General features: G+C 69.6%; 55 protein-coding genes, 1 tRNA gene and 4 pseudogenes (1 of these 60 cut by a window edge). 25 read left to right on the forward strand and 35 right to left on the reverse strand.

Annotated features, from left to right (window positions below):
* The first annotated feature begins 246 nt into the window (after positions 1-246).
* Positions 247-903 carry a hypothetical protein gene (locus I6J71_RS26950; RefSeq protein ID WP_204089400.1) on the forward strand — a complete coding sequence of 219 codons (657 nt, stop codon included), beginning with the start codon at positions 247-249 and terminating at the stop codon, positions 901-903.
* A 97-nt stretch (positions 904-1,000) separates the two neighbouring features.
* Positions 1,001-1,390, forward strand: coding sequence for a DUF6262 family protein (locus tag I6J71_RS26955; protein ID WP_204089401.1), 390 nt, complete (start codon positions 1,001-1,003; stop codon positions 1,388-1,390).
* A gap of 307 nt (positions 1,391-1,697) precedes the next feature.
* Here the strand turns inward: I6J71_RS26955 and I6J71_RS26960 are convergent, their stop codons facing one another.
* Entirely contained in the window at positions 1,698-2,477 is a 780-nt protein-coding gene (locus I6J71_RS26960) for a DUF5984 family protein (RefSeq protein WP_204089402.1), read from the reverse strand.
* 226 nt (positions 2,478-2,703) lie between these two features.
* Here I6J71_RS26960 and I6J71_RS26965 point away from each other — a divergent pair, with 226 nt between their 5' ends.
* The 3 genes from I6J71_RS26965 to I6J71_RS26975 all read left to right on the forward strand — a co-directional run bounded on the left by I6J71_RS26965 (position 2,704) and on the right by I6J71_RS26975 (position 5,824).
* Positions 2,704-3,027 carry a hypothetical protein gene (locus I6J71_RS26965; RefSeq protein WP_204089403.1) on the forward strand — a complete coding sequence of 108 codons (324 nt, stop codon included), beginning with the start codon at positions 2,704-2,706 and terminating at the stop codon, positions 3,025-3,027.
* A gap of 478 nt (positions 3,028-3,505) precedes the next feature.
* Positions 3,506-5,329, forward strand: a complete 1,824-nt coding sequence (locus I6J71_RS26970) for an ATP-dependent endonuclease (RefSeq protein ID WP_204089404.1) — start codon at positions 3,506-3,508, stop codon at positions 5,327-5,329.
* A gap of 282 nt (positions 5,330-5,611) precedes the next feature.
* Positions 5,612-5,824, forward strand: a complete 213-nt coding sequence (locus tag I6J71_RS26975; protein ID WP_204089405.1) for a KTSC domain-containing protein — start codon at positions 5,612-5,614, stop codon at positions 5,822-5,824.
* Positions 5,825-6,326: 502 nt separating this feature from the next.
* Here I6J71_RS26975 and I6J71_RS26980 read toward each other — a convergent pair.
* From I6J71_RS26980 to I6J71_RS26995, 5 genes are all read right to left on the reverse strand, one after another.
* Complete coding sequence (locus tag I6J71_RS26980) at positions 6,327-6,917, reverse strand: hypothetical protein (RefSeq protein ID WP_204089406.1); 591 nt, start codon at positions 6,915-6,917, stop codon at positions 6,327-6,329.
* 57 nt (positions 6,918-6,974) lie between these two features.
* The gene (locus I6J71_RS26985) at positions 6,975-7,232 is read right to left on the reverse strand and encodes a hypothetical protein (RefSeq protein WP_204089407.1); all 258 of its coding nucleotides are present in this window, start codon (positions 7,230-7,232) and stop codon (positions 6,975-6,977) included.
* Positions 7,233-8,218: 986 nt separating this feature from the next.
* Positions 8,219-8,353 carry a hypothetical protein gene (locus I6J71_RS49915; protein ID WP_255569970.1) on the reverse strand — a complete coding sequence of 45 codons (135 nt, stop codon included), beginning with the start codon at positions 8,351-8,353 and terminating at the stop codon, positions 8,219-8,221.
* Positions 8,354-8,422: 69 nt separating this feature from the next.
* Positions 8,423-8,710, reverse strand: coding sequence for a hypothetical protein (locus I6J71_RS26990; RefSeq protein ID WP_204089408.1), 288 nt, complete (start codon positions 8,708-8,710; stop codon positions 8,423-8,425).
* A gap of 122 nt (positions 8,711-8,832) precedes the next feature.
* Positions 8,833-9,198: a hypothetical protein gene (locus tag I6J71_RS26995; protein WP_204089409.1), complete on the reverse strand. Its 366-nt coding sequence runs from the start codon at positions 9,196-9,198 to the stop codon at positions 8,833-8,835.
* Positions 9,199-9,266: 68 nt separating this feature from the next.
* Here I6J71_RS26995 and I6J71_RS27000 point away from each other — a divergent pair, with 68 nt between their 5' ends.
* Together I6J71_RS27000 and I6J71_RS27005 are read left to right on the forward strand one after the other, a co-directional pair.
* Positions 9,267-9,437, forward strand: coding sequence for a hypothetical protein (locus tag I6J71_RS27000; RefSeq protein ID WP_204089410.1), 171 nt, complete (start codon positions 9,267-9,269; stop codon positions 9,435-9,437).
* Positions 9,438-9,479: 42 nt separating this feature from the next.
* Positions 9,480-9,608: pseudogene (locus I6J71_RS27005) on the forward strand (IS5/IS1182 family transposase); the annotation flags it as partial.
* A gap of 934 nt (positions 9,609-10,542) precedes the next feature.
* On the opposite strand, the gene I6J71_RS27010 reads toward I6J71_RS27005, so the two are convergent.
* Positions 10,543-10,983, reverse strand: coding sequence for a hypothetical protein (locus I6J71_RS27010; protein ID WP_204089411.1), 441 nt, complete (start codon positions 10,981-10,983; stop codon positions 10,543-10,545).
* Positions 10,984-11,151: 168 nt separating this feature from the next.
* Between I6J71_RS27010 and I6J71_RS27015 the strand changes: the two genes are divergently transcribed.
* A complete protein-coding gene (locus I6J71_RS27015; RefSeq protein ID WP_204089412.1) occupies positions 11,152-12,621 on the forward strand; it encodes a helix-turn-helix transcriptional regulator in 1,470 nt (489 codons plus the stop codon).
* Here the strand turns inward: I6J71_RS27015 and I6J71_RS27020 are convergent.
* The 3 genes from I6J71_RS27020 to I6J71_RS27030 form a co-directional block, all read right to left on the reverse strand.
* Positions 12,610-12,960 carry a cupin domain-containing protein gene (locus tag I6J71_RS27020; RefSeq protein WP_204089413.1) on the reverse strand — a complete coding sequence of 117 codons (351 nt, stop codon included), beginning with the start codon at positions 12,958-12,960 and terminating at the stop codon, positions 12,610-12,612. The two genes, I6J71_RS27015 and I6J71_RS27020, sit on opposite strands and share 12 nt — an antisense overlap.
* The gene (locus tag I6J71_RS27025) at positions 12,957-14,516 is read right to left on the reverse strand and encodes a transcriptional regulator (protein WP_239153933.1); all 1,560 of its coding nucleotides are present in this window, start codon (positions 14,514-14,516) and stop codon (positions 12,957-12,959) included. The genes I6J71_RS27020 and I6J71_RS27025 overlap by 4 nt, the downstream gene beginning before the upstream one ends.
* Before the next feature lie 111 nt (positions 14,517-14,627).
* A complete protein-coding gene (locus tag I6J71_RS27030; RefSeq protein WP_204089414.1) occupies positions 14,628-15,008 on the reverse strand; it encodes a helix-turn-helix domain-containing protein in 381 nt (126 codons plus the stop codon).
* 155 nt (positions 15,009-15,163) lie between these two features.
* Between I6J71_RS27030 and I6J71_RS27035 the strand changes: the two genes are divergently transcribed.
* From I6J71_RS27035 to I6J71_RS48965, 4 genes and pseudogenes are all read left to right on the forward strand, one after another.
* Positions 15,164-15,358, forward strand: a complete 195-nt coding sequence (locus I6J71_RS27035) for a helix-turn-helix domain-containing protein (protein WP_204089415.1) — start codon at positions 15,164-15,166, stop codon at positions 15,356-15,358.
* On the forward strand, positions 15,340-15,666 hold the full coding sequence (locus tag I6J71_RS27040; protein WP_204089416.1) for a WhiB family transcriptional regulator: 327 nt from the start codon (positions 15,340-15,342) through the stop codon (positions 15,664-15,666). Before I6J71_RS27035 ends, I6J71_RS27040 begins: the two co-directional genes overlap by 19 nt.
* Positions 15,663-15,992: a hypothetical protein gene (locus tag I6J71_RS27045; protein WP_204089417.1), complete on the forward strand. Its 330-nt coding sequence runs from the start codon at positions 15,663-15,665 to the stop codon at positions 15,990-15,992. The genes I6J71_RS27040 and I6J71_RS27045 overlap by 4 nt, the downstream gene beginning before the upstream one ends.
* Positions 15,989-16,351, forward strand: a pseudogene (locus tag I6J71_RS48965) (hypothetical protein); the annotation flags it as partial. The gene I6J71_RS27045 and the pseudogene I6J71_RS48965, both read left to right, overlap by 4 nt.
* 48 nt (positions 16,352-16,399) lie before the next feature.
* Here the strand turns inward: I6J71_RS48965 and I6J71_RS27050 are convergent.
* Positions 16,400-17,458: a transposase gene (locus I6J71_RS27050; RefSeq protein ID WP_204089418.1), complete on the reverse strand. Its 1,059-nt coding sequence runs from the start codon at positions 17,456-17,458 to the stop codon at positions 16,400-16,402.
* Between the two features lie 270 nt (positions 17,459-17,728).
* Here I6J71_RS27050 and I6J71_RS27055 point away from each other — a divergent pair.
* From I6J71_RS27055 to I6J71_RS27065, 3 genes and pseudogenes are all read left to right on the forward strand, one after another.
* A pseudogene (locus I6J71_RS27055) lies at positions 17,729-18,073 on the forward strand (hypothetical protein); the annotation flags it as partial.
* Positions 18,066-20,189, forward strand: a complete 2,124-nt coding sequence (locus I6J71_RS27060) for a cell division protein FtsK (RefSeq protein ID WP_204089419.1) — start codon at positions 18,066-18,068, stop codon at positions 20,187-20,189. The pseudogene I6J71_RS27055 and the gene I6J71_RS27060, both read left to right, overlap by 8 nt.
* Before the next feature lie 150 nt (positions 20,190-20,339).
* A complete protein-coding gene (locus I6J71_RS27065) occupies positions 20,340-22,091 on the forward strand; it encodes a recombinase family protein (RefSeq protein ID WP_204089420.1) in 1,752 nt (583 codons plus the stop codon).
* Here I6J71_RS27065 and I6J71_RS27070 read toward each other — a convergent pair.
* Positions 22,073-22,156, reverse strand: a tRNA-Leu gene (locus tag I6J71_RS27070). The two genes, I6J71_RS27065 and I6J71_RS27070, sit on opposite strands and share 19 nt — an antisense overlap.
* A gap of 954 nt (positions 22,157-23,110) precedes the next feature.
* Between I6J71_RS27070 and I6J71_RS27075 the strand changes: the two genes are divergently transcribed.
* Positions 23,111-24,262 carry an acyl-CoA dehydrogenase family protein gene (locus tag I6J71_RS27075; protein ID WP_204089421.1) on the forward strand — a complete coding sequence of 384 codons (1,152 nt, stop codon included), beginning with the start codon at positions 23,111-23,113 and terminating at the stop codon, positions 24,260-24,262.
* Between the two features lie 73 nt (positions 24,263-24,335).
* Positions 24,336-25,136: an alpha/beta fold hydrolase gene (locus tag I6J71_RS27080; RefSeq protein ID WP_204089422.1), complete on the forward strand. Its 801-nt coding sequence runs from the start codon at positions 24,336-24,338 to the stop codon at positions 25,134-25,136.
* 58 nt (positions 25,137-25,194) lie between these two features.
* Here the strand turns inward: I6J71_RS27080 and I6J71_RS27085 are convergent, their stop codons facing one another.
* The 7 genes from I6J71_RS27085 to I6J71_RS27115 all read right to left on the reverse strand — a co-directional run bounded on the left by I6J71_RS27085 (position 25,195) and on the right by I6J71_RS27115 (position 32,531).
* Complete coding sequence (locus I6J71_RS27085) at positions 25,195-25,866, reverse strand: TetR/AcrR family transcriptional regulator (RefSeq protein WP_204089423.1); 672 nt, start codon at positions 25,864-25,866, stop codon at positions 25,195-25,197.
* A gap of 126 nt (positions 25,867-25,992) precedes the next feature.
* Entirely contained in the window at positions 25,993-27,906 is a 1,914-nt protein-coding gene (locus tag I6J71_RS27090) for an FAD-dependent oxidoreductase (RefSeq protein WP_204089424.1), read from the reverse strand.
* The gene (locus I6J71_RS27095) at positions 27,903-28,097 is read right to left on the reverse strand and encodes a ferredoxin (RefSeq protein WP_204089425.1); all 195 of its coding nucleotides are present in this window, start codon (positions 28,095-28,097) and stop codon (positions 27,903-27,905) included. Before I6J71_RS27095 ends, I6J71_RS27090 begins: the two co-directional genes overlap by 4 nt.
* Positions 28,094-29,341, reverse strand: coding sequence for a cytochrome P450 (locus I6J71_RS27100; RefSeq protein ID WP_204089426.1), 1,248 nt, complete (start codon positions 29,339-29,341; stop codon positions 28,094-28,096). Before I6J71_RS27100 ends, I6J71_RS27095 begins: the two co-directional genes overlap by 4 nt.
* A gap of 9 nt (positions 29,342-29,350) precedes the next feature.
* Complete coding sequence (locus tag I6J71_RS27105; protein WP_204089427.1) at positions 29,351-30,154, reverse strand: nuclear transport factor 2 family protein; 804 nt, start codon at positions 30,152-30,154, stop codon at positions 29,351-29,353.
* On the reverse strand, positions 30,154-30,963 hold the full coding sequence (locus I6J71_RS27110; protein ID WP_204089428.1) for an enoyl-CoA hydratase/isomerase family protein: 810 nt from the start codon (positions 30,961-30,963) through the stop codon (positions 30,154-30,156). The genes I6J71_RS27105 and I6J71_RS27110 overlap by 1 nt, the downstream gene beginning before the upstream one ends.
* Positions 30,960-32,531 (reverse strand): acyl-CoA carboxylase subunit beta, encoded by a 1,572-nt coding sequence (locus I6J71_RS27115; RefSeq protein WP_204089429.1) that lies wholly within the window; start codon positions 32,529-32,531, stop codon positions 30,960-30,962. Before I6J71_RS27115 ends, I6J71_RS27110 begins: the two co-directional genes overlap by 4 nt.
* A 197-nt stretch (positions 32,532-32,728) precedes the next feature.
* Here I6J71_RS27115 and I6J71_RS27120 point away from each other — a divergent pair, with 197 nt between their 5' ends.
* Positions 32,729-34,495: a biotin carboxylase N-terminal domain-containing protein gene (locus I6J71_RS27120; protein ID WP_204089430.1), complete on the forward strand. Its 1,767-nt coding sequence runs from the start codon at positions 32,729-32,731 to the stop codon at positions 34,493-34,495.
* A 91-nt stretch (positions 34,496-34,586) separates the two neighbouring features.
* On the opposite strand, the gene I6J71_RS27125 is transcribed toward I6J71_RS27120, so the two are convergent.
* Genes I6J71_RS27125 through I6J71_RS27160 form a run of 8 tightly spaced genes read right to left on the reverse strand, consistent with a single transcriptional unit; the run spans position 34,587 to position 42,054 of the window.
* Positions 34,587-35,387 (reverse strand): SDR family NAD(P)-dependent oxidoreductase, encoded by an 801-nt coding sequence (locus I6J71_RS27125; protein ID WP_204089431.1) that lies wholly within the window; start codon positions 35,385-35,387, stop codon positions 34,587-34,589.
* 23 nt (positions 35,388-35,410) lie between these two features.
* Entirely contained in the window at positions 35,411-36,172 is a 762-nt protein-coding gene (locus I6J71_RS27130; RefSeq protein WP_204089432.1) for an SDR family NAD(P)-dependent oxidoreductase, read from the reverse strand.
* Positions 36,169-37,002 (reverse strand): mycofactocin-coupled SDR family oxidoreductase, encoded by an 834-nt coding sequence (locus I6J71_RS27135; RefSeq protein WP_204089433.1) that lies wholly within the window; start codon positions 37,000-37,002, stop codon positions 36,169-36,171. Before I6J71_RS27135 ends, I6J71_RS27130 begins: the two co-directional genes overlap by 4 nt.
* Positions 37,003-37,061: 59 nt before the next feature.
* A complete protein-coding gene (locus tag I6J71_RS27140; protein WP_204089434.1) occupies positions 37,062-38,414 on the reverse strand; it encodes an NAD(P)/FAD-dependent oxidoreductase in 1,353 nt (450 codons plus the stop codon).
* A 28-nt stretch (positions 38,415-38,442) separates the two neighbouring features.
* Positions 38,443-38,901 carry a VOC family protein gene (locus tag I6J71_RS27145; protein ID WP_204089435.1) on the reverse strand — a complete coding sequence of 153 codons (459 nt, stop codon included), beginning with the start codon at positions 38,899-38,901 and terminating at the stop codon, positions 38,443-38,445.
* Entirely contained in the window at positions 38,898-40,463 is a 1,566-nt protein-coding gene (locus I6J71_RS27150) for a class I adenylate-forming enzyme family protein (RefSeq protein ID WP_204089436.1), read from the reverse strand. Before I6J71_RS27150 ends, I6J71_RS27145 begins: the two co-directional genes overlap by 4 nt.
* A gap of 31 nt (positions 40,464-40,494) precedes the next feature.
* The gene (locus I6J71_RS27155; RefSeq protein ID WP_204089437.1) at positions 40,495-40,905 is read right to left on the reverse strand and encodes a nuclear transport factor 2 family protein; all 411 of its coding nucleotides are present in this window, start codon (positions 40,903-40,905) and stop codon (positions 40,495-40,497) included.
* Between the two features lie 12 nt (positions 40,906-40,917).
* Positions 40,918-42,054 (reverse strand): cytochrome P450, encoded by a 1,137-nt coding sequence (locus tag I6J71_RS27160; RefSeq protein ID WP_204089438.1) that lies wholly within the window; start codon positions 42,052-42,054, stop codon positions 40,918-40,920.
* A 288-nt stretch (positions 42,055-42,342) separates the two neighbouring features.
* Here I6J71_RS27160 and I6J71_RS27165 point away from each other — a divergent pair, with 288 nt between their 5' ends.
* Positions 42,343-43,446: an NAD(P)H-binding protein gene (locus I6J71_RS27165; protein ID WP_204089439.1), complete on the forward strand. Its 1,104-nt coding sequence runs from the start codon at positions 42,343-42,345 to the stop codon at positions 43,444-43,446.
* Positions 43,447-43,453: 7 nt separating this feature from the next.
* On the opposite strand, the gene I6J71_RS27170 is transcribed toward I6J71_RS27165, so the two are convergent.
* From I6J71_RS27170 to I6J71_RS27180, 3 genes are read right to left on the reverse strand one after another with little or no spacing between them, the layout of a single operon-like run.
* On the reverse strand, positions 43,454-43,846 hold the full coding sequence (locus I6J71_RS27170) for a nuclear transport factor 2 family protein (RefSeq protein ID WP_204089440.1): 393 nt from the start codon (positions 43,844-43,846) through the stop codon (positions 43,454-43,456).
* Positions 43,843-44,964, reverse strand: a complete 1,122-nt coding sequence (locus tag I6J71_RS27175; RefSeq protein ID WP_204089441.1) for an LLM class flavin-dependent oxidoreductase — start codon at positions 44,962-44,964, stop codon at positions 43,843-43,845. Before I6J71_RS27175 ends, I6J71_RS27170 begins: the two co-directional genes overlap by 4 nt.
* Positions 44,965-46,350, reverse strand: a complete 1,386-nt coding sequence (locus I6J71_RS27180) for an NAD(P)/FAD-dependent oxidoreductase (RefSeq protein ID WP_204089442.1) — start codon at positions 46,348-46,350, stop codon at positions 44,965-44,967. It lies immediately after the preceding gene.
* 167 nt (positions 46,351-46,517) lie between these two features.
* Between I6J71_RS27180 and I6J71_RS27185 the strand changes: the two genes are divergently transcribed.
* Both I6J71_RS27185 and I6J71_RS27190 read left to right on the forward strand, forming a co-directional pair.
* The gene (locus I6J71_RS27185) at positions 46,518-47,324 is read left to right on the forward strand and encodes a class I adenylate-forming enzyme family protein (RefSeq protein WP_204089443.1); all 807 of its coding nucleotides are present in this window, start codon (positions 46,518-46,520) and stop codon (positions 47,322-47,324) included.
* Between the two features lie 24 nt (positions 47,325-47,348).
* The gene (locus tag I6J71_RS27190) at positions 47,349-48,995 is read left to right on the forward strand and encodes a class I adenylate-forming enzyme family protein (protein ID WP_204089444.1); all 1,647 of its coding nucleotides are present in this window, start codon (positions 47,349-47,351) and stop codon (positions 48,993-48,995) included.
* 45 nt (positions 48,996-49,040) lie between these two features.
* On the opposite strand, the gene I6J71_RS27195 is transcribed toward I6J71_RS27190, so the two are convergent.
* Positions 49,041-49,892, reverse strand: a complete 852-nt coding sequence (locus tag I6J71_RS27195) for an NmrA/HSCARG family protein (RefSeq protein WP_204089445.1) — start codon at positions 49,890-49,892, stop codon at positions 49,041-49,043.
* A gap of 517 nt (positions 49,893-50,409) precedes the next feature.
* Here I6J71_RS27195 and I6J71_RS27200 point away from each other — a divergent pair.
* The 4 genes and pseudogenes from I6J71_RS27200 to I6J71_RS27215 form a co-directional block, all read left to right on the forward strand.
* Positions 50,410-50,914, forward strand: a pseudogene (locus I6J71_RS27200) (YeeE/YedE thiosulfate transporter family protein); the annotation flags it as partial.
* 75 nt (positions 50,915-50,989) lie between these two features.
* Positions 50,990-52,414, forward strand: a complete 1,425-nt coding sequence (locus tag I6J71_RS27205) for a UbiD family decarboxylase (RefSeq protein WP_204089446.1) — start codon at positions 50,990-50,992, stop codon at positions 52,412-52,414.
* 72 nt (positions 52,415-52,486) lie between these two features.
* Positions 52,487-53,038, forward strand: coding sequence for an enoyl-CoA hydratase/isomerase family protein (locus I6J71_RS27210; protein ID WP_204089447.1), 552 nt, complete (start codon positions 52,487-52,489; stop codon positions 53,036-53,038).
* Between the two features lie 6 nt (positions 53,039-53,044).
* Entirely contained in the window at positions 53,045-53,278 is a 234-nt protein-coding gene (locus I6J71_RS27215; RefSeq protein ID WP_204089448.1) for a hypothetical protein, read from the forward strand.
* A gap of 370 nt (positions 53,279-53,648) precedes the next feature.
* Here I6J71_RS27215 and I6J71_RS27220 read toward each other — a convergent pair whose 3' ends face one another.
* From I6J71_RS27220 to I6J71_RS27235, 4 genes are all read right to left on the reverse strand, one after another.
* On the reverse strand, positions 53,649-53,864 hold the full coding sequence (locus tag I6J71_RS27220; protein ID WP_204089449.1) for a hypothetical protein: 216 nt from the start codon (positions 53,862-53,864) through the stop codon (positions 53,649-53,651).
* A gap of 153 nt (positions 53,865-54,017) precedes the next feature.
* Positions 54,018-55,355, reverse strand: a complete 1,338-nt coding sequence (locus I6J71_RS27225) for a HEAT repeat domain-containing protein (protein ID WP_204089450.1) — start codon at positions 55,353-55,355, stop codon at positions 54,018-54,020.
* Positions 55,356-55,733: 378 nt separating this feature from the next.
* Positions 55,734-56,510, reverse strand: coding sequence for an IclR family transcriptional regulator (locus I6J71_RS27230; RefSeq protein ID WP_204089451.1), 777 nt, complete (start codon positions 56,508-56,510; stop codon positions 55,734-55,736).
* A gap of 14 nt (positions 56,511-56,524) precedes the next feature.
* Positions 56,525-56,728: the end of an SRPBCC family protein gene (locus I6J71_RS27235; protein ID WP_204089452.1), read on the reverse strand. The gene runs 576 nt beyond the window's last position; 204 of the gene's 780 nt are visible here — the last part of the coding sequence; the start codon falls outside the window, past its right edge; its stop codon occupies positions 56,525-56,527.

Here is a 56,728-nt window from a genome sequence, read left to right on the forward strand (position 1 = left end):
TCAACGTGCGTCATCCCAGCCACCCACATGCCGCAACCCCACGCACCCAACGTGACATCCGAAGGCGGAAAATTCACCTTTACTGTCTACCTGGCATTAAATATCAGAAGGACGGAGTAGGTGAACGCGCCACGGCGGGACGGCGGGCATTGAGACGATCAGGTGATTCTCGTAATCCCAGTTCTCCGCCGGCTCCTGTTCCGGCAAAGTCGAGCCGTCGCCCGACTCGACTCAGGAGCGCAGCGCGTGCCTTTCGACCCGAACCAGCCCAGAGGTTCCGACGGCAAATGGATCAAGACAGGCGGCGTTTTCGGCGCGGCCGTCTTGGCGACAGTTGTTGCGGCGGCGAGCGGTGGAGACGTAGTCACTTCGGTCGGCGCCGGGCTCGACACTGCGACGACCCAGAGCGTGTCCGACACGGACACGGCCAACAGCAAAAAGGCCGCACAGAAAGGCGATCGCGCCGAGGCATGGCGACGGCTGACTCTCAAGGAGATCAGGAAGGAGCTCAAGCAGGACCTGCGCTGCGCCGTCCAGTCGTTCGGCCAGGTTCAGCAGTTCTTCCTGCGTCATCCGTGCGACAAGCTTGACCAGCTGCTGTTCGTCGTGCAGGACGGGAACGGAAACACGATCGCCGGATCGGTCACGTGGGTGAAGATGCCGTCGGCCGAATCAGCCGCACAGCTCGGCAGGCTGGAAGACACGTACGGATCCGGTGACGTGACTCCGTTCGGAACAGAGGTTCTCGAAGCCGGCGGCTTTCGTTTCACCGGAAAGCACTACCGGTCACGGCTCGACGGGAAGCTGGTCGTCATCGCCGAAACGGACCCCATCAAGGGCCACCCATCCGACGCGTTCCTCAAGCAGGTCGCCGACGTCGCAGACGTCCTCCCGCCGCCATGACGACGTGGGCTGGCCCGCACGGATGCGGACCAGCCCCGGCGGCGTGGACCAATTCGATGTCGTGGCGGGTTCTGGAGTCGAGCACGTACGGAATCGCGTGCGCAAGCCGCTCGTGAAACAGGCGCTCCGAGAGGCCCGCAAATCCCACGAGCCAGTGACCGTGTCCAGCATCGCCACAGTGGCGGGCGTGTCCACCGACTTCATCTACCGCCACGACGAGCTACGACCCCAGGTCGAGGCGTTGCGACGAGCTCGCGCATCCTCCGGGGCGCCGGCACTCGTCAACGACCCGGACATCGCCGCAGCCGACAGCACGCTGGTTCGCAGACTCAGCCAGCAACTCGCCGACGCTCGCCGCCGGCATCGGGAGGAGGTCGCCGAACTCCACCGAGCGCTGGAGACGCGCAAGGTGAGATGGTTCTGCTCCCGGCGACGGGTGGCCGATGGCTCACGATCTGAGGCGCCGCACACCCGTCAGAGCGACTGATCCATAAGCGGCATGAGCGCGCGGATCCTGCGGGCGAAACTGGGTCGCCGATGTCCTTGCCTCCGACCTACCATCACAACGAGCTCGCCCAAGTCGCATCTACCCGGTAAGGGTGCGTCCTGCCCGTCGCATGGTGGGGGTGGCAGCCCGTTCGAGCCGGGCCGAGTCCGGGGAACTCACGCCTCGACGCGAAGTGTCGGGGTTCCCGCCTCAACACGCTCGGCGGCAGATGCGTGCGTATGCCACTTACGCCGCCGATACAGGTTGGTCCAAATCTGGTATTCGATCTCGAGGTGCGGCTGCCGGCTCACACCCGGTGCGGAGCCAGGATCGGCACACCAGCCCGCACCACATCCCAGTCGGTGCTCACCTGCTGCGCCAACGCCCGCGGCAACCAGGTCCGCCGCTCCGCCTGCTCCTGGATCAGGCCGGGAATATCGAGTTCGATCCCCGTGGGAGCGCCGGTTGCAGCCAGCCGATCCACCCGCTGCTGCATGGCCTCGAACAGCCGATGATCGAAATCAGTCACAGCGGAGATGAATTCATCCGTGCTGACCGACGCCCGTCCCGACAGCGGTGCGGTGAACGCGATTTCGCCGTCAGGATCAGCAGCGAACTGCCAATCCACGGCGACAGTGTCCACGGGATCGACGGTGCGCCACCACCGCAGCACGGGCCCGAAGCGCAGATACCCGGTGTCGACGCACCGCTGACCGCAGGCATCGTAGGCGGCGTCGATCAGCGTGTTGTGCAGGATCTCCGGGTCGTCGGTGTCAACCCATTCTGTGGATCCGGCAGCCACAAAGTCCGCCAGATCGTCCGGCACGGGTTCGAGAATGTACGGCAACGCCTGCAGCACGTCCTCCCACAGCCGGACCACGTAATAGTCCACCCACGGCGGCGCCGCTCGGCTGCCCTCGACTGGGAACAAGGCCACGGTCCGCTCGGCGTATCGCAGCAACTCAATTCCACCCACATCCAGGCAGAACCAGCCCTGGGTGAGCGCGAACCAGTGCAGCCGCGGGCTTCGACCCGACCCCCACGGACCGACCTCGTCGACCGGCACCAGCTCGAACCGGAATCGCATCATGCCTCCATACAACCGGATCGCACCACACGCTGACGACCGGATTCGAGCCACCCGCGCGTCGGCAGGTTTCACGGCAAGCAGAGCTTGATGACCGCGCGGTCGGTGCCGACGGCCTCGATGCGGATGGAAAGTCGTTGGCCGTCGCCACCGAACCCGGGCCGCCGGTCACCCTGAAGGCGCACAGGGTGGCTTGGCATGGCGGGGTTCCGCCCGTGGACATGAGGTGGCAGTCGGTGAACCCGCTGACCGCGTTGATCTGCAACTGGACGACGCCCAACTTCCAGCCACCGAATCGACCGACGTCCCTCACGAGCCGGGAACCGCTCGGTCAAGCCGTCGTACCACCGTCGAGTCTGCGGGTCCTGAGGGAAGAGGAGGGCGTACGCGGCTCGGCGGAGGTACAACGATCCGCTACAAGTACATCGAGAAAGAAAGTGTCGCGCTCAAAGAGTTCGTCGAGGAGGTACACCGGCTCAAGTCCGAACAACGCAAACGCGAGCAGAACCTTGAGCAGCCACCGGAAACCCGCAGCGCCGGCGACCTCTAGCCCGGCTTCGTAACCAGGACACAGGGTTGTTGGGCGCACTTGTGCGCCCAACAACCCTGTGTCGGCACTCACGAGACACGTGCTGCAGCGCAGTAACCCTGGCAGCACCTACCTCACCGGTCGCGATCTCGACCGCATCACCAAGTCATCTCCGGCAGCAATCCGACGCCCCCCGGCGTCTCAACTGACAGCGCCAGGCGCCAGCAGGCCGAGCCGCGTTGCGACCACACGACTTCAGCTAGTTCGCCACCCGCCGTCGCAGAGCAACGAACCGTACTACCAGTACGGCAATGATTGCGTTGGCTGCTGTGTTTAGTAACTGTCCGCAACACTGCCCTCACTGCGTATTCGCTGGCGTGTCGCGGCATTCCGCCACCACGGAGCGGGCGTAACGTTCTTGCGCAGCAGCGCTTTCCGCCACTCAGCTCTTGACAACCAGGGCAGCGGGGCGCCACGAGACGATCGGAGCAGCCGCTCAGTGCACCTCGAACACTTCTCCGTGAGCGGATTCCGCTCGCTGATCCACGTCCGGGAGGTGCCCGTGAGCTCCCCGACGATCATCGCCGGCCACAACGACGGCGGGAAGACGGCGCTGCTCGACGCGCTTGCCTTCCTCCTGAACGAAGGCTCGGTTGACGAACAGGACCGCTCCTTCCTTCCGGATGATCCGTCGTCGAGGTTCGTGGAGAGCGCCGTCGAAGGAACGTTCTCGCTGGACGAGTGGGAACAGGAGACGCTCCGACTTCCCGGCAAGGCCCGAATCCGCCGCGTGGCGCGTAACGACGGCGTTCAACTCCAGGCCTGGACCTCCGTACCGGCCGACGAGCGACTGCGCACGCTCGGTTCCATGCTTCTGCCCGACCTGCAAGGTCTTGCGAAGGAGTTGGAACTCAAGCCCGCGTCGAATCGCAAGGCTGACGTCGTCTCGGCACTGCGCCAGTACGGACTGGAGAACGCCGCCGGCGAGGACTGGCTCCCGATGGGCCGGGAAGTCACTGCTCGCTTACCCCGGCTGGTCAGGTTCGATGGCACCGTCGACTCCCCCAACGACACGGTGAAGTCAGTGCTCAACGTACGGTTCCAGACACACACCGAGGACCCTGGGCTACAGGGCAAGCTCAGCGAAATCGCGGACGAACTCTCCGAACGTCTTCGGACCGAAGCGAAGGACCTCTGCCAACACATCAAGAAGCGCTGTCCGGAGCTCACGGAAGTGAACGTGGAACCGGAGATCCAGCTCCACCACGGGCTTCGCCGCACAGAACTGCGCTTCTCGCGCGGCGCTGGCGGCGAAGTCGGCCTCAACCGGGCCGGCTTGGGCAGCGGACGGCGTGTGTCGCTGGCGGTGTGGGAGTGGACGAAACTGCAGCTCAAGGAGCAGAGCGACACCGAGGCCCGACCAGAGGAACATGGCGAAAGCGCACCCTCCCCCGTACAGACGATCATCGTCTACGACGAGCCGGACACCCACCTGGACTACGCGAACCAGCGCAGGGTGATGGACCTGATCCGCGAGCAGAGCGCGATTCCGAACGTCAACGTGATCGTCGCGACGCACTCGATGAACCTCATCGACGGGGTCGACATCGCCGACGTGATCCACCTCAAGCTCGTCGACGATGCCACCGTGGTCGAGCGCCTCGGGGCCGACTCCCACGCCGATGTCGACGGGTTCCTCGGCAAGGTCTCGGCGAGCGTGGGACTCCGCAACTCGGTGCTGCTGCACGAACGTTGTTTCGTCGCAGTGGAGGGCGATACCGAGATGGCGGCTTTCCCCCTGCTGTTCAAGCTCTCCGAAGGTATCACCCTCCAAGCCGCCGGGATCGCACTGTGGGGATGCGGCAATCACATCGGCGCGCTACGCCTCGCCGAATACCTTGTGAAGCACAAACGACGGGTACAGCTGGTGATCGACGCCGACAGCCGCCGGCAGCCGATGTTCAAGGACAGCACCCTCCGGCAGTACTTCGGACCTGACCTCACGAAGTACGTGAGCTTCCTCGGCGAAGACGACGACTGCAACGAGCTCGAGGAGCTCTTCCCGGACGAGCAGTGGGCAGAGACCGCCAACCTCATGTGGCCCCGCGAAGACGCACCCTGGACTCCGCCCGAGTTCGCCGCGCACCGAAGCAAGAAGTTCAGCGAGGACGTCAAGGAGATGGTTAAGGCCGGCAGTCTCAAGGGCCCCGGCGGCAAGGCCGCCATGATGGCGGACCTGGCGCTCTCCCTCCGCAGCCCGGAGCAGATTCCCGACAGACTCCGCACGCTTTTCGCCGACCTACGCAGCGCGGCCCGCTGCTGACAAGGGACCGACGCCGCGAGGATCCACCGGCGAACGCCGGGCCAGCATGCGAGCCTTGCGTTGTTCGTCGCTCGGTGGCGTCCACTGATGCCAGCCGACCGAGGGCGTCCATCGGCGATAGTGCTCGCGTTCGGGCGTACCGCACCACCTGCACCCGTTCGGCGTAGTTGCTGCCGGGCTTCCCACCACACCGTGCCTGGTCATATGCCCTCCCGATCACTCACGACAGTTCTACCTTCCACCACCGACATTCTCATCTCCCCGACCCCTACGGAGTGACCTGTGACTCGCCTGCCCGTCGACTCGACCAACATCGCCTCGATCGGCTACGACCCACGCACCGCGACCCTCGAGATCGAGTTCCGCCATGGCGGCGTGTACCAGTACAGCGGCGTAGCGGAAGCGACCACCAACGCGCTGCTGAACGCGCCGAGCCACGGCAAGTACTTTAATCAGCACGTGAAGGACAGCTACGTGACGAGACGCGTTGCCTAAGCCGAACACGGCAGACGGGTGCCCCGCCGTCTGCTTCGACTCAGCCACATCTCGCGTGGATCTAGGCCGCCGCGGCGCCACCGTTTTGCTGCGATTTGACCGTTTCGTTCATAAGCCAGCCGGCGGCAAGCATAGGCATCGCAAACATGTCAGAGGCGCGATCAAGGCGTGAAGAGTGGGCCGGGTCAGGCTCGAACCGACGCCAAGGGATTATGAGTCCTCCTGGGGTCAGCGGTGTGCTGACCTGCGAAAACGCAGGTCAGTGGCGAGCGTTCCGTCCATAATCCCTTGGGTTTGGCAGAATCCCCCAAATTGGGGAGCACAGCGAGAGTCCACAGTACGCCTCGGAGGGGCCGGCCGCTGGACACGTTCACGCGAACCGGGATTCGAGATGCTGCGGCCGACTCTCGCGCGGCTGCTCGACGCGGCCCGCGGTCCGCTCGGCCCGCGCATCGAGCTCGACCTCGGCCACGCCGACGGCCCCCTCGGCGAACTCGCCCAGCTACTCAGTACTGTCAACGGCTTCACCGTCTTCAACGCCGGCATCCAGGTCTTTCACGCCGGTCCGACCGGTCTCGGCCCCGAACTGCAGCGCTGGAACAGTACCGATGCCGTACATGTCGATGCCGCCTTCGGAGATCAGCGCTTTCTGGTCGCATACCGGGCAGTCCTGGAGGTCCTCGCCGACCTCGCCCGGTGCTGGTGCGAACCAGCCGGCGGCCTCGACGCGGCGGGCGATCTCGGTGGTGTCGAGCAGGCTCAGGTAGTCCTGCGCGATGGCGGCGCGGACGTTGTTGGCCTCTGTGTCGCCGTGCTCGTAGGCCTCGATTTCCTCGTCGAGCATTCCGTTTAGGCGAGGGTGTTTGTCTAGCTCGAAGAGCGCGTCGAGGTGGCGTTGTTCGAGTTCGCCGTGGTTCTCGTTGCCGTGGCGGATGGCGTTGGCGATGTCGATCGCGTCCATGAGGATGGCGGTCTCGATTGTCACCACCTCATGGTCGTAGGCACGGGGAGCGAGCGGTTGGAGCTCCGCCGCGGTCGGTGAGCGGTGCTTGTCCCGTGGAACTGCGAGGTGTCGCGTCACCGTGAGCGTCACGGACTCGACGGTGGCACCGTCGGTGCCCAGAGTGGCGGAGAGAGCGTCCACCCTCACCTACGGTGAGGCGAGCTTGGGCTCGGCTGAGGTCGTCTCCTTGTCGGTGGCTTTCGTCGCGAGCAGCGTCAGCATGTCGCCGGCGGACCTGACCCGGGGCTTGCTTGGCCTGTTCGGCTTCTGCGGATAGAATTCCTCGCCGCGCCAGCTCGATCCGACGACGACGGCCAGGCCGTTGCTGAGCGCGGCGTCGAACAACGACTCGGCGCCGGCCACGTTCGGATCCGCCTTCAGCGCAAATGCGCAGCGGGCGTACACGCGGGCGCGGTTGGAGAACAGCGTCGCATCGGCTGTATCTGCGGATATCACACCGCAACTATCTTCCCTGCGCGATTAGAACTGGCTCTCCGGGCTGGTGCGCGCCCCCGCCCTCTCGGTGCTCGAGCGCGCTTGCCGGCCTGCGTCGCTCGGCGAAATGTCATCGACGAGCAGCAGCGGGTCATCGTAGGCCGAGCTCGCGGAGCTCGGCCGATAGCGACGCGGGCCGGTCCAAGGGTGCTGGCCTCCCGCGCGCGCATTTCCCGATACCCGGCGGACACCGCGCCGTGGAGACGCGCCCTGCGGATGTTCGCGGCGATCCCGGCGGCTTTCTGGGCGCTGACCCAGGTGCACAGGGCGTCGCTGGTCATACCGGCGGGCGGGTTGAGCCCAATCGCCGCGCGGGAAGTACGCGGTCAGCTGGGGACGAGCTTGCACGTGGTGGCGGGTTGGTTCACCGCGCCAGAGCCGCTGGCCAGTATGTGGCATCCAGACCACGGTCACGTAGACGCTTTTCGTGGTGAGCGGCGGCGCTCACCACACCTCCGCGGCGTCGACGACCGTGTGCATCCATACCGGTTACCCGGCCTCGGCGGCGTTCTGCGGCGACGCGGCCGCGAGCTGCTGCGGCGAGCGCGACGCCAGGTGCCGGCGGGCTGGCCACAGGTGGCCGAGTCCGCGCGCCGGACCAGGCGGGCTGCACCGGCGGCCAGTTCCATGCAGCGGGTAGTCAGCGCGTTGGCCTCGGCGCGTCGCTGACCGACGTATTCGGATCGACGGTCGCGGCCGCCGGGCAACAGCCAGCGAGATGATGTGGCGGCTGACTTTCAAGCGCGTTTGTTGAGGATGTCGTTGATGCGCAGTCCCTCGGCCGGGGTGATGCGGCCGTGTGGCAGTTCGACTCCGACGGCCTCGGCGAGTTGGCGCTGGTGGATATCCACGGTCGCCTCGACGAGGTCAGCCAGGACCGCACCACGAGTCCGACTCTACTGGTAGCCGACGGTCACGGCCACCGCGCCAGCGATCGCCGCGGGCCACCAGAATATGCCGAGCACGGCGTAGAGCACCCCCCACGCGGTCGTCTCCGCGGCGGCGCGGTAACGAGTGTTTGCGTCACCCACCGCGGATGCGGTGGTGTCGTTGACCAGCAGCCAGATCCGTGGCCATACCAGGCCCAACGACAGTCCAAATTAGACGTCAATACGTTCGTCTGTGAGCCGGAACCGGTCACCGATCGGAGTCAGCCGGGCCGGCCGGTAGCGCGTGAGCGCGGCGGTGGAATGGTCGGCGCGCCACATGATCAGCCGTTTCGGGCACCGCGCGGTCCACGTTCGGCGTACGCCCGCCGCCACCGCTTGTGTGACCAGGCTTGCGGCGGTCGCCGCGAGCAGGCTGGCGACGATCAGCACAATGACCGTGGCTGGCTTGACACCCATGGTGAGGCGTTCGAGATCCCTCGCCAGTTGCGCGCCGTCCAACGCGTGACCGTGACCCAACAGCTAGGCCACGACTACCGCGAAAATGAACAGCAGTCCGGGCAAGACGAGGCTGGTCAACCAGCGATCGGCCAGCTTCTTGCCCAGCTCGGACAGAAAGGGAGTCACCGGCTAGCCGCGCGTAGGATCATCGGGGCGTCGAACAGTTCGCACCGAGGCTCCCGACCGCGGTCGTCGGGCTGAGCTCGCCTCGCGCACCGTTTCTCCGGGCACTGGTAGCTCCCCTGGACATGGACCGGCTCGAGGCCGAAGTCGGTCAGTATGGGTAAGCCACCGGATTTGACGGCTTGCGGTGATGGCTCGTAGCCGAGGTCGCGGCACACCTGCGCGGCCGAAGCGCCTTCGCGCACGCGGCGTTCCGCGTCGATGATGCTCGCCAGCACCAGACTGTCGTCCCGTGCGGCGACCTGCAGGCGTGGCAACGTGGCGCACAACCAGGCCATCGCTGCGTGGTCCTCGGCGCTATCCACTTGATCCCCCTCCACGAGACGCACCTGTTGGACTACTCTACGTGGGCGCGTCTGGACAAGGGGGGACCGTGCTGGAGGAGATCGTTCGACGTGTTGAGCGGTTCGGCCAGAGCGGCGATGCCGACGCCGTGCTGGGGCGGGGAGTGCTCGCGATGGCGGGCCCTATCTGGCAGCGGGCCATCAAGTCGGCGCGCGGCTGTTCCGTGGAAGAGGCGGTAGCGCTAAGGGATGTCTCGTAACCCGGTGTGAGTCGGTTGGGTGTGTTGGTTGATCATGGTGTGGTGCAGGTGATCTCGGCGTCGCGGTCGGAGTGGATTGCCCCGTTTACGGGGTTGGAGCCGGGTCAGTTCCGGAAGTTGGTGCGGGTCGTGGCGAACCGTGGTGGTGACGAGATCGCTGATGGCCGGCCGACGACGGCCTCGCCGTAGCCCGGTAAAGCCGGTATCCGGCCGGCGCAGTCAACCTGCGCCGGCCGGGCCGACTCGGCCGTTCCGCTCGGATGGTCGCGAGGGGTGCGACGCCGGAACAGCCAAGACTCAGCGCCCGTCACCGGGCCGTAGTGGCGGTCTCCCGTCCCGGGCGATCTTGGCTATCGCAGTCCGAGTTAGCCGTCACGGCCGTCACGCGGCTTGTGACGGCAACGAATGCCGGTTGACCTGCGAGAACGCTGGCGTGACGGCTGTGACAGCTCGGCTGGGGTCCCGTCACAGCCGTCACGAGCAGCCGGCTTCAGACGGTTTAGCGCATCGGGCCGTCCCCCGTCACAGCACACCGGATGGGCGGAGCGCGCCGCGCAGTGACGAGTTCGGCGGCTGTGTTCGCGACCGAGCGCAGCGCGGTCACGTGCTCGGTCAGCCCGTCGAGTCCGAGCGGTGTCAAACGGAGCACCAGGCTACCTCTCTCGAACCGGGTCTCCACGTATCCGGCGGCGCGCAAGGTCATCAGGTGGGGCGCGAGACTCCGCCCGCCCACGCCCAGAGCGTTCCCGACCACCACAGCCCTGCGCCAGCGCATGTCCACCAGTTGGCACAGTAGGAACAGCCGCGCCGGCAGGAGCAGCAGCGGGTCCAGCTCGCGTGAAACGCCGGCGCGATCGGCGGGCTCGGCGTCATCGCTCGATCGCCTGCCCGCCGGCGTCGCCGGAGGTAGGTGCGAAGCGGAGGCAGGTCACACACGGCATCCCGACCGGACGTTCCAACAACTCAAGCTCGCTCCGGCCGAACATCGCGCCGCAATACGCGGTCAGCCGTTCAGGCGCCAGGCCCTCTGCTGGGAGCGGGAAGACGTGGACGACGCGACGGGATTCGCCGACCGTGCCGGGCAGCGGGCGCGCTATGAAGACCGTCATCGGGTCGACCGCCGGTGACGGTGGTCGACGGGAACGGGCGCGCTCGGGGTGCTGCCCGTTCCCGCCGACGTGGTGGTCCGGCTGTCCTGCTCGGGAATGAGCCGCACGCGTTGAGGCGGGCGCGGCGGCAGGACAGCCGGAGTCTGGAGACGACCGACGACGCGACGCCAGCGCGACGGCTTGCGATGGGAGGCGGGTTCGGGCGACGGCGTGGCCGTGCGGAGCCAGACCAGCGACTTGCAGGTAGCGCACGGCCGACCGGGAGGTATCAGGCAGGAGTGGAACAGCACCTCGCGGCCGCAGAGCGTGCGGTAGCGGCCTTCGTGGCGCGCGATGCCATCGGCCAGAGCCTCGTCGGTGACGGCGTGGTCCAGGTTGTCTGCCACGCAACGGTGCCAGGTCACGTACAAGCGCGAGCCGTGTTCGACGCTGGTCACATCCACCCCCTGGTCTTTGGATCTGTTGAAATCATCCAATCCGGAGAGGCGGGCGTGACCCAGAGCGGAAACGTTGATGTTTCGCGGCGGGGATGTGGCATTCGGAGCAACTACCTGCAATGACGGCTGCTACGCTGTGATCGGCGTCTATCGGGGTGAGGTGGTCGAGTGGTCAGCGTTCGGCGGCGCGAGAAGCTTGTTTCAGCGCGTAAGGCGGCCGGGCTGACTCAGGAGAACCTTGCCGAGGTGATGTGCGTCGACCGCTCGACGGTCATCCGGTGGGAAGCCGGCGACTACGCGCCCCTGCCGTACCAGTGGCCGAAGCTGGCCAAGGTTCTCGGCCGCACCGCGGACGAGCTGCGCGAGCTGATCGGCCTGCGGACGCTGGATGGGACGGTGGAGCTTGGCTCGGCGCTTGAGCCTGCATTCGGCTGGCTGGATCGGCACGCGGGGTGGTCTCCCGGTACTGCACACGGACGCGTGGCAACCGCCGCGCCGGTGAAGCCGCATTCCGACGTGTCGGCCAGTCGGAGTCGTGTTGCAGCCGCCTTGGCGAACTATTACGGCGACTCGGTTCCCGGGCATGTGCTGTATGCCGCGCGCTGCGGACAGGTTGAGGTCGCGACCAGTGTCCTGACCCGGCCGGACTGGCTGGACCTTGCTTGCCCGTTGACGGCCGAGAACGACCGGATTGTGTTGTCTGCCAACGAGAGTGCGGCACGTGAGCCGGTCGACGAAGTCGGGGCGGTTCGGCGGCTGGCCGAAGCCGCGGCCGACGACGTGCGCATCGCGGACGTGCCGCTGTATCGGCTCACGGACGTGCAGATCCGACCGGAAATGGTCGGCGGCGACGTCCAGGTGGTGCCGTTCGTCGAGTACGCCCTGAGCATGGATCTTCTCGAACGGGAGCTACACGATAGCCGCGCGGTACAACCGGGTCGGATGCCGCTCCGGGACCGGTACCTGCCGGATCTTCAGGCCGTGCTCGACCTTCCGGGACGGCTTTGCGCTGGTGGCGTGCTCGCGTTGACGGCGATCGCACGGCCCGCCGATCCGTTCCGCGGTAAAGCGGACTACCTCCTGCTGGTGCAGGAGCGCTCGCGGCACGTGGTGAACGCGGCTCGCAGGCTGGCCGTCATCCCGAAGAGCTTCCACGGGCCGCTCGCCGATCAACGCGCCGACGCGCGGATCGGCGCCACGCTGCGCCGCGAGCTGGAAGAAGAGCTGTTCGGCAGGGGCGACGTCGACCGGACAACCGGCGTCCAGCGGGCCGCCGATCCCATGCACCCGGCCCGGCTCTCGGCGCCGATGCGGTGGTTGACCGAACAGTCCGGCCGGTTGCGGATGGAGTGCACCGGGTTCGGGTTCAACCTGGTCAGCGGGAACTACGAGTTCGCCAGCCTGGTCGTGATCGAAGATGAGGAGTTCTGGCCGCGGTTCGGCGGTGACGTCGAAGCGAACTGGGAGGCCGCCGGGCTGCGGCAGTACTCGACGCTCGACGGAGGCCTGATCACCGAACTGATCGGTGACGAAACCTGGAGTAATGAGGGATTGTTCGCATTTCTCCAGGGCCTGCGTCGACTCTCCGAGATCGGCGGTGAGCGGGTGAGGATTCCCGCGGTCGAATTAGGTCGCTGACGGCCAGCGGACCGTCAAGACAACCGAATCCGCCAATGCTTCCCAGGAATGGTCGATTCCGGGGCCCCACATGAGGTAATCACCTGGGCGGTTCATGACCTTACTACCGCCGGTGACTTCCACTCGGAACTCGCCTGAGACAAGCATCACCAGCGTCGTTCGCTGGTCGTCGGAAGTCCACTCGGGGCGCTTGTCGCCCGCAGGATGGTTGGCCCACTTGACTTCCACGTCCTTCGACGCTCGAACACCCTGCGACGGATCGATGAAGTGGCCGACCAGCCAGCCGCGTGTGTCCGCCGCATCTTCGTTGGCGTTGCCGGCGGTCCAACCGTCAGTCACTGGCTGATCTCCCATTCGATCGCGGGTAGTTTCACGCGCTCGCCGCCGATTTCCGCAAGGCGCCTGAGCCCTTGCGACATGGCGAACAATCCTTTGTTGCTCCACGCTACATCACCCAGCAACTCGGTGACGAGCTCGTCGTCGGTAGTCGAATACTGACGAAGAGTTGCGGATTCCCAGTTTGCTTCGACCACTCCCCCGTAGTGTGCCCAAAACTCTTCGTCGTCGATGACGATCAGGCTGGCGAACTCGTAGTTTCCGCTGACGAGGTTCAGGCCGAACCCCGTGCACTCCATCCGCAGCCGGCCGGGCTGCGCCATGAGCCAGCTCATCGGCTCGGTGAGCTTGGTTGGGTGCAGTGGGTCGGCCGCCAGCATCTCGCCCAGGGTGTTGTCGATGTCGGGCCGGCCGAACAGCTCTTCTTCCATCTCACGGCGAAGTGTCATGCCCACCTGCGCGTCGCGGCGGACGTCGGTCAGCGGCTGGTGGAAGCCCTTCGGGATCACCGCGAGTCGACGCGCGGCGTTTAGCACGTTGCCGGACCGCTCTTGGACCAGTAGCAAGTAGTCGGCGTCTCCGCGGTACAGGTCGGCGGGCCGGGCGATCGCCGTCAGCGCAAGGACGCCGCCCGCGCAGAGCCGCTCGCCGACGTCGAGCACCGAGCGGAGGTCCGGCAGGTAACGGTCCCTGAGCGGCATCGCCGTCGAGCCCGCGGCCACCGCGTCGACCAGTTCACCTTCGAGAAGGTCGGCCGTCAGCGCGTAGTGCACGAACTGGGACCCGCCGAACGTGCCGCGAAGCTGGTGTTCACGGATGTCCGTGCTCGTGAGCCGGTAGATCGGACTGTCCGTGAGCCGGGTGTTCATGGACAGCGTCTCGGCGAGTCGCTGAACGGCGCGATCGGCGGCGTGGTCCTCAAGGTCGAGGTCGGCTTCCGGCTGCGCGCTCGGAACCCGGAACTGGTCATACGGCGGACGCAGCTCGCAATCCAGGTCGAGCCAGTCTGCGCAGGTCAGAACGCTGGTGTTCATGGCGAGATCACCGCATTGCGCGGTGTACAGGCCGTGATCGCCGAGCCGGCTGCCGTAGTAAGTGGTCAGCGCGGCCGCGACGTCGCGTTGGCTGACCCAACCACGCCGCGTCCCACGGTCTTGAAGCTCTTGGGCGTCGATGCGGGCGAGACGATCGGCAACAGCGCGACGCGCGGTACCCGGCGTCCAGTGCGCGTGACGGTCGAGCCACTCCAATGCGGCGCCGATGTGAGGGTCGGCGTCCAGGCGTTCGTCAGCTTCGCTCGACGCGGCCGTCGAGGCGCTGGCCGGCGCGTCGCGGGTCAACGCGCCGAACCGGTCGCGCTCGGCGTCCGACGCCTGCGCCAACGCCGTGTCCAAGACCTGTTGCATGTCTGACTGCGGTCGAAGATCCGGTTTCTTGTGCCACGACCCCACCGTGCGCGCGCTGATTCCCAGGCGTTCGGCGAAGCGCTCTTGACTCAGCCGCAATGCCGACTGCAATGCCGTCGCCGTGCGTCCCGTCCATCCCCCGGCCGGATTCATAACGCTCCCGAATGTCGGTGATCTGCGGTGGTTGCGCGGTGATGCTGCGGTGCTTGTGCATGGGTTGCGAGGCCGTTCCAGCCTTGAATTGAAGGCATGGAAAAGACCTCGCTAACGCTTCGGCCGGATGTGCTCGACCACGGTTGCCAGGCTCGTTTGAACATCTTCGAGCCGGTCTGTGATCTCGGCCAGCCGCTGTTCAAGCGCGTCCAATCGGGACGCGAGCTCGTGGCCGTCGTCGGCCGGCTCGTCCGGGTGCGGCGGCGTGCGGTTCTGCAGCACGGCCAGCAGATGCCGCGGGTGCCAGCCCAGCGTCGTCGACAGCGCTTCGAGCGTCCGGGCACTGCGGCGCCGCTCGACGACATGGTGCTGAAGCTCGCGCACGGTCGCTTGCGACACGTGCGACCGCTCGGCCAGCTCGCGTTGCCGCCAGCCCAGTTCCCGCACGCGCATGTCGATCGCCTTCGCGACCGCCGCCCAGTCCTCCGTCACGTATTCCTCCGCGCTCCGCCTCAGCGCCGAGATTAGCGGCTTTTCAACCGTTCATTAGCGCCGCGGGTGCGTGTTGCCGCGGCGCGCGGACAAACACGTCCACATTAGAGCTGAAATAAACAACATAGTCTTGAAATCAACAGAATGGTTCTCTCATGAACACCAAAACGACCTTTCACACCATTCCCGAGTCCGCGTGGATTCTCGGTGTCTCCCGCAACACGGTCAGCCGGGCGATCCGGACCGGCGCCCTGCGCGCCACCCGATGCCGGACCGGCCTGCGGGTCTCCTCCGCCGAGCTGGCCAAGGCGCTTCAGGACGGAGGTGCGGCATGGACGACCTCCAGCTGATCGGCATCGCGTGGCGGCTGGATCGCTTGCGATGGGTGCCCACCGATGTCCTGACCACCATCGTGACCAGCGATGGAGCCTGCATGACCCCGGCGGCGGGCGGGCCGCCAGACGCTCGTGACGATCGGGAGTTCGCCAAGCGCTTGTGCGGTGGCTGCCCGGTCCAGGACGAGTGTCTTGAACTGGAGCTTCGGACAGCCGGCGCCGAGACGGTCGGCGTCTGGGGCGCGATGACCGACGACGACCGGCGCGCGCTGCACCCGCACTGGCTGCGGCGCGGCGAGCGGATCGATCGGGGTGAGCGATGAACGGACTGACCGTGACACCCACGCAGATCCTCGCCGGAGTCGGCGTGCTGCTCGTGCTGTTCTGGGTCTGGCGGGCCGGTGCCCGCCGGGCGAAGGCTGCCGCCGAAGCCGCTCGGAGCGGGGCGCGGCTCGTGTCGCTGGCCGGGCGGGTGCTGTTCAACGCCGGCTTGATCGTCGCCGTCCAGTGGGTGGTGATCGCGCACCCGGGTAGCCCGTGGCTGCTGGTCGCTGTGCTCGGCCTGCCGGCGCTGTTCGCGTCGTACGCGCTGACCCGCGCTATGACCGTGACCGCCGTCGACACGCGGAAGCGGGGCGGTCGGCGATGAACCGTGCTCAACGGCTCGCGCAGGACGCGGCCGAAGCCGCGGAGGTGCGCGCCTACCAGACCGATCCGGACGTCGTCGCGCTGCGGATCGAGCGGGTCAGGCGGCAGGTCGATTGGATGTGCTGGACCGGGATCGTGCTCGGACTGGCGTTCACGATGACCAACGTCCAGGGCTTCGCGTCCGCCGGAACCCGGCCGGGCTCGCTGTCGTGGCTGGCCGCGTGGGTGCTTGACCCGACGGTTTCATTGGTCCTACTCGCGATCCTGCGCGCGGAGCAAGTGACCGCGCGATATCAGGTCCGGACGGGTCCGTGGGTGCGGCGGGCGAAGTGGTTCACCCTTGCGGCCACATACACCATGACGCTTCTATGTTTGTCAAGGCGTTCGTGTGCTGGTGGTGTGGGTGGTTCAGGCGAGTGTGGGCGTGGTGTTGAGAGTGCGGAAGAGTTCGCGGGCGACGTAGCGCTTGAGCATGCGCCGGATTTCGCGGTCGCTGTTGCCCTGGGCGCGGCGTCGAGCGATGTAGTCGTGGGTTCGGGTGCAGGCGCGCCAGCGAGTGAGAACGATCGCGTGCAGGGCGCAGTTGAGTGCTCGATCGCCGCCGCGGTTGAGCCGATGCCGGGCGGTGCGTCCGCTGCTGGCCTCCAGTGGGCTGGCTCCGGCCAAGGCGGCGAACGCGGCCTCGTTGCGGCAGCGTCCTCGATGCGACCAGGACACGATGGCCTGGGCTGCGGAGACGGGGCCGACGCCGAGCTTGGCGACCAGCGCGGGGGCCATCTCGGTGACGATCGTGGTCAGCTCCCTGGTGTTCGCGGCCAGGTCGGCGGTGGTGTCGCGGATGCGGGTGGCCAGGCGTGCAGCCTCGCTCCGGCGGACGGTCTGCTCACGGGTCTCGCCGGGAGCAGGGGCACGGTTGATGATCGCGTCGAGGTGCTTGCCGGCGAATTGTTTGGGCCGGTTGAGGGCGCGGTCGGTGTCGTCGCCGGTGATCAGCAGCGCGCGGAGTTGATTGATGCTCCGTCGGCGGGTGTCGCCCAGCTCCTGGCGGGCGGTGAGCAGGATGCGCAGCGCTTCGCGGTCCCCGTCGGCGCGCGGGGTGGGCAGCTTGTCAGTGTCCAGGCGCAGAGCGTGGATCGCGGCCAGGTGAGCGTCGATCGCGTCGGACTTGCCCCGGCGCCGCTCGTGGCCGCGTGGCTGCTCGATCTCCAGCACCAGGACACCGGCGGCGTTCAGGGCGCGGGCAAGGCCGACACCGTAGCTGCGGCTGCCCTCGACCGCGGCGGCGATCCGGGGACCGGGCGCGTTCTGGTTGATCCAGGCCAGGGCCTGGGCAGCGCCGGCATCGGTGTTGGCCACGGTCAGCGTCGAAAGAGTCACCCCAGTCGCCGTGGTGATCTCCAGCGTGTGGGTATCGCGGTGGGTGTCCGCGCCCACCACTGCGTCGATCACATCGGCCAGCTTCGTCATCGAACAGTCGGTTCCCTTCCACAATGGTCGGACTCGGGAAAGGCGCCGGCCTGGGTAACGACCACCGAGCGGCACTTCTGTGAGGAGTCACGCGGCCGCCGCCGCGGACAAGCTTCTGATCAAGCCAACAGGTGGCACAGGACAGCGCCGGTGAGCGGGAGGACATGTCATGACCAAGACACACGTCCTGCCGGACGCGGTCACAACACATGCGAGTCACTCCTGAACACCGGCACCGATCCTGCTAGCGGACCAGACCGGAACCGCCTATCGACACACTCACAGAACACTTGGACGTCGTTCGCGGCCGGCGAGCCCGCGTCGATCGTGCTGCACTCGGTGCCGCCGCTGGTCGTGTTCGTCGCGGTCGAAGCGATCACCGATCTGCGCGACAAGCTCACCGACGCCGTGCTCGTGGCTGCTGAACGGCGGCCCGTTCAGCAGGAGGAAGCCGGCCGACGCGTGTTGTTCGCCGACTATCTCGCGATCGCCCGGGAGAGCTGGACGCCGGCCGTCGAGATCACGCCGGCGTGGGTGCGGCGGGCGACCGGCTGTTCGCGCGGGCTGTCACCGCGGCTTGCGCGAGCGCTGCGCGCGGAGGTGGCCAATGGCTGACTCATTGCCGGTCAAGGCCGATCCCGTGCTCGACGGCGAGCTGGTCGACGACACGTTGCCGCAGCCACGTCGGCGTGAGCGACGTCGGAACCGTTTCGTGTTGTGGTGGTTGCACGCGCCGCGCGTGCCGTTGTGGCTCAAGAGCAAGCCGCAGGCGGTGCAGGCGCTCAAGGATGCAGTGGTGTGGCTGGTGCTGTCGCCGTTGCGGTTCCTCGGCGCGGTTGTACGCGGTGTCGTCGTCGGTGCGCGGTGGTGGCGTGGGTGGGTAACCGTCCGGGATTACCGGACGGCCGCCGAGGAGTCGGAAAAGCTGGCGGACAAGTTCATCGAAATCCGGGCGCTGACGTTGTTCCGGTGGAAGGTCAGCGGTGCCGTTACGGTCGTTGTCGCCATTGCAGTGGCCGTCGTCGACCTCGTGTATGGGGAGGATCCACTGTGGATCGCCGGGGCCGCTGCGTCGGTAGCGCTCGCGGTTCTCGGACGCAGGAAGGACGGCAGTCCCGGGCGTAAGCCGGCGCTCGCCGGGCCACGGACGCTCACGTGGACGATGGACCCGCAGGTCCTGGTGGACGCCTTCCGGGACGCGAAGCTGATCGGCAAGGACGAGACGTTGCGGCTCGTCGAGCGCGCGACGCGCGTCGGTGACGGCTGGGCGGTCACCATCGACCTTCCCGCCACGCGCAAGGCAGCCGACGTCGTGAAGAACCGGGACGCACTCGCGTCGGCGCTCGCGGTCGACGAAGTCCAGCTGATCGTCGAGCGAGTGCGCGGCAACGGCGGGCACGCCGGCCGGGTGGCGATGTGGGTGGCTGATGAAGACCCGTACGCATCACCGCCGTTGCGGACGCCGCTGCTCGGCGTGACGCAGTGGGACGCGTGGCGGCCTATCCCGTTCGGACGGGACGCGCGGGATCGGCGGATCGACCTTCCGCTGGTGTGGACGTCACTGCTCGTCGGCGCGATTCCGCGGCAGGGCAAGACGTTTTCCGCCCGGCTCGCCGCAGCCGGGCTCATCCTGGACGCGTGGGTCCGGCTGTACGTGGCAGACTTCAAAGCGGGGAAGGACTGGGACGCGGCCGGTTTGGTGGCGCACCGGTTCATGTCCGGCGACGAACCCGAACACGTGCTGGCCCTGGTGGACTGGCTGATCGAACTGGTCGGCGAAGTTCAGACGCGGTTCCGACGGATGCGCGACCTGGACGACCTCACCTGCCCGGAGTCGAAGGTCACGCCGGAGATGTCCCGGGACAAGTCGTTGAACATGCCGATCACAGCGATCTTCATCGATGAGGTTCAGGTTCCCTTGGAGGACCGCACACCCGTTGACGTGCAGGGAAAGAAGCTTCCCGCGGGTGAGTACGTCGGTGAGCTGCTGACATGGCCGGCGAAGAAGGGGCCGGCCGCGGGGATCGTGCTCGTGCTCGCGACGCAGCGGCCGGATTCGAAGACGATCCCGTCCGGGCTGCGCGCGGTGCTCGGCTCCCGGTTCGCCTTGCGGGTGATGGACTGGCGCGACTCGAACATCGTGCTCGGCGAGCAGATGAACACGCGAGGGTTCGACTCCTCGCGGCTGCTGCCCTCGCACAAGGGCGTCGGCATCCTGCGGCCGGACGGCGACACCGCGGCCGGCGCCGACGTGCTGGCCATGACGGTCCGGACCTACTACATGCCGAACGAGGACTGGCGGACCATCTGCGAGCAAGGCCGTGCGCTGCGCGAAGCGGCCGGGACCCTGACCGGACACGCAGCAGGGCAGGACACCATGCCAGTGATCGACCACGCCGCGGCAGTGAAGGCAATCAGTGCAGGTCAGCCCGTTGACGCGGTTGAGCTGCCCGCGCTGCTCACGTCGATCGTCGACTACCTGGGCGACGATCTCAGCGAGGACGGCCGGGACTTCGTGCCGACGGCCGAACTGCTCGACGCGCTGGAGATGGACCGGCGGACGTTCGCCCAGGAGATGACTGATCTGGGATGCCGGCCGACCCGGGACCGGGTGACCGGAGACGACGGCGAGGTTAGGCAGGTGCGCGGATACCTGATGGCTGAAATCAGGAGTGCCATCAGGCGTGCGGCCACTGGCGGCGAGCCGGACGTGGAGGAAGATCAGCCATGAGTGCCGATCACTCCGAGGATCGACCGATCCGAGTTATCCTACCTGCGGGATTGCCAAGGCTAACGCCTGCTGTCGCGCGCGGCTTGCTGGCCATCCTGATCGAGCTTGCCGAGGTGCCGGTACTGGACGGACCGGCGGAGGAGGTAGACCGTGACGGCTGAAATCAGCAGTGACCCGTGGTCGACGCTTGACGACATCCTTGGCCTGGAAGTCGTCGACCCCGTAGACGACGGGATCGGCGAGCTGGCGGTCTACGGCCGGTGCTCTACCGAGGACAACCAGGACCCCGAGACTTCTCGCGGCTGGCAGTTCGGGAACGCTCGGAAGTTCGTCGAGCCGCTGGGCGGACGGGTCGTGGCCGAGTTCTTCGACATCGGGCAGTCACGTTCGGTGCCGTGGGACAGGCGCACCGAAGCCGCTCAGCTGCTCGCCGAGCTGAAGAACCCGCGACGGACGTGGAATGCCGTAGTGGTCGGCGAGGGAACCCGGTGTTGGTTCGGCAACCAGTTCTCGCTGATCGCGCCACGGTTCGCTGCGTACGGGGTGGACTTGTGGGTGCCTGAACTCGGCGGGAAGTACGACGCGCGGAACCCATCGCACAAGATGCTCATGAGCGTGCTTGGCGGGATGAGCGAATCGGAGCGCCAGCACGTCCAAGCGCGCGTTCGCGCAGCGATGGACGCTCAGGTGGTGAACGAAGGACGGCACCAGGGCGGCCGGGCGCCGTACGGGTACGTCGTAATAGACGGCGGGCCGCACCCGAACCCGCGCAAGGCTGCAGAGGGGTTCCGGCTGCGCGTGCTGGCGATCGACGATGAGGCGGCCGGCGTCGTCCGACGGATCTTCGCCGAGTACCTGGAAGGTGTGGGCGACCGCGCGATCGCGAAGGGCTTGAATGAGGATGGGGTGCCCTGCCCTTCGGAACGTCGACGCGATCAGAACCGACACCGGCTCGCGGATGGCTGGCAGGGCAGCACCGTTCGATCCATTTTGGAGAATCCGCGCTACACCGGGTACGCGATCTTTGGCCGCTGGACCAAGCACGAAACCTTGCTGAACCCGGATGACGTGAGCGCAGGCCACGTCGTGCGATTCCGCCGCGCGGAACCCGAACGCGTCGTTCGATCGCGCCGGCCCGCCCACCCGGAGATTGTCACAGTGGAGACGTTCACGCAGGCGCAACTGGTGCGCCGGTCCCGCGCGGCCGGCGGTATGCGCGGCATTGCCAAGCTTGACCGGGACCGGAGCGCCACCACGCACACCTACTTGCTAAAAGGGTTGGTGCGCTGCGAGATCTGTACGCGGAAGATGCAGGGCGCGGCGATTCGCAAAGGCGTGTACTACCGGTGCATCGCGCGGACACTGGCGCCGGGCTCTGCGGCGCTCGCCGACCACCCGAAGACGGTGAATCTGCGAGAAGACGTCGTGACTCCGCCAATCAACGATTGGCTTTGTCAGGTCTTCGACCGGGCCAACCGGGACGAGACGGTGGCCGCGCTGGTCGGGGCGCAGGGCGGCCAGCCAGGCACGGGCCGGGACGCCGTGGAGAAACGGCTTAAGGACGCTGAAGCACGGCTGCGCAGGCACCAGGCGGCGATCGAAGCAGGGGTTGACCCGGCAGCCCTGGTCGACGCGATGAACATCGCTCAGGCCGAGCGGCAAGCCGCGAAGGAAGAGCTTCAGCACCTGCCAGAAGCGCAGACGATCGACCCGGCGGAGGTTTACGCGATGCTCGACTCGCTCGGTGACGTCGAACGGCACCTCAACTCACGGAATCCGGACCGCATCATGCAGGTCTACCGGGACCTCGGACTGCAAGTCGTCTACGACAACAAAAAAGAGGCGGTCGTCGTGACCGCCTCTCCCCGTGTGGGTAACGTGTGTGTCCGAGGGGGGACTTGAACCCCCACGCCCGTTAAGGGCACTAGCACCTCAAGCTAGCGCGTCTGCCATTCCGCCACTCGGACTTGCTGATGAAGAGAGTATACGACCCTCGAAGGGTGGTTTTCAGGGGGGTGTCACGTGGTGAACGTGGGGTGGATGGGACGATCATCCGTTTCGCGTATCGACGCTCTGCTACAAGGAAAGGCCTGGTCAAAGGGTCGCCGCTCGCTTGCGGGCGTCGGCGGGAGCGGTGGGTGGCGGGTATGCGCGACGGCGTCGTTGGGGGCTGCGAGGGGCGCCGGTGCGCGACCGACCGCTGGCTCCCCGGCGCGAGTCGGCGCCGACGTTCGGGGGTCAGTCGGCTGGGGAGGGACGGGGCGGAGCGCGCGCTGCCCGGGGCGATCGGGAGCGCAGGCGTGCGGTAGCGGCGGGTCAAGGCTGAGCGACGGCGATCACGGGGGCTGGAGCTATCGCCGGGCGAGCGGGATGGCGATGGGCACGAGCAACGGGTTCCCACTGCCGGCGCGGTGTGAGCCGTGGCCGGGGCGGACGGGGTGAGTCGGCGGTTCGTGCTGCTGGATCTCGGCGTGGGGACGGCTGAGCGATGCGGACCGTGGATGGGTGCGTCGTGGTGAGGCTGAGGGATTTGGTGGCCGTGGCGGGCGGGGTACGTGGATCTGCCGCACGTGGCGGTCGATCGTGGGTGGGTCGTGCTTTACCTGGACGTCATGGTGGGCGCGGCCGGCGGACACTCGGCTCGACCGGTTAGCCGGCGCGATCGAGGGGCAGCCGCACCTGTGCCTGGATGCGGTGGTGGTACCGGTTCCAGGAGCTGCGCATAGTCACCGGTTCCCGTGGGTCGGGCCGGCTTTTCGCGGCGAAGGTGGCGGGCTGCGTGGCCGGTGCGGCTGGGGCGGCGAGAGCCGCGGAGTTTCGTAACAAACAACCGTCAGGTAGATTTTGCGTCGGCGGGCGTCCGGGGCGTCCGAGGACGGGTGTGTCGAGGCGGCCGCAACTCGGCAGCAGGAGGGGGAGCCGTGGAGCGGGTGGGGTTCGGGGGTGAGCACGAGGCGTATCGGGAGCGTGTGCGGCGGTTCGTGGCGGCCGAGGTGGTGCCGCATCGCGAGAGGTGGGAGGCGGCGGGCCGGGTCGACCGGGAGGTGTTCGCGGCGGCCGGGAAGGCCGGGATTCTCGGCGTCGCCGCGCCGAAGGAGTTCGGGGGTGGTGGGTGCGGGGACTTCCGGTTCAACGCGATCCTCAGCGAGGAGCTGGCGGCGGCGGACTGCCTGAGCGCCGGGCTGGGGTTGTCGTTGCAGGCGGACATCGCGTTGCCGTACCTGCTGGCCAATTGCACGCCCGAGCAGGCCGAGAGGTGGCTGCCCGGGGTGGTGAGCGGGGAGACGATCCTGGCGCTGGCGATGACGGAGCCCGGCGCGGGGTCGGATGTTGCCGGGATCACCACGCGGGCGGTGCGGGACGGCGACGCGTACGTGGTCAGTGGGACCAAGACGTTCATCACGAACGCGCTCAACGCCGATCTGGTGATCGCGGCGGTGAAGACGGATCCGGCGTTGGGGCGCAAGGGAATCTCGCTGCTGGTGATCGACGCTCGGGCCGACGGGTTTCGGCGTGGGACGAAGCTGGCGAAGATCGGGCAGCCCGCCGCGGACACGGCCGAGTTGTTCTTCGACGAGGTGCGCGTGCCGGCCACGAATCTGCTGGGCGAGGAGGAGAACCGTGGGTTCTCCCTGATGATGAACCACCTGAGCCAGGAGCGGCTGGCCGTCGCCGTGCAGGCCACCGCGCAGGCGAGGCGGGCGTACGAGCTGAGTGTCGAGTACGCGAAGCGGCGCGAGGCGTTCGGCAAGCCGATCGGGGCGTTCCAGCGCACCCGGTTCGCGCTGGCGGAGATGAAGACCGAGACGGAGATCGCGCAGGTGTACCTCGACCGGTTGCTGCTGACGCACAGCCAGGGTGAGCTGGACGCGGTCGAGGCGGCGCAGGCGAAGTGGTGGACCACCGAGTTGTGCCGGCGCGTGGTGGACCGCGCGGTGCAGCTGCACGGCGGGTACGGGTACCTGGCCGAGAACCCCATCGCGAGGGCGTGGGCCGACAGCCGGATCCAGACGATCTACGCGGGGACCACCGAGGTCATGAAGGAGATCATCGGACGGTCGATCGGGCTCTAGCTCAGAAGTTGGTGGCGAGCGCGGGCGCTGCTAGGCTCAGCCACCAAACGACCGGTAGATTTGTGAGGCGACGATGCCTGATCTGACGATGCGCGACGGCACCCGGCTGCACGTCCGGGACGAGGGGGCCGGTCCTACCCTGCTGCTCCTGCCCGGCTGGGGCGTGTCGACGTGGTGGTTCCGCAAGCAGTTCGAGACGCTGACCGCCTCGTTCCGGGTTGTGTCCTACGACCCGCGCGGGCAGGGCGACTCGGACAAGACGACGCACGGGCAGCGCACAGCGCGGCTGGCGGCCGATCTCGCGGAGGTCATCACGTGGACCGGTGCGGAGCCGGTGCACCTGGTGGCGTGGTCCGGTGGCGGCTCGACGGCGTTGCAGTACGTGGAGCTGTTCGGGACCGACCGGCTGCGGACGCTGACGCTGGTCGGCGCGAGCCCGAAGCTGCTGAAGTCCGACGGGTGGGAGCTGGGCTTCGCCGACCTCGACGGGCTCCTCGGGTGGGTCGGCCTGGTGGGGAGTGACTTCGGGGCCGCCGCGGAGACCCTGTTGCCGGCGTTCTTCGCCGAGCCACTGCCGGCCGAGGACAAGGAAGCCACGCTGGCGGAAATGCGCCGGTGCGACGCGGCTGCGATGGCGCTCGCGTCGTGGGACTTCATCATCCAGGACTACCGCGACGTGCTGCGGCTGATCGACGTGCCGGCGCTGATCATCACCGGTGAGGCCGACGTGGCGGTGCCGGCGGGCAACGGGCCCTACCTTCACGAGCACATCGCGGGCTCGCGGCTGGAGATCGTGGCGAAGGCGGCGCACTGCCCGTTCCTGGAGCAGCCCGAGCAGTTCGACGCGGCGTTGCGGAAGTTCCTCGCCGCCTGACCGCTGCCCGCGGGGTCGCTGCGCGCCTGGGCGAACCAGGCCGCAGCGGCCCGGAACGTCAGTGCGGGGAACGCTTCTTCGGCGAAGGCTTCTCCAGCGACGCACCCTCGGCCACGAGGCTGTGGAGGATGAGGTCGGCGAAGTGCTCGCCGATCTGCTTCGGCGTGAACTCGCCCCCGGGCCGGAACCAGCGGTACACCCAGTTCACCGACCCGAGAATCGACAGGCTGGCGAGCTTGGGATCGATGTCGGCGCGCACCAGGCCTTCGGCCTTGCCCTTGCGGATCAGGTCGAGGAACACCGACCGGTAGGCGTGTTCGCCGCCGAGGATCTCCTCTTGGCGCTCGGCCGGCAGGGCGGCCATCTCGTGCAGGAAGACGGTGGTGCCGGTGAGGTTGCGGCACATGTGGTCGACGTGGCCGACGACCACGTTGCGCAGCCGCTGCAACGGATCCCCCGGCCGGCTCGCCAGCGCGACGATGTTGGCGAGCCCCTGCCGGTGCACCTCGCTCATGACCTCGAAGAGCAGGTCTTCCTTCGAGTGGATGTAGTAGTACAGGCTGCCCTTGAGCAGCCCGAGCCGGTCGGCGATGTCCTGCAGCGACGCGCCTTCGTAGCCCTTTTCGTAGAAGACCTCGGTGGCGACGGCGAACAGCTCGGCCCACCGCTCTTCACGAGGCTTGCGCGAACCGCCGCCGCGTCGCTGGGCCCTGCCCGCCGGCTCCCGCATCCGGACCACCCTCATTCGTCTGCTCGGCCGCTCGACCGGTCTCGGAAATCCCCAATCTACCAAACGACCGATCAATGAACCATTGGCCGTGCTTTCGCCGGGTGGCGATCACGCTACCTCGGCGCATCAGACGGCCAGCCCGGCGTCGGCGCCGGCGTTCACCGCGCGGACGAAATCGGCCGGGAGTTCGGCGTCGCCGAGGATCCGCACTTCACGCCCCTCGCCCGCGAGTTCGGCGGCGACCTCCGGCCCCGTCGCGCGCCAGCCGATGGCCAGGGCGACCAGGTCGGCCGCGATCGTCTCCGCGGCGCCCTCCTCCCCCACCGGCTGCCAGTGCACGGCCCCCGGCTCGATCCCGACGACCACGGCTTTCGTGAGGATCCGGACACCGTCGCGGCGGAGCTGCTTCACCAGCTGCCGCCGCGTGATCGCCTCGATGCCGCGGCCGGTGCTCGAGCGCATCTCGACGATCGTGACCTCCGCTCCTCGAGCTCGCATCAGCTCGGCGGTTTCGCAGCCGGTGGCACTGCCGCCGACGACCACCAGGCGCGTCCCGGGGGCCACGTCGAGCTCCCCGCGCAGCAACCGCTGCGCGTCGTGCACGTCCGGTCCGCTGATGCCGGGGATGGGAGGCACCAGCGGAACCGCACCGGTCGCGACGACCACGACGTCGGGCCGCTGCTCGGCCACCGTCCGGGCGGACACCGGTGCGCCCGTGCGGATCTCCACGCCCAGCTCGTCCAGACGGCGAACTTGAAAATCCCGGAACCGCACCACTTCCTGCTTGCTGGGCGCCGCCCCCGCGACGCCCAGCTTGCCGCCGCACGAGCTGTCGCGTTCCCAGACCGACACCTCGTGGCCGCGCAGCCGAGCGATCCACGCCGCCTCCAGCCCCGACGGCCCCGAGCCCACCACCAGCACGCGCCGCGCGGCCGTGGCCGGTTCGACGACCCACGTGCGTTCGCGGCCGACCTCGGGGTTCACCGAGCACCGCGCCCGCTCGCCGCGCCCGACCAGCTCGACGCAGGCGTTGCACGCGATGCACGGGCGCACCGCGGAAAGCCGGCCGTCTCGCACGAGGTTCGGCCAGTCCGGCTCGGCGATCAGGCCGCGCCCGAGCAGCACCAAGTCCGCGTCGCCGGAGGCCACGACTTCGGCGGCCAGCGCCGGGTCGTCCAGACGCCCCACGGCCATCACCGGCACGGACACGGCTTGCCGCACGGCCTTCACGAGCGGGCGCATGTGCCCGCGCCGCACGGCCATCGGCGCCAACGTCTCGTGCAGCGTCAGCCAGGTGCCCGACGACACCGAGATCGACGCGACGCCTGCGTCTTCCAGCAACTGCGCGACCGTCACAGCCGAGTCGAGATCGAACCCGCCGGGCTCGGCGTCGGTGCCGTTGAGCCGCCAGACGAGCGGTAGATCAACCGCGGCGACGATCGCCTGCGCCACCTCGAGCGAGAACCGGGCCCGCCGGGCGAGGGTGCCGCCGTAGCCGTCGGTGCGCAGGTTGTGCCGCGGTGACAGGAAGTTCGACGGCAGGTAGCCGTGGGCGCCGTGCACCTCGAGGTAGTCGAAGCCCGCTTCGGCGGCCAACCGTGCGGCCCGCGCGTAGTCGGCGACGATGCGGGTGATCTCGGGTTCGGTCAGCTCGTGCGGGGTGGGCGAGGCCGAGTTGAGCGGGACCGGCGACGGCGCCACGGACGGGCCGTCGACGACCTGCCGGCCGGGGTGCATGAGCTGCACGCCCACCACGGTGCCGTGCGGGCGGACCGCCTCGACGATCCGGTTGAGCCCGGGCACGTACTCCGGTGCGGACAGGCGTGGCTCGGGCCCCACGGTGTCGGGGGAGACCAGACAGCCCTCGACGGTGATCGCCCCGACGCCCCCCTCGGCGCGGCGCCGGTAGTAGGCCACCGTGTCGTCGGTGACGAACCCGCCCTGGTCCAGGCACGTGCCCATCGGGGCCATGACGAGCCGATTGGCGAAGGTCAGACTGCCGACCCGTACCGGCGTGAACAGCGCGTCCGTCGCGTTCACCGAAGCACCCGCAGCGCCGCGAACGGGCACGCGTCGACACCGAGTTCGGCGGTGTCCTCCTCCCCCGGCGGCACCTCTTGCTCCGCGCCGACGCCGGAGAAGCCGTCTTCGTTGAGCGGGAACAATTCCGGGTCGATGATGTAGCACTGCGCGTGACCCTGGCAGACGTCGGGCACCTGGCCGATCTTCATGGCGTCCTCCGGGCGCTGTGCGTGACGGGGAGGGCGACCATGGCCCGCGACGCCAAGCTCACCTTCCACTGTGGACCCCCGGCGAGGGCGAGCCCGGGCATGCGAGCGAGGATCCGGCTCACCGCGATCCGGGTTTCCATCCGCGCGAGCTGGGCCCCGATGCAGGCGTGGATGCCCTTGCCGAACGCGAGGTGCGGGTTGGGCCCGCGCTCGAGGTCGAGGGAGTCCGGGTCGGTGAACTTCGCCGGGTCGCGGTTGGCGGACGCGAGGACGAGGTGCACGCGCTCGCCGGGAGAGATCGTCCGTCCGCCCACTTCGGTTTCCGCGACGACCCAGCGGATCAGGACCTTGATCGGCCCGTCGAACCGCAGCAGCTCCTCGACGGCGGGACCGATCAGCGCCGGTTCCCGCCGCAGCCGGTCGAGCTGCTCGGGGTGGCGCAGCAAAGCCAGCACGGAGTTCGCGATGGAGTTGGTCGTGGTCTCGTGCCCGGCGAACAGGAGCAGCGCGCACATCGCGACGAGCTCGTCGTCGGACAGGTGGTCGGCGTCCCCGTCGTGCGCCATGAGCGCGGACAGCATGTCCTCGCCCGGGTCGGTGCGCCGTTTCGCGATGAGCTCGCGGATGTAGGCGTCCATCTCCCGCAGGCCGCGCAGCGCCCGTTCGTGCCGGTCGGCCCGCGCCGTGCCGCCCGCGCCGAACGCCACGAGCGCGAGCTCGTCGGACCACTCGCGAAAACGATCCCGGTCTTCCGGCGCCGCGCCGAGCATCGTGGCGATCACGGTGGTGGGCAACGGATAGGCGATGTGCTCGATGAGGTCCTGCGCACCGGAGCCGCGCAGGAAGCCGTCGATGTGCTCGTCGACGATCCGGGTGATCATGCCGTCCATGCGGGCGATCCCCTGCCCCTTGAACGCTCCCGCGGCGAGTTTCCGCAGCCGTGTGTGCGCGGGCGGGTCGGAGACCACCATCCAGCTGGACATCAGCCCGAGCACCGCGGTCGAGGGCTGCTCGGGCCGGCCGGCGCGCGCGGCGAGCAGCGGCCGGACCCGGTCGCTGGAGAACGCCTTGTTCTGGAAGGCCGCCGAAACGTCGTCGTAGCGGGTGAGCAACCACGCCCGGTGCGGCTCGCTCCAGTGCACCGGATCCGCGTCGCGCAACGCGCGCAGCACCGGGTACGGGTCGGCGCTCGCCGACGGTTCGAGCAGGTTGTCGGGCACGGCGGCGTTTTCGGTGGTGGGCATGGGGTCCTCTCAGGAGCTGGCGACGGCCGGCTGCGCGAGGCTGCGCGCCAGCCCGAGCCGGTCGCGGACGATCCAGCCACCGGCGACGCGGCCGTGGTCGACGGTGACGAGGCCGACGAGGTGCAGGGTCGCCGGGGTCCCGGCGGCGCCCCCGGCCGCGGAGCCGAGACCACCGGCATACGCACCCGAAGCGGTGACCCGGAACGCGACGTGCGACCCGGCCGAGAACAGCTCGTCGACGGTCGACGACACGTCCGTCAGCAGGGCGGGCCCCGCGTCGCCGTCGTCGAAGCGGACGGCAGCGCTCGCCGGCTGGACGGCCGCGCCGGTCGCGAGCCACTCGCGCACCACGGTTTCCGCGGCCGGTTCCGCCGGTTCGGCCGTGGTGTCCCACGGGGCGAGCGCGGGCGGATCCACCGTGCCCGGGTGTCCGGAGCCGAGCTGACGGCGGCGGGACCAGTAGTCCTGCTCGACGAAGTTCGACTCGAGCCGGCGGCCGTTCCAGCGGTACAGCCCGATCCCCGTCCACACCGCGAGCCGCCCGTCGCGGGCGCGCCGGCCGTGCTCGGAGAACCGCATGGCCAGCCGCCGGCCGTCGGTGACGATCGTGTGGACGGTGAGACCCAGCCCGGGGAACTGCTCGAACTGCCGCCGCGCCGCGGGGATGTAGGCCTCGTCGCGGCCGGCGACCTCGTGCGGGCCCATGTGCAGGACGTAGCCGGGTTCCATGATCTCGGGGCAGACCGACACGTCGTGGCGGTTGGTGTAGTCGGTGACGTAGCGGCGCATCAGGGCCACGAACGGTTCGGTCATCAGCGGCCCTCGAAGCGCGGCGCGCGCTTGCCGAGGAAGGCGGCGATGCCCTCGGCGGCGTCGGCGGTGGCGTGCAGGGTGGTCAGCGCGCCGGTCGAGTGGTCGAACTCGCCGCGGTCCACGCCGCGGTTGACCAGGTTCTTGCCGGTCGCCACGGCGAGCGGGGCCATCGCGGCGAACCGCCCGGCGAGTTCCCGGGCGGCGCTCAGCAGTTCGCCGGCGGGGACCACCTTCTGCGCCAGGCCGATCCGCAGCGCGGTGGCCGCGTCGACCCGTTCGCCGCCGAACATCATGAGCTTCGTCCACTGCCGGCCGATCACCGACGGCGCGCGCAGCACGCCGAACCCGGGCACCAGCCCGACACTGCACTCCGGCATGCCGAACATCGCGGTGTCCGCGGCGACGACCACGTCGCAGGCGAGGGCGAGTTCGCAGCCGCCGCCCATCGCGAAGCCGTTCACCGCCGCGATGATCGGCAGCGGGGACTCCTCCACCGCGGCGAAGGTGCGCATGCAGTCCTGCTGGAACTCGCGTTTGGCGGCGACGTCGGTGAGCTCGGCGAAGCTGGCGATGTCGCCGCCGGCCGAGAACGCCTTGTCCCCGGCGCCGGTGATGATCACCGCGCGGGTCCGGCCGTCGGTGGCCAAGCGGGACAGCGCTTCCCTGAGCTCCGGCCAGAAACCCCGGCCCATCGCGTTGAGCTTGGCCGGGGAGTCGATGGTGAGCACCGCGACCACGCCCGAACCGTCGCCGGTGTCGCCGGCCTCGACGCGGATGGTGCTTGCCGCGATCCCGTTCCCGTTGCTCACGCAGGTCCTCCCGATGCGATCTCGATGCTCGTCGCGATGACGTCCCTCGTGCGGGCCGGTTCGATGACGTCGTCCAGCGACAGGTGCGCGGCGGCTTCCCACGGCTCGGCTTCGCTGATCCACTCCTCGGTCAGCTGCGCTACGAGTGCCGCGTGCGCCGCCGGGCCTTCCTCGGCCAGCACCCGCTCCAGCCGGCGCCGGTGGATCGTGCGGATGCCGGTTTCGGGCGCCATGAAGCCGAGTTCGGCGCTGGGCCACGCGTAGAGGAAGTCCGGTTTGGTCGGGCGCCCGCCCATCGCGAAGTGGCCGCCGCCGTAGGCCTTGCGCAGCACCACGCCGACCTTCGGCACGGTGGCCTCGGCGATCGCGGAGACGAGTCCTTCGTAGCCGTGCAGGATGCCACCGCGTTCGGCTTGGGTCCCGATCATCAGGCCGGGCACGTCGTGCAGGAACACCAGCGGCAGGCCGAAGGTGTCGCACAGCCGCACGAACGTGCGTTCCTTGGCGAGGCTGGGCGTTTCCAGCGCGCCGGCCCGCACGATCGGCTGGTTGCCGATGAGCCCGACCGGCCGGCCTTCGATCCGCGCGAGCGCGCACAGGAGGCTGGGGCCCCAGCCGTCCGCCCACGGCAGGATGCTCGCTTCGTCGGCGATGCAGGCGAAGACGTCGCGCATGTCGTACCCCGAACGCGGGCCGAGCGGGACGATCGAGTCGAGGTCGGCCGGGTTCCGCGCGGGCGGCAGCGGCGGCGCGAGCGGCGGCCGCTGGGCCGAGTTCTGCGGCAGGTAGGACAGGAACGCGGCGATGGCGTCGATCGCGTCCGCCTCGGTGTCGACGACGAGGTGGGCGTTGCCGGCTTCGGTCGCCGCGGCCGGGCCACCGAGTTCGGTGTCGGTGACCTTCTCCCCGATCGCCGGCTCTACGACCGACGGGCCCGACAGTGCGATCGAGCCGCTGCGGACCATCACGACGAAGTGGGCGGTCGAGGCGTGCAGGGCGGAGTCGCCGTAGCTCGGGCCGAGCACGGCCGCGGCTCTCGGCACGACCGGTTGCCCGGGCGGCGGCTTGAGGAAGGTCGTGAAATCCAGTGGCAGCCCGGAGAAGCGCCAGCCGGACACGTCCGGCATGCGGCCGCCGTCGGCGTCGCACAGGAGGACGAGGGGGAAACCGTGGCGCTGGGCGTGCTCGATCAGCCGGCCCTGCTTGCGCATGCTGATGGGCGCGGTGGTTCCCGCGACCACGGAGGAGTCGATGCCGATCACACCGATGCGGCGGCCGTCGAGCAGGCCGAAACCGGTCACCACGGCGTCGCCGGGGATCGGCTTCTCGCGCCGCAATTCCGGCAGCGCGAGGGCGCCGATCTCGAACCAGGTGCCGGCGTCGACGAGCAGGCCGATGCGCTCCCGCACCGGCAGGCGGCCGGATTCGCGGTGCCGGCGCAGGCCTTCGGGCCCGCCGCTGGCGTGCGCGGCCTCCTGCTTCTCGCGGAGCACGGCGAGCCGGTCGGCCATCGTGACCTCGGCCGGATCGCCGGCTTCGTCACCCGGGGTGGTGCTCCTCGTCGCCACGGCACCTCCACTTGCTGAGTCGGGTCGTGAGCGTGAACCGCCGCGCCTGAGAAGGGCGTGATCCATCCTCAGCGCCGACACTAGACTATCAGACGGTAGGTTGGTAGACAGAGCTTCGCGGAGGGTGCCGTCGACCGGGGCGGGACCCCGGGATGGGTGTGCCGGTCGCGCCGGCACGGACGTGAGGGAAGCCGGACATGCCAATCGGGACCGTCCTCGTGGCGAACCGCGGCGAGATCGCCGTTCGCATCATCCGCGCGTGCCACGAGCTCGGCCTGCGCGCCGTCGCGGTGTACAGCGACGCCGACGCCGGAGCCTTGCACGTGCGGCTCGCCGACGAGGCGCACCGGATCGGGCCCGCGCCGGCTCGCGCGTCCTATCTCGACGTCGACGCCGTGCTGGATGCCGCGAAGGCGGCCGGTGCGGACCTCGTGCACCCGGGTTACGGCTTGCTGAGCGAGGACGCGGCGTTCGCGGAGGCGGTCGCCGCGGCCGGGCTGACGTTCGTCGGGCCGCCCGCGGAGATCATCGCGCGCCTGGGCGACAAGGTGGCGGCGCGCGCGGTCGCCGAGAAGTGCGGCGTGCCGGTGCCACCGGGCACGGGTGACCTGACGGCCGAGCAGGCCGTGGCCGAGGCGGAACGGATCGGGTTCCCGCTCGTGGTCAAGGCGTCGTTCGGCGGTGGCGGGCGGGGGATGCGCGTGGTGGCCTCGGCCACCGGCCTGGTCGAGGCGATGGCAGCCGCCGGGCGGGAAGCGGACGCCGCGTTCGGGCGGCCGGAGGTGCACCTCGAGCGCTACCTGCGGCCGGTGCGCCACGTCGAGGTGCAGGTGCTCGGCGACGCGCACGGCACGGTCGTCCACCTCGCCGACCGCGACTGCTCGGTGCAGCGTCGCCACCAGAAGCTGATCGAGGAAGCCCCGGCGTTCGGCCTGCCGGACGCGGTCCGCACTGCGCTGCGGGACGCGGCCGTGACACTGGCGCGGGAGGTCGGGTACGTGGGCGCGGGGACCGTCGAGTTCCTGCTGCTGCCGGAATCCGGCGAGTTCTTCTTCCTGGAGATGAACACGCGGCTGCAGGTCGAGCACGGTGTGACGGAGCTCGTCACCGGCCTCGACATCGTCGCGGCGCAGCTGCGGATCGCACTGGGTGAGCCGCTGCCGTTCACCCAGGACGACGTGGTGGTGCGCGGGCACGCGATCCAGGCGCGCATCGCCGCCGAGGACCCGTGGGCGGGCTTCCGGCCGGCACCGGGCACCGTGTCCGGGCTGGCCCTGCCCCTGGGCCCCGGCGTCCGCAACGACTTCGGCGTCGAGCCGGGCGGCTCGGTCCCGGCGATGTACGACTCGCTGTTCGGCAAAGTCCTCGCCCACGGCAGTGATCGCGACGCCGCGCGCCGCCGGCTCGCCGGTGCGCTCGCGGAGCTGCGGGTCGCGGGCGTGCCGACGACGGCGCCGTACCTCCGGACGATCCTCGAGTCGGATTCGTTCACCGAAGGCAGGCACGACACGGGATCGGTGGAACGGGAGTGGGTGCCGGATCCGGCCGAGGCCCCCGCGGCTCCCGGGCCGGTGGCCGTGGACCGCCCCGCGGCGGATGCCGTGCCCGCCCGGCGGGTCCGGATCAGCACGGACCGGGGGCCGGTGGAGATCGCCGTCTACGGCCGCGCGCGGCGGCCCGGGGCGGTCGCCGGACCGTCGGATCGCCCATTGCGCGACGGCGCAACCAGCCGCACCGCGGACGCGGTGGCCGGCGGAGTGCCGGCAGCGCCGATGGACGCGACCGTCGTCGCGATCCGCGTCGAGCCCGGCCAGGAGATCGCCGCGGGCGAGGTCGTCGCGGTGCTGGAGGCGATGAAGATGGAGATGGAGGTGCGCACGGAGGCAAGCGGCGTCGTCGGTGCCGTCCTCGTCACGCCCGGCACCTCCGTGGCCGCCGGAGCACCGCTGATCACACTCGCCTGACGCAGGTGCGCGGCCCGACGGCTCCCCGGGACGGCGAGGATGGGGCCGCCCCGCCGGGAGCCACCGGCCACCGCGCGTGAAGCGAGCCCGATCAGGACTCCGGGACGGCGACGATCGGGATGTCCGGGCCGCCGCCGTCGATGCGGATGCGTTGCGCGGTCAGGTAGTCGGCGGCGGAAGAGGCGAGAAAGGCCACCACGCCGGCGATGTCCTCGGGCCGCGCCACGCGGCCGAAGGGGTAGCGGGCGTCGAGGTCCGCGAGGGTGGGGGCGCCCGACGCCGCCACCAGGCGTTCGCCCATGTCCGTGGCGACCAGGCCGGGCGCGACGATGTTCACGCGCACGCCGCTCGCCCGTTCTTCGTAGGCCAGGGTGCGTGCGGCGGTCTCCATGGCGGCCTTCGCCATGGAGTAGGCCGCGCCGCCGCCCGGGGCGGTGTCGACGATGGCGCTGGACACCACGATCACGTCGCCGCGCGGCGCCGCGCGCAGGTCCGGCAGCAGGGACCGGATCAGCGCCAGCGGGCCCAGCGTGTGAACGCGCAACAGGCGCAGGTACTCCTGCTCGTCGGTGTCCGCGACGGGGGTGCCGCGGCTCGCGGTGCCCGCGTTGCTGACGAGGAGGTCGATGGGGCCCAGGTCGACCCGGATCCGCTGCACCATCGTGGCGACGGCGTCCGTGTCGTCGACCGACGCGCGGTAGGCGACTGCGGTCCCGCCCTCGGCGGCGATCCCCGCGACGACCTCCTCGGCCGCCGCGGCGTCGCGCCGGTAGTTGACCGCGACCGCGGCACCGCCGGCCGCCAGCCGCAGGGCCACCGCGCGGCCGACGCCGCGCGAACCTCCGGTCACGAGCGCGGTGCGCCCCGCCAGCGGTGCGGCGATGTCGGACATCGGAAACTCCTCGCTGTTGTGCGTCACAAGCGGGTCGCGGCGTCCAGCCGGACCACTTCGCCGTTGAGCAGCTCGTTTTCCATGAAGCTCGCGACCAGCCGGGCGAAGTCGTCCGGGCGGCCCAGCCGCTTGGGGAACACGTGCAGGTCCATCAGCGCGGCGCGGCGTTTCTCGTCCGCCCCGGCCAGCATGCCCGTGTCCATGATCCCCGGGCAGACGGTCATCACCCTGATGCCCCACAGCGCGAGGTCGCGCGCCAGCGGCAGCGTCAGCGCGACCAGCCCGCCCTTCGACGCCGAGTACGCCGCCTGGCCGGCCTGTCCTTCCAGCGCGGCCGCGGAAGAGACGTTGACGATCAGCCCGCGCTCACCGTCCGGCTCCGGTTCGTTGCGGGACATCACGGCGACCGCGTGGCGCAGCACGTCGAACGCGCCCACGAGGTTGATCTCGACGGTGCGCCGGAACAGGGTGAGCGGGTGCAGTTCGCCCTTGCGCGACAGCACCCGCGCGGCCGGGCTGATCCCGGCCGCGTTGACGCACACGTCGAGCCGGCCGAACCGGTCCGCGACCTGGGCCACGGCCTTCTCCACCTCGGCTTCGTCGGACACGTCGGCCGGCACGAACAGCGCGGCGTCGCCGAGTCCGGCCGCGAACTCCGCACCCGCCGAGCCCGGCAGGTCCAGGATGCCGACCCGGCCGCCACCGGCCACCAGCATCCGCGCGGTGCCGGCGCCGAGGCCGGACGCGCCGCCGGTGACCAGGCCGACGGATCCCTCGATCCTCATTTGACCGCGGCTCCCGCGTCGACGGGCAGGGCCACCCCGGTCACGTAACGCGCCTCGTCGCTGGAGAGGAACAGCACGGCGTTGGCGATGTCGACCGACTCGACCCACGGCACCTGCAGCGCGTTGAGCGACAGGAAACCCGGCATCGCCTTCTCGCGCGTCGGTTCGGGGTCGTCCGGGGCGAACATCCCCCACGTACCCGGGTTCTGGATCATGTGGGTGTCCACATTGGTCGGGTGCACGGTGTTGACCCGGATGCGGTGCCCGGCGAGCTCGTTGGCCATCGTGCGCATGAGCCCGACGATGCCGTGCTTGGCAGCCACGTAGTGGGCGACCTGCATGATGCCCTTCAGCCCGCCGATCGAGCTGGTGAACACCATCGACCCGCCGCCGCGGCGCATCAGGTGCGGCACCGCGGCCTTCGCGGTGTGCCAGACGCCCGTGAGGTTGACGTCGAGCATGTCCTGCCACATGTCCTCGGTGAGCTCCCAGGACATGCCGTAGGTGGCGATGCCGGCGTTGGCGACGACGATGTCCAGCCCGCCGAACTGGTCGACACCCTCGTCGAGGGCCGCCTGCAGGCCCTTCGCGTCGCGGACGTCGGCCTTGCGCGCGACGATCTTGCGGCCCAGTTTCTCGACCAGAGCCGTAGTTTCGCCCAGGTCCTCCTCGGTCGCCGGTGGGTACTTGTCCACCGTCTCGATCGCCTCGCACGCGTCGATCGCGATGATGTCGGCACCCTCTTCGGCGAGCCGCACCGCGTGCGCCCGGCCCTGCCCGCGGGCCGCGCCCGTGATGAACGCGACCTTTCCCTCGACCCGTCCCGCCATGTCCGCCTCCTGCCGTCGTGGAACTGTTCCCGTCCAAGGACTTTCAGCAGCGCTGGTGTTCAATAGCGCATCGTTCCCGCGAACGCGCCGAGCCGCTGCCCCAGCACGGCTTCGGCGGTCGTGATGCCCGAGCGCGCCGCCTTGTCGATCCCGATGCCGCGGGCGCGCGTGGTATCGCCGGTCAGCCACAGGCCCTCGACGCCACGGACCCAGGCGTCGGGCCGGACCGGGCCGACCAGCCCCGGTTTGGCGAGCACGCCGTAGCTGGTGACGACGTGCGGTTTCGTCCACAGTGCACCACGGGCCGCGGGCATCATCTCTTCGATGTCCTCCCACAGCTCGGCGAACTTCCGGTCGAGCCAGGCCCGGTCACCGTAGTGCTGCGTCGCGTCGAACGACGCTCCGACGCACGTGAGGTACTCCCCCGCGGGCGAGACGCCGGAGTCGTAGCCGGTGAAGTTGAGGGTGAACCCGGGCAGGCCGCAGCGGGGCGTGGACAGGAACGACGCCATCTCCCGCTCGGTCATCGCGATCACGGGTTCCTCGGCGGCGATCCAGTAGCCGATCCAGCAGGCGCGGTTGCGGCTGGCGGCCAGCAGCCGGATCCGCGCCCGCAGGTCCCACGGCAGCGCGTCACCGGCGAAGAGGCGGGGCAGGTCCCACACCGGCGCGGACACGACCACTTGCGGCGCCTCGATCTCCTCGCCGTCGCGCAGGGTCACCCCGTGCACGGCGCCGGCCCGGACGTCGACCCGGCGCACGGGTGCGGACAGCCGCAGCTGCCCGCCCTTGGCCTCGAACGCCGAGACCAGGTCGTGCCACACCGCGTCCCACCCACCCATGGGCCAGAACGAGTACCCGACGGTGCGGCGCGTCGAGTAGTGCAGCTTGCGCGTGTAGAGGTTTTCCGAAGCCGAGTGCTCCCACGGCCGCACCGTGATCTGCTCCAGCACGGAGATCGCTTCCCACACCGTGTAGACGCCCTCGTCGGAGGTGTACTGCGCCATCCACTCCCGCAGGGACGCGTGGTTCCACTTCTCGAGCTCGTCGTAGGACGTGTCGTTCAGTGCCTGGATGCAGCGCTTGAGGCCCTGTTTCGCGCTGCCCGCGTACTGCTCCTGGATCGGCGCCCAGCCCCGGCCGTTGGTCCAGAACGGCATGGAATCGCTGCGCTCGGAGTGCACGAGGTCGAGCCCCATCAGCGCGCACACGCGGGTCAGCGAGTCACCGGGGTCCTCGACGAGGTGGCTGCCGAGGCCGAGCTGGTGCCCCCGGTACCGGTACTCGCGCGCCCGGCCGCCGAGGTACGCGTGCTTTTCCAGCAGTAGCACGCGTTTTCCCCGTTCGGCCAGCAGGGACGCCGTGACCAGGCCGGACACGCCGGCGCCGAGCACGATCACGTCGTAGGACAAGGAACCTCCTCCTCGTGCCGATCGGTGCTCACCGGGCGACCACGTCCGCGACCGCCCGCAGCGGCCCGTCGAGCAGCTCGAGCACGGTCCCGTCCGGATCGCGCAGGTACACCACCCGCACCGGGCCCCACTGCTTCGGTTCGTCCCACAGCCGCTGCCCGCCGGCCGCTTCGGCGCGGGCCAGCGCGGCGTCGACGTCGGTGACCCGGATCCCGAGGTGCGGCAATCGGGCGGTCCGCTCGAGCTCGGCGCACCACGGCGGTACCGGGTCGCCGAACTCGAAGAGCTCGATCCCGCTGCCGTCCGGGAACCCGAGCAGGAGGACCCGCACCGGGCCGGCGCCGCGCGCGTTCATCGCGAGCCGGGCAGCGCCCGCGTCGAGCGCGAACTCCGGGGCGAGCGGTTCGGCACCGAGCTCGCGGTAGAACGCCACGGCCTTGTCCAGTGCGGCCACGCGCACGCCGAGGTGGTGCAGGCCCGCCGTCACACCGACCGGCCGCGATCCGCCCAGTACTCCCGGCGCAGGTCACGCTTGAGGATCTTCCCGGTGGGCGCCTTGGGCAGCGCGTCGACGAACTCGACGGACCGCGGTTTCTGGTAGGAGGCCAGGTGCTGCTTGGCCGTCGCGATGATGTCGGCTTCGGTGGCCGTCGTCTCGGGTTTGAGCACCACGAAGGCCTTGACCGCCTCGCCCCACTCGTCGTCGGGCACGCCGATCACCGCGCATTCGAGCACGGACGGGTGTTTGTTCACCGCTTCCTCGACCTGGATCGAGTAGATGTTCTCACCGCCGGAGATGATCATGTCCTTGGCGCGGTCGACGATGAACACGTAGGACTCGGCGTCCCACGTGGCGATGTCGCCGGTCCACATCCAGCCGTCGCGGATGGTGTCCGCGGTGAGGTCGGGCCGGTTGAGGTACCCGAGCATGTTGGCCTCGGACCGCACGATGATCTGACCCGCGGTCTTGCCGTCCTTGGGCACATCGCGGCCGCCGGGGTCCACAACCCGCACCTGGGTGACGAAACCTTCGCGGCCGCAGGACATCAGCCGTTCCGGGTGGATCCCGCGCACGGCGTCGAGGTGGTCCTCCTGGGACAGGAAGCACATCGTCGTGCCCTCGGTCTGCCCGTACCCCTGGATCAGCGTGCAGGGAAACTGGTCGAGCGCGGCCTTGACCACCGACGAGGGCATGGGGCCGCCGCCGTACTGAATGTTGCGCAGCGCCGAGATGTCGTAGGACGAGAAGCCCGGCACGGCCATCATCCAGTTGAGCATCGTGGTGATGCCGAGGAACGCCGAGACCCGCTCCTCCTGGATCAGCTCCAGTGCGGTGCGCGCCTCGAAGTTCATCAGCACCAGCGGACAGCCGTGGCGGTGGTAGTTCATCGAGAGCACGATCGGGATGTGGTACATCTGCCCGGTCAGCATGTAGACGTCGGTCGCGACGATGCGCTCGGCGACCGTCTGGTTGAGCATCCCGAACGACACGCTCGTGTGGCTGTGCAGCGCGCCCTTCGACTCGCCAGTCGTGCCGCCGGTGTAGAGGATGAAGAACGGGTCGGCGTCACCGACCGAAGCCGACCACTCCGGCTCGTCGGTGCTGCTGCGGGCCAGCAGGTTTTCATAGCTCCCGTCGCCCGAAGCCCCGAACTGCAGCCAGTTCGGCACGTCCACCGCGGTCTGCAGCTCCTTCGCGGTGTCGAGCCACTCGTCGGAGACGATCACCGCCTTCGGCGCCGCGTCGGCGACGATCCGGGTGAGCTCACCCGCGCCGAGCCGCCAGTTCAGCGGCTGGGTGACGAGCCCTGCCCGCCCCGCCGCGTAGTACAGCTCCTGGTACTCGATGGAGTTCTTCGCCAGGATCGCGACCCGGTCGCCTGGGGACAGGCCGAGCCCGCCCCCGCCCGCGAGCCCGTTGGCGAGCCTGCGGACGCGCTCGTCGAGGGTTCTCCAGTCCATCCGCCGCCCGCTCGGGGCGTCGACGATCGCGTCCCGGGTGGGCGTGAGCGCGGCCCACTTCTCCGGGATCCGTCCGAGGTTGACCATGGGTGTCCTCTGGTAAGTGCCGGTGCGGGGATCAGTAGGGCAGGTCGAGGTAGATGTGCCGGGTGGCGATCAGCCAGGACTCGCCCCGCTTGACCAGCTCGTCGCGGTACCAGCCGCTGGAGAGGACCTGCACGGTGCCGTTCTCGATCGACAGCAGGGTGAGGTTCGCGGTCGTCGACGCGCTCTCCGGGGTCTCCTTGGTGATCACGAGGTTCGAGAGGTTGTGCCGGCGCTGGTCGGTCTGCGCGGCCAGCGAGTCCGCGTGCAGCTTGCGGATCGCCTCGCGACCTTCGAACGGGCCGATCGGGTCGCCCTCGCGGCCGATCTGCATGGTCATCGTGGCGGTTTCGGTGAACTGTTCGGCGATCAGGTCGACGTCGTTCTCGTCGTAGCCCCAGGAAGCCTTGCCCAGGACGTTTTCGATCTCCGCGCGTGCGGTCATGACGGTGCCTCCTCAGGCGGGCGTGAAAGTCAGGGGCAGCGAAGCGGGGGCGCGGGTGAACACGCCGTGCTCCGGCGGCGCTTCGCCGTCGAAGCGGATGTCCTGCATGGCGTCGAGCAGGTGCGCGATGCCGGTGTCGAGTTCGGTTTTGGCGAGCATGGCGCCGACGCAGAAGTGGCGGCCCAGGCAGAACGCGGTGTGGTTGGCGCCGGCCGTGTAGGCGCGGCCGAGATCGAGGTCGGCGCGCAGGAGGTCGAAGGTGTCGGGATCGGCGTACTGGGCCGGATCCCGGTTCGCCGCGCCGATCAGGCAGGTCACGGTCTTGCCCGCCTCGACGAGACCACCCGAGAGCTGCACGTCTTCCGAGGGCTGGCGCATGATCATGTGCACCGGCGGCGAGAACCGCAGGGTTTCCGCGAACGCGGCCGCGATCAGCGAGTGGTCGTTCCGGACCGCGGCGAGCTGATCGGGGTTCGCGACGAGGTTGCGCATCAGGCTCGCGATGGCCTTGTCGGTGGTCTCCCCGCCGGCGGTCAGCAACAGGCTGCAGAATGCCTTGATCTCCTCGTCGGTCATCCGCACGCCGTCGATCTCCGCCGAGCAGAGCGTGGACAGCAGGTCGTCGCCGGGGTTTTCGCGGCGCTCGCGGATGATCGGCAGCAGGTACCGCTCGAACTCTTCCTTGGTACGGACGCCTTCGGCCATGACCTGCTCGTCACCGGAGAGGTTGGACAGGAAGGCCATGATCGAGCTGTACCAGCGGTGGAAGTGCTCGTGGTCGGATTTGGGCAGGCCCAGCATGTCCACGATGACGTTGATCGGGAACCGGGTCGCGTACTGGTCGACGAGATCGACCCGCCCGTCGCGGCGGAACCGCTCGATCAGCTCGCGCGAGTTCTGTTCGATGACGGGCAGGAACTTGGTCATCAGGTCCCGCCCGCGGAAGGCGGGGGCGACCAGGTTCCGGTGCGTGGCGTGCTCGCGCCCGTCCATCTGCAGGATGGTGCGGCCGTGCACGGGTTCGAGCTGCCAGTCGTAGTTGCGGCTCGTGAACACCGGGTCCTTGAAGGCGCGCTCGACGTCGGAGTAGCGGCTGATCACGTAACTCTGCATGGCTTCGTGCCAGACGAGCGGGTGCTGCTCGCGCATCACCCGGTATGCGCGGTAGGGGTCCGCAGCGAACTCCTCGGACAGGATGTGGAGCGGTGGCGGCTACGGACATCGGCGTCCTCCATGACGTTGTCGTCATTGACTAACGGCCGTTTGGTAGCGGTGAGATTAGCACCACAGCCGCACCCCAACAAGGGTCATCAACCAACCGTTTGACAGAAATACCCGGGCTTGCGATGCTCCGCGAAGGACTCGCGCAGGGAGGGCTCCAGTGCACGGAAACGGCAGCGGCGAGCGGCCGCGGTTCTCCGGAACGGGCGGTGCCTGATGGGGCGCGCGCTGGTCGTCGGTGGCACCGGCCCGACCGGGCCGTCGATCGTCGAGGGGCTGCTCGCCCGCGGGCACGACGTGACGGTGTTCCACACCGGACGGCACGAAGTCACGGAACTGCCCGACGTGCCGCACGTGCACGGCAGCCCGTTCGAGGCGGACGACATCACCCGCGCCGTCGGCGCCGGCGGGTGGGACGTGGTCGTGGCGACCTACGGCCGGGTCCGGCTCATCGCCGAGCACGTGGCGCACCGCTGCGCGCACCTGGTCGTGGTCGGCGGCGTGCCGGTCTACCAGGGTTACGTCAACCCCGGTTCGCGCTTCCCGTACGGCGTGCGGCTGCCGGTGCGGGAGGATTCACACCCCCTCGTCGCGCCGGACGAGCCGCGCTTCGCCGGCTACAGCACCGGCCCGATCCGGCGCACCGAGGACCAGGTGTTCGCCTTGGGCGTCAACGGTTCCTTCGCCGCCACATACCTGCGGTACCCCACGGTCTACGGACCGCGCAACCCGTACGCGTGGGAGTGGCACGTGGTGCGCCGCGTGCTCGACGGACGGCCGTGGATGATCCTCGCCGACGGCGGCCACGGCGTGCACTCGCGAGCCGCCGCGCGCAACGCCGCGGAGGCCGTGCTGCTGGCGGTCGACCGGCCGGAAACGGCGGCGGGCAAGGCGTACAACGTCGCCGACGACGACCTCCTCACCGTCCGGCAATGGGTCCAGCTGGTCGCGCGCGCGGCGGGCCGGGACCTGGAGCTCCGGTCGCTGCCCCGCGAGCTGCCCAGCCCCGGGCTCGCGATGTCCGCGTTCGGCGGCCAGGAGACGCCGACGTCCATTGTGGACACAACGCGGCTGCGCGCGGACCTCGGGTACCACGACGTGGTGACGGTGGCGGACGGGCTCGCCGAGACGGTGGAGTGGATGCTGGCGAATGAAACAGCGATGCGGGCAACGAGCACGACCGATCCCTTCGACTACGCCGCCGAAGACGCCCTCGTGGCGGCCTACGACCGGGCGCTGGCGAGCCTCGCACCGCAGGCCGCCCCGTTCGGCGCGGGCATCGGGCGGATGGCCGTGGTGCAGACCGCCAAGGGACGGTGACCAGCCCTCACGACGCGAGCACCTGGCGGCGGACCTCACGGGTGTCGTACCACGTGGTGACCTTCGCGATCCGGCCGTCGCGCAGGTCGAACACGTCGAGGGCGGCGAACGCGATCGGCCGGCCGTCGAGCAGGCGGCCCGTGAAGTCGATCTCGGTCACCACGGACCCGGTGCCGGCGTCGTCGGCTTCGATCCACCGGGTCACGCAGTCGTCGTGCTCGGCGTAGCCCGCGAGCAGTTTCACGAAGTGCGTGATCGCGGCTTCCCGGCCCGCGACTGGGGTCGCGCCGACCACGTGGATCCGCACGTTCTCGGCGAACACCTCGATGAGCTCGGGGAACCGCTCGGCGTTGATCGACGAAAAGTACGCCTCGACGCTCGTCCGCGCACGTGCGCTCACGACCCCACCAGCTTCTTCAGCTCGCTCATCGCCTGGAACGACCACTTCGCGAGCGACGGGTCGCCGAACGCGGTGATGTTCCACATGACGAGGTGGCGCAGCCCCGCCGCGCGGTACTCCGCCAGTTCCTCGGCGACCTGCGCCGGGGTGCCGCAGAACGCGTAGTGCCGCACGACCTTCGGCGGGATCGCGTCGATGATCCGCAGCGACTCCGCCCGGGAAACGGTGGTGGGGATGAAATCGTGGAAGCCGGAGCCGTGCGGCCCGCCGGCCAGGGGCGGTTCGACGCCGAGTTCGCGGAAGACCTGCGCGGGCAGCAGCACGCACAGCGCCCGCACGAGCGGTGCCTCGGTGAGCCGTCGGACGGTTTCCTCGTCGGGTCCCATGAGCAGGTAACCGAGCATGCCAGGGGTGAACGCGGCGGGATCGCGCCCGGCGTCCTGCGCGGCTTGCCGGATCGTGGTGAGCGACTTGGCGTAGCCGGCGGGCGTCATCTTGGTGGGCAGCCACCCGTCGGCCTTCGCCCCGGTGAGCTCGAGCATCCGCGGACCGTGTGCGGCCGTCCAGATCTCGGGCGTTTTCCCTTGATAGGGTTGCAAACCGAGCACGGCCTTGTCGAGGGTGTGGAATGTCCCGTGGTAGTCGACGGGGCCGTCGGCTTCCCACAACAACCGCATCACGTCGATGCCCTCGGACAGCTTCGCGACCGGCTTGTCGAACGACATCCCGTACGGGGTGACGTTGAGCTTCTCCCCCGAGCCCAGTCCGATGATCGCCCGGCCCTTCGTGACGTGGTCCAGCGTCAGCGCGCCGGCCGCGGCCATCGCCGGATTGCGCCGGATCAGATCGGTGACGACCACGCCGACCTTGATCCGCTCGGTCTGCGCCCCCACCACACCCATCATGATCAGCGGGTCGAAGTAGGTGTGCGGGTTCGGCTGCACCGCGGCCAGCGGCGTCAGGTCTTCGGTCCACATGGTGTCGGCGTGCCAGCCCATGAGGTGGTCCGGCCACCAGACGGCGTCGAACCCCTCGGCTTCACTGCGCAGCGCGAACTTCGCCGCGGCGTCCGCCGGCGGCATGATCTGACCGGGCACACCGAGCTGCAGACGCTCCACTCAGTACCTCCATCCATCGCCGAAGGCCGGGATCCGCGCGCCGAGGTAGTCCTCGACGCATGTGAGAGCCGCGCGCGCCGCGCGGTCGGTGCCGATTCCGCGGCTGCGGAAGGTTTCGCTGGCGAACCACAGGCCTTCGACGTTCGGCGCACGCCAGTGCGGCCGGTACTTGCCGACCAGCCCGGGCATCTGGATCACGCCGAAGCTCGGCTCGAACACCAGGTGGCGGCGGCGCCAGAGCGGCTTCGCGAACCCGGGCCACATCGTTTCGGCGTCGCGTTCGAAGGCCTGCATCGTGGCCCGGCACCACTCGCGGTCGCGCCCCTTCTCCCCCGGGATGATCGCGCCCAGCACGTGCAGGTGCGTGCCCTCGGGCGAGCACGACGGGTCCATCGCGGACTGGTCGAACATGAACCCGGAGCAGCTGGTCGACGGGGTCGAAGTCCAGGTCGCGAGCTCCCGCGGGTCGTAGCGGGTGACCGGCTCCTCGGTCGCGAGGTAGAGCCCGAGCCAGGCGATGCGGAACTTGTCCTGCGCCAGGAACTCGATTTGCGAGGCGTACCACTCCGGCAGCGCGCTGCGCGGCACCACGTCGAGCACGTGCCACACCGGCAACGTGGAGATCACCGCCGGGGCCTCGAGAATCTCCTCTTCGAAGAACTCGTTGGGCAGCACCTTCGGTTCACGCGCGACCGCGACCCCTTTGACCGCACCGCTTTCGATGAGCACGCGCTCGACCGAGGTGCCCAGGCGCAACTCGCCGCCGTGTTCGGTGATCGCGTCCGCGAGATCGCGCCACAGGCCGTCCCAGCCCTGCCCGGGCCAGCACGAGTAGGCGGCGGTGTTGCGCTCCTCGAAGTGCATCTTGCGGACATAGAGGTTGTCGCTGGCGGAGTGGTCGTACCAGTTGTCGGTCATGCACTCGAGCACGGAGATGAACTCGAACAGGTCGACCACCCCCTGGTCGGAGGTGTGCTGGTGCAGCCACTCGCGCAGCGATCGGTCGTCCCAGTCGTCGAGCTCGGAGTAGGGGGTGTTGACGAGCGCCTTGATGACCTTCTTGAGCTCGGTGCGGTCGGTGTAGCGGTCGCGGATCGAGCCCCAGCCCTTGCCGTTCTCCCAGATCGGCATCTCGTTGCTGACCTCGCCGTGGATCAGCTCTTTGCCGACGTGCTCGAACACCTTCGTGATGCCGGATCCGCCGTCTTCGATCAGGTGCCCGCCGAGGTTGACGGTGAACCCCTCGTCCGGCACGGCCATCGCGCGCCCGCCCAGGTACGGGCTGCGGTCGAGGACCACGACCCGTTTGCCTTCGGTGGCAAGCAGCGCTCCCGCGCACAGGCCGGCGGCCCCGGCCCCGATCACCACCACGTCGTAGCTCGGCACGGCATCACCCTTCCTCGCCGCGGGGTTCAATGCCCTGTCGCGGCCGACCGCGGATCGCCGGGTCTTCCCGCTTGTCCACCCTTGAGCACCCGCGCTAGTTTGTCAAACGGCCGGTAGGTAGTCGCCGTCCGCAGGCCGAACCCGCCTCGCTCTCCGAGGAGCCGCCGATGACGAGCAGAGCCACCGCGTCCGTCCGGCCCGACTTCGCCGGGCACGACCTGAGCCGGCTTCGGATCGTGATGGTGGTGGGCGTGCCCGAACGGCTGCGCGCGATGGCGGCCCGGGTGCCCCACGCCGTGCACGTGTCGTGCGTGGCGATGACGGAGTCGGCCGCGTTCCTCACGCTCAACCGGCTGGACGATCCGCCGGACAAGCGAGCCGAAACCGGCGGGCATCCGATGCCCGGCATGCAGTGCCGGGTCGTCGACCCGGACTCGGGCGCGGACCTGCCGCCCGGTGCGCCGGGTGAGCTGCTCTTCCGCGGCCCCAACGCGTTCGACGGCTACTTCCGCGATCCGGACCTCACCGCCCGCGTCTTCGACTCCGAAGGCTGGTTCCACACCGGGGACGTGGTCGTCGCGGACCCCGACGGGCGGCTGACGTTCGTCTCGCGGCTGAAGGACATGCTCAAGGTGGGCGGCGAAAACGTCGCGGCGGCCGAGGTCGAGGGCCACCTGCTCACGCACCCCGCCGTCGCGATCGTGGCCGTCGTGGCGGCGCCCGACGCCCGCTACGTCGAGGTGCCCGCGGCGTTCGTCCAGCTCAAGCCCGGGCACACGGTGAGCGAGCAGGAGCTGATCGACCACTGCGTCGGCCGGATCGCCTCCTACCGCGTGCCCCGCTACGTCCGCTGGGTCACGGAGTGGCCGATGTCGGGCACGAAGATCAAGAAAGTCGAGCTGCGCAAGCCGATCGCCGGCGAACTGGCGGCCGCCGGCATCACCGAAGCGCCGCGGATCAGCGCCCGCTCATGATCGGTCGTGTTCAGGAGGGTCAACATGCCCGACACCACCATCCCGGATCTGCTCGACCGGTGCGCCGCAGGCGCCGGCGAGCACGAAGTCGTCTTCCCCGACGGACGGCTTACCTACGCCGAGATCGCGGCCGGCGCGAAGCGCTTCGCCGGCGCGTTGTGGGCTCGTGGCGTCCGTCCGGGCGACCACGTCGGGTTGCTGACGCCCGGCCGGCTCGCCAGCGTGACGGCGTGGCTGGGCGCCGCCTGGCTCGGCGCGGTCACGGTCCCGCTGAACCCCCGGCTCAAAGCCGCGGAGCTCGCCTACCTCATCGAGAACGCCGACCTGCGGCTGCTGCTCGCCGACGCGGCGCTCGGGCCCGTTCTCGCGGACGCGCTGCCCGGGCTCGCCACCGCCGCTCCCGGACGGCTGGCCCTGCGCGTGGCGCCGGTGCTGCGCGCGGTGGTCGCGCTGGACGAGGGTCCGACGCCCGCCGGCTGGCTTTCTCCGGCGACTTGCCAGCCGAGGCCGGCCGACACGGCGGCGGTCGCGGCGGCCCGGGCGGAGGTGCGCGCAAGCGATCCCGCGTTGATCCTCTACACGTCCGGCACGACGGCTCGGCCGCACGGATGCGTGCACGACAACGCCTCCTTGGTCACCGAAGGCGAAGCCGTCGCCGAGCGGCTCGGGCTCGGGCCGCGCGACCGGTTCTGGACGGCGCTGCCGATGTTCCACTGCGGCGGCTTCGACGTCGCTCTTGCGGCACTCGCCGCCGGCTGCGCCATGGTCCACACGGGAACGTTCGAACCGGGGGCCGCGTTGCGTCAGCTCTCCGAAGAGCGGTGCACGGTCGGGTTCCCCGCGTTCGAGACGATCTGGCTGCAGGTCGTCGACCACGCCGACTTCCCCGCCGCCGACCTGTCGGCGCTGCGGCTCGTGCTCAACGTCGGCGCACCGGAACGGTTGCGCGCCATGCAGGCCCGGGTCGAGCCGGCGATCCAGATGTCGTCACTCGGCTCGACGGAGTCCCTCGGGTTCTGCTGCGTCGGCTCGCCGGACGACCCCGCCGAGGTCCGCGCGAAGACGAGCGGGAAAGTGCTGCGGCACATGGAGGTCCGGGTCGTCGACCCGGACAGTCGCGTGCCGGTGCCCGCGGGCACGCGCGGCGAACTGCAGTACCGCGGCGTGTCCCGGATGGCCTACTACCACCGCGACCCCGAGCTCACGGCCGAACGGATCGACGCCGACGGCTGGTTCTCCACCGGCGACCTCGTCGTCGCCGACGCGGAAGGCCGGCTCTCGTTCGTCTCCCGGCTCAAGGACATGCTCAAGGTGGGCGGCGAAAACGTGTCGGCGGCCGAAGTCGAGGGCTGCCTCGGCGAACACCCCGCCTGCGGCGTCGTGCAGGTCGTCGGCACGCCGGATGCGCGGCTCGGCGAGGTGCCCGTCGCCTACGTCCAGCTTCGCCTGGGCGCGACCGCCACCGAGCGCGAGCTGATCGGGTACTGCCTGGGCCGCATCGCGACGTTCAAGGTGCCCCGCTACGTGCGGTTCGTGACCGACTGGCCGATGTCCGGCACGAAGGTGCAGAAGTTCCGGCTGCGCGATCGCATCGCCGCGGAACTCCGCGACGCCGGCATCACGGAAGCCCCCAGGCTCTCGTCCCGCTCGACGCCGACCGCCGCGCCTTAGCTTCCCGCGGGTCCTGCTCGGCGGGGCAGGTCCGAATGCCCGGCGTCACCGGCCCGGGGTGAACGTCTGGCGGGCCCAGGCGGCGAAGCCGGTCCACGCGATGTCCGGGTGCGCGGCGTGCAGTGCGGGGATGTCGACCTGGTAGCCGGGGTCGGTGAGGAACGTCCACATGGCGTGCATGTCTTCGTTGGTGACGGCCGCGAGGGGAACGGGGTTGTGCCGCACCTCTTGGCCGAGGACGTCGCTCAGGGCGGCCGCCATCTCGGTCGGCGTGACGGAGTCGCTGGCGAGTTCGATGCGGTGGCCGAGGTAGCGGTCGGGGTCGAGCAGCGCGTCGGCGGCGAAGGCGCCGTGGTCGGTGCGCGCGAGCTGCTGCAGGGGGCGGTCGCCGGGGAGGGGGAGGTCGAGGAAGCCGGCGAGGATGCGGTCGGTGCCGCCGAGGGCGTTGTCGTAGAAGTACGTCGGGCCGAGAATCGTGAAGGGCACGCCGGAAGCGCGCACGTCGGCCTCGACGACGGCCTTGCTGTCGAAGTGCGGTACGCCCGAGTGGTCCAGCGCGCCGGCGACGGAGCTGAACACGAGGTGCGGCACCGCGGCCTCGCGCGCGGCGGCGAGGATGGCGCGGCCCTGGGCGATCTCCGCGGCCGGGCCCGATTCGAACGGCGTGGTCAACGCGAAGACACCCGCGACGCCGCGCATCGCGTCGGCCAGGGGGCCCGGGTCCTCCAGCACGCCGGTGACGACCTCGACGCCCCGCCCGGCGAGCTCCTGCGCGGCCGGGCGCGCGGCGTCGCGCACCAGCGCCCGCACGGTGGCGCCGCGGGCCAGCAGAGCCTCGGTGACAGCACGGCCCTGCCCGCCGGTCGCGGTCAGCACCAGCACGGGTCGTTCGGGCATCGCGGGCCTCGCTCCCCTGAGGACGAACAGTTCCGGATCACTTTACCTGCGAACGGTTCCGCACGGACCGAGCCGGTCCTGAGCCGTCCCGCACGGCGCGAACTGCCCGCACCCCGAGTCCGTCCGCCCAGCACGAAGCGTTTGCGCCGCCAGTCACATTGCGGCGCCCTGGCCGGACTCCTCCGTTTTGTACCAACCCGCCCGGGCGAACAGGACCGCGAAATCCCTGGTCACCAGCCGGGGTACGCATGTCTGAGTTTCACCCGATGCCGTGGCTTCTCAGGCTTTGATCACCGGACCAGGGCTGATGGCACAACCATTTCGCCCAGGTCTGGCCCAGTCGCCCTCGTGTGGCGCCGGCACGTGGACCTGCGCCAGCCGGCCGGCACGCTGTGTCCGGAAGCCTCAGCCGCACCCGTGAGGCGCCCAGCCCGGCCGGCGCGCTTCACCACACCCCGTTTCCCTTGCCGTACGCGGAAACCAGTCTTCAGCGCGCCTGCAGGAAGGCGCCCCGACAGTTGCACTGGTCGTGGTGCTGATCCGCGTCGTGCAGGCACGCCGGACGCCGCCGCTCGACGTCGTGCCGAGCGCGCGGGCTGGTGGGCGCGGTCGTGCTCGGGGTCCTCGCGGCGGCCGTGGTGCTGGTGTCGGGACGCACGTGGGGCGTCACGTTCGCGTTCGCGCTGTGGGGCGCGAAGCTGCTGCAGCTGGTGGGCCTGCACCCGGAGACGTGGGAGTTCTGGCAGACGAGCACCAACGCGAAGGCGCTCGCGGGCCCGATCTGGACGGACAAGACGAACCTCACCGACCTCGGCATCATCCTCGGCGCGGCCGTCGCCGCATCGGCCGCCGGGACCTGGCGGATCCGCTGCAACATCGGCGCGTACCTCGCCGGGATCTCCACCGGCAGCCTGCACGGCTGGCTGTGGGGCCTCTTCGCGCTCGGTGGCACGTGGATCGGCCTGCGCCTGCGGCCGCTTTTCGGGCTCACGAACCCCCAGCCGGCCCACGGTGTCTGCTGAGTGGGACAGCTTGTCCGGTCGGCACCACCTTCCTATAGTGCGTCAGACGTCTGACGTCTCGGGAAGGCGGAGTTGATGCCGAAGGATCTGCGATCGTTCCTCGCCGAAGTGGTTTCCACCGGTGCGGGCCAGGTCAAGCACGTGAGCAAACAGGTGGACCCGCGGTTCGGCGTCACCGCCTACGGAGCGTGGTACGACAAGCGCGGTGACTACCCCGCGTTGCTGTTCACCGACGTGGCGGGCAGTGAGCTGCCGTGCCTGACCAACCTCGTCGCGACGCACGAGCGGATGGCGTTGGCCCTCGGGGTCGACGTCGAGACGCTCGTGCGTTCGTCGGTGGCGGGCCAGGGGCGCGCCGCGCATCCGCCCGTCGAGTTCTCCGGTGATCGGGCGCCGGTGCAGCAGGTCGTCTGGCGCGGTGACGAAGCCGACCTCACGCGGCTGCCGATCCCGACCCACAACGAGCTGGACGGCGGGCCGTTCCTGACCGCCGCCGTCGGGGTCATGCGCGATCCGGAGTCGGGCGCGGTCAATGCCGGGATCTACCGCCACCACATCTACGGGCCGCGGCGGCTGGGCGTGTGGTTCTTCGGCTCGCACGACGGTGGCACGATCCACCGCCGCTACGCCGAACGGGGTGAGCCGACGCCGATCGCGCTCGTCGTCGGGCACCACCCGGCGTTCCTGATGGGAGCGGTGTCCCGGGTGCCGGGCATCGGTGGCGAGTACGACGCGGCCGGCGCGTACCTGGGCGAATCGGTGGAAACCGTGCCGGCAGTGACGTCCGGAATCCCGGTGCCGGCGCACGCGGAGATCGTCATCGAGGGCCACATCCTGCCCGGCGAACTCGAGGAGGAGGGGCCGTTCGCGGAGTGGCCCGGGCACTATGTCGGCGGCGGGCGCAAGCCGGTGATCGAGGTCGACGCGATCACCATGCGCCGCGACGCGATCTTCCAGGACATCCAGGCTTCCGGCCGCGAGCACCGGCTGATGGGTGCGCTGCCGCGGATCGCGAGCATCCACGAAGCCGTGCGGCAGAAGGTGCCGGGCCTGCGCGCGGTCAACATCCCGCTGCACGCGCGCATGCACTGCTACCTGTCGATCCGGAAGGACTCCGACACCGACCCAACGCGCGCCGCGTTCGCCGCGCTCAACACCGAGCCGGAGAACCTGCGGGCGATCGTGATCGTGGACGACGACATCGACGTGTACGACGAACGCGAGGTCGCGTGGGCGATCGGCACCCGGTTCGACGCGTCGCAGGACCTGCAGATCATCCCGCGGTGGAACGGACCGGGCGGGCTGCTGCCCACGAACTGGAGCTACGACGAGGAAGGTGGCCGCACTCCGCAGCGCTCGTCGGCGGTGATCGTGGACGCGACGAAACCGGCGCCGCCGATCGTGTTCCCGGCCCGGGCGCGCGTGCCGGAAGCGGCGCTGGCAGCGGTGGACGTCGACGCGATCCAGACGATCTCGGCGGTGGGCGAGCTGCCGATCTGAGGTTTCGCGGTCCACTTCGGACACTCGACCCCGGTTTGACGATTTAGTCTAGACTGTTTAGTCTAGCGAGCCTTGAGCGAGACGAGCTACGAACGCGCCGGCGCTGTCGCGGTCGTGACCATGACGGCGCCCCCGAACCTGTTCACGCCCGCGCTGGGGGCCCAGCTGGTCGCAGCCGTCCGACGCGCGCGGGACGAGGGCGTGCGCGCGCTGGTGCTGCAAGCCGACGGGCCGGTGTTCTGCGGTGGCGCCGACGTGAGCCTGTTCAAGGACCGCTCCGAAGCCGACGCGCGCACGATGCTCACCGAGGCGTACGCGGCGATCCGCGCTCTCGAGGACGCGCCGTTCCCGGTGCTCGCCGCCGTGCAGGGGCAGTGCCTGGCGGCGGGTCTCGAGCCGGCACTGGCGTGCGACCTCGTCGTCGCCGCCGAGGGCACGCTGTTCTCGCAAGTGGAGGCCCGGATCGGCGCGGCGACGTTCCTCGGCGGCGCGAACCGGCTCGTCGAGCGGTGCGGCCCCGCTCGAGCGCGGGAGATCGTGTTCGGCGCGAACTCCTTCGACGCTGCGACGTTCGAGCGGTGGAACGTGGTGAACCGGGTGGTGCCCGCTGCCGAGCTGCGGTAGTCCGCGTTGTCATGGGCACAACGGCTGGCCGCCGGTCCAACGGCGGCCCACACGGTCACCAAACGCCTGGCGCAGGCGACGCTGGCGCGCGGCGCTCGTGCGGCGGACGCCGAGGTGCTGGAGATTTCGCCGGCGCTGTTCGAGTCGCGAGACCTGCAGCATGCGGTGGGGTTGCTGCTGAGCCAGGGCGTGCGGAAGTTGATGGCCCAGCACGAGGATGTCGTGTTCGAGGGACGTTGAGATCGGAGTGGCTGCAGGGACGTCGGTACGGCGCAATGGGGCGTTCGGGCCGAGGCGGATTGTCCGGCTGGGTTCCGTACCTATGCCTCGGCGCGCCGGGGCGCGCATTGCGCTGGAGACTCTCCCTGCACCCCAAAGCCGACGATGGTAACGACGGTCTGCACCACAGTGTCAAGGCGGGAAAGAGTACCTTGGCACCGTGGTACAGACCGCGTGAAAGCTTCGGATCGAAGTGCAAGGCGGAGTCTGGGTGCACGGCCAGTGGCCGTGTCCGATGCGGTTTGCGGTGGGTCTGCGGTGAGTTTCGTCGGAGCTCATTGTCGTTGCGCGGTGCAACACGCGGAGTCTGGGTGCGGGTCAGCCGGCCGTCTCAGATGTGGGGAGTTCCGGCAAGAGATAGATGCCATCGCGCGGCGGTGGACAACACCGTGGTCCCGTCCGCTGTGGACAGTGCGGTGCTGTCGGTGATGGCATGGAGCTCCGGCTGGTCGAGATTTCCGCAGGTCGACATCGCGCCGTCCGGTGTGGTGCACGTGCCGTCGCTCGCCGCGGTGATCGCCGGGGACACGGTCTGCAACGCCGTCAACCGTTCCAGGCCGCCTCGGGGCCGGCGGAGTGGCCGGTGTGGATGTCGAGCGGCGAGACGATCGGCGCGCCGCAGCCGCGGGTGGTGGTCGCCGGGCAGAAGCGGCCGGAGCTGCCGGACGACGATCTTCAGGCGACGCTCGGCTTCACCCGGTCAAGTGGAAGCGACGCGCCTGAGGTAGTTCGTGAAGTCCTCACCCAGGCGCGGTTCGAGAGCGCTGAGCAGGGCGTCGATCTGCGCTGCCAGCTGGGGTGACGGGCGGGTGTACGTGGTGGTCGGCCAGCGGCACCACTCGTCGAGGTCGCGCCGGGCTTCGTCGGCGAGGGGCTCGTCGGGTGCGCTCAGCAGCTGGAGGTCGATGGCGAGGCGGGACCATTCGCTCATCCCGCGCAGCAGCGCGACGCCTGCGCGGCGCACGTGCTTCGGTTCATCTTGCGCGGTGAGCGCCAGCAGGTACGGCCGATCGGCCTGGCCGAGGCGACCGGCGACGACGGTCGCGGCCGCGCGTACGACACCCGGCGACGGATCGGCGAGCAGCGGGCGGGCGAGCTCGACGGCACGCGGGTCCGTGGGATCGGCGAGGAGCCGCCGCAGCCCCCGGACGGCGGCCGCGCGGACACGGGGCCGGGGATGGGTGAAGTGGTCGCGCAGGAGGTCCACGTCGGCGGCGGTCCCCGTCTCCCCCAGCCCGGCGACGGTCGCCGGGGTGCTGACACCGTGGGCGAGGGCTTCGCGGTAGTGCGGGGCGGGGTGGTCGCCGGCATCGAGGACGAGCGCCTGTGCCATCGAGCGGACGAGGGAAGACGGCTCGTCGAGGTAGTCGTGGGCCTGGCCGAGGAGCTGCAGTGCCCGGGTGCGGATTCGGGGAGGGCCGTCGCGCCGCATCGCTTGCGCCAACGCGGGGTCGCCGTGATCGAGGACGAGGTTTCCGGCCCGTGTGCGGACAACGGAGTCGGTGTCGTCACGCGCGAGGCTCGCGAGGCGGTGGTCCGAGAGCAGGCCGGCATCGATCGCCAAGTCGAGGATGAGGCGGCGGGTGCGGAAGTCATCGACGGTCAGGGCTTCGTCGAGGAGATCGGCGGAGGTCAGGACCGGGTGCAGGAGGTGCTCATCCAGCCAGCCGTCGCCGAGCCGGCGGCTGAGTGCGGTGGTGAGGGGCAGCAGGGGGACGAGGTCGGTCCGGGCAAGACGGGCCAGGAGTGCCCGGCGGGCAGCTGTGCGCACCTGGCGTACCCAGTCGGTGCAGCGGATCACCAGCAAGGGCAGCGCCTCGGGGTCGGCGCTGCGGCTCAGCGCGGGGATGACCTGCTCGCGGACGTGGCCGCTCGCGTGACAGGCCGCCTCGGCGAGTGCGGCGCGGGTCAGGGGCCGGGGCAGTTCGCGAGGTGGGGCGTGGCGGCCGTACCAGTAGCTGAATCGGTTCGACTCGTCGAAGCGGAGCCAGGCGTGGGAGCTTCCTGCTGCGAGTGTGTTGAGATCTTTGTTGGTCACCAATGTCGTTCTCCTCCGCGGGGAGGAATGCTGCCGGTTGGAGTTGTCGAGGGCCAGCGGTTTATGGGGCTGGATCGAAGGATCCGCCAGCCGACCCGGTTTGCGCAGAGCGACCATGCAGCGCCGTGTCCCATGCGGTTCGGCGGTGGGGCTGCGGTGAGTTTCGTTGGAGCCGAGTGTCGTGACGCCGTGCGGCACGTGGAATCTGGGTGCACGGTGAGCGGCCGTGTCGAGTGCAGTTTGGCGATGGGCCCGCGGTGAGCTCCGTCGAGGTCTGAGGGGCGTCGCGTGGCGCGGCAAGGAGAAAGGGGGGGTGCGGCCCGGAAGGTCCGCGGTGACTCCCGCCCCGGAGGCTGAATACGGCTCTGTGGCCGTGACTCAGAGCCCGCCGAGCCGTTCGGTGATCGCGGTGCTCAAGCGCAGGATCGCCGCCGTTGAGTGGTCCAGGCGATGTGCATCCACTGTGGACTTGACCATGCTGACGCTGAGGGCGCCGACGGGGTGGCCGCCGCGGCCGGCGACGGCGGCGCCGACGCACATCATGCCCGGGGCGGTCTCCTCGTCGTCGATGGCGTAGCCGTTGGCGCGCGTGCGGGTGATCTCGGCCATCAGCTCGGGCATGCGCGAGATGCTGCGCGGGGTCGGGGTTTCAAAGCGGCCGTCGGCGTAGCGGCCGGCGATCTCGGTGTCCGGCAGGGACGCCAGCAGGGACTTGCCGCCGGCGGTGCAGTGGGCGGGCAGGCGCATGCCGATCTCGTAGGACATCGCGAGCGTGCGCAGGCCCGGCCTGGTCTCGACGTACACGACGTTGCGCCCGTCCAGCAGGGACAGCACGATCGTGTCCTCCGAGAGCAGCCCGAGTTCCTGGTCGACGCGCCGGAACTCCTTCACGAAGCCGGACGTCGACAGGTACGCGCGGCCGAGCGGGACGACCTTCCAGCCGAGCTGGTACTGCCCGCCCGGAGTGCGGACCAGCAGGCCGGTGGCGACCAGGGTCGTGCACACCGCGAGGCAGCTGCTCTTGGGAGCGCCGATGACGCGCGCGAGTTCGCTGAGCGGCAGGCCGTCGGGCGCGGCGGCGAGCGCGTCGAGGATGTGCGCGGCGCGGGCGACCGACGGGACGGGCAGGCCGGCCGAAGACTGAGAACTGGTCATCGCGGGAGATTCTGTCATCGACGCAGCCGGCGGGCGAGCACCGCGGCCGCGACGAGGGCGGCCACGACCGGGACGACGCGTTTGGCCACGGGGATGGCGATCGCCCGCAGCACGACGGTGTCGGAGTCGTTCCTGAGATCCCGGGAGCTCGAATTTCCGTCGCTCGCGTGCCGCGTGGATCCGACGCCGCCGGCCGAGCCGCGCGAGCCGCCGGCAGC

The sequence above is a fragment of the Amycolatopsis sp. FDAARGOS 1241 genome (assembly GCF_016889705.1).
In the GTDB taxonomy this organism is placed as follows: Bacteria; Actinomycetota; Actinomycetes; order Mycobacteriales; family Pseudonocardiaceae; genus Amycolatopsis.

Coding starts and splice junctions, on each gene's coding strand:
- I6J71_RS26960 (WP_204089402.1), bottom strand. CDS start 2,477: ATGCGATTCCGGTTCGAGCTGGTGCCGGTCGACGAGGTCGGTCCGTGG.
- I6J71_RS27025 (WP_239153933.1), bottom strand. CDS start 14,516: ATGAATCCGGCCGGGGGATGGACGGGACGCACGGCGACGGCATTGCAG.
- I6J71_RS27035 (WP_204089415.1), top strand. CDS start 15,164: ATGAACACCAAAACGACCTTTCACACCATTCCCGAGTCCGCGTGGATT.
- I6J71_RS27040 (WP_204089416.1), top strand. CDS start 15,340: ATGGACGACCTCCAGCTGATCGGCATCGCGTGGCGGCTGGATCGCTTG.
- I6J71_RS27045 (WP_204089417.1), top strand. CDS start 15,663: ATGAACGGACTGACCGTGACACCCACGCAGATCCTCGCCGGAGTCGGC.
- I6J71_RS27050 (WP_204089418.1), bottom strand. CDS start 17,458: ATGACGAAGCTGGCCGATGTGATCGACGCAGTGGTGGGCGCGGACACC.
- I6J71_RS27060 (WP_204089419.1), top strand. CDS start 18,066: ATGGCTGACTCATTGCCGGTCAAGGCCGATCCCGTGCTCGACGGCGAG.
- I6J71_RS27080 (WP_204089422.1), top strand. CDS start 24,336: ATGCCTGATCTGACGATGCGCGACGGCACCCGGCTGCACGTCCGGGAC.
- I6J71_RS27085 (WP_204089423.1), bottom strand. CDS start 25,866: ATGCGGGAGCCGGCGGGCAGGGCCCAGCGACGCGGCGGCGGTTCGCGC.
- I6J71_RS27095 (WP_204089425.1), bottom strand. CDS start 28,097: ATGAAGATCGGCCAGGTGCCCGACGTCTGCCAGGGTCACGCGCAGTGC.
- I6J71_RS27100 (WP_204089426.1), bottom strand. CDS start 29,341: ATGCCCACCACCGAAAACGCCGCCGTGCCCGACAACCTGCTCGAACCG.
- I6J71_RS27105 (WP_204089427.1), bottom strand. CDS start 30,154: ATGACCGAACCGTTCGTGGCCCTGATGCGCCGCTACGTCACCGACTAC.
- I6J71_RS27120 (WP_204089430.1), top strand. CDS start 32,729: ATGCCAATCGGGACCGTCCTCGTGGCGAACCGCGGCGAGATCGCCGTT.
- I6J71_RS27125 (WP_204089431.1), bottom strand. CDS start 35,387: ATGTCCGACATCGCCGCACCGCTGGCGGGGCGCACCGCGCTCGTGACC.
- I6J71_RS27130 (WP_204089432.1), bottom strand. CDS start 36,172: ATGAGGATCGAGGGATCCGTCGGCCTGGTCACCGGCGGCGCGTCCGGC.
- I6J71_RS27135 (WP_204089433.1), bottom strand. CDS start 37,002: ATGGCGGGACGGGTCGAGGGAAAGGTCGCGTTCATCACGGGCGCGGCC.
- I6J71_RS27150 (WP_204089436.1), bottom strand. CDS start 40,463: ATGGTCAACCTCGGACGGATCCCGGAGAAGTGGGCCGCGCTCACGCCC.
- I6J71_RS27155 (WP_204089437.1), bottom strand. CDS start 40,905: ATGACCGCACGCGCGGAGATCGAAAACGTCCTGGGCAAGGCTTCCTGG.
- I6J71_RS27160 (WP_204089438.1), bottom strand. CDS start 42,054: ATGCGCGAGCAGCACCCGCTCGTCTGGCACGAAGCCATGCAGAGTTAC.
- I6J71_RS27165 (WP_204089439.1), top strand. CDS start 42,343: ATGGGGCGCGCGCTGGTCGTCGGTGGCACCGGCCCGACCGGGCCGTCG.
- I6J71_RS27185 (WP_204089443.1), top strand. CDS start 46,518: ATGACGAGCAGAGCCACCGCGTCCGTCCGGCCCGACTTCGCCGGGCAC.
- I6J71_RS27190 (WP_204089444.1), top strand. CDS start 47,349: ATGCCCGACACCACCATCCCGGATCTGCTCGACCGGTGCGCCGCAGGC.
- I6J71_RS27195 (WP_204089445.1), bottom strand. CDS start 49,892: ATGCCCGAACGACCCGTGCTGGTGCTGACCGCGACCGGCGGGCAGGGC.
- I6J71_RS27205 (WP_204089446.1), top strand. CDS start 50,990: ATGCCGAAGGATCTGCGATCGTTCCTCGCCGAAGTGGTTTCCACCGGT.
- I6J71_RS27230 (WP_204089451.1), bottom strand. CDS start 56,510: ATGACCAGTTCTCAGTCTTCGGCCGGCCTGCCCGTCCCGTCGGTCGCC.